We start from the raw sequence: 56,128 nt of genomic DNA, 5'->3' as shown, positions 1-56,128 counted from the left end.
CACGCCCACGCTCATCACCACCATCAGCAGCGCCATCAGTGGCAGGAACAAGGCGTCGAAGTAGGGCGGGCCGACCGACAGCTTGGCACCGGTCAGGGCATCGAGCACCAGCGGGTACAGGGTACCGAGCAGAATCATCGAAGCCGCCACCACCAGCACCAGGTTATTGGCCAGGAGCAGCGTTTCACGGGACCACAGGGCGAAACCGACCTGGCTCTTGACCACCGGTGCGCGCAGGGCGAACAGCGTGAGCGACCCGCCGACCACGAACAGCAGGAAAAACAGGATGAAAATGCCGCGTGACGGGTCGGCGGCAAACGCATGCACCGAGGTCAGCACGCCGGAACGCACCAGGAAGGTACCCAGCAGGCTCAGCGAGAATGCGGCAATTGCCAGCAGCACGGTCCAGCTCTTGAACACCCCGCGTTTCTCGGTCACCGCCAACGAATGGATCAATGCGGTGCCCACCAGCCAAGGCATGAACGAGGCGTTTTCCACCGGGTCCCAGAACCACCAGCCACCCCAGCCCAGTTCGTAGTAGGCCCACCACGAACCCAAGGTGATACCGACACCAAGGAACGCCCATGCAACGATGGTCCACGGCCGCGACCAGCGCGCCCAGGCCGCGTCCAGCCGGCCGCCAAGCAAGGCGGCGATGGCGAAGGCGAAGGCCACCGAGAAGCCCACGTAGCCCATGTACAGCATCGGCGGATGCACGATCAGGCCAAAGTCCTGCAACAGCGGGTTGAGGTCGCGACCATCGGTCGGCACCTGCGGCAGCAGGCGCTGGAACGGGTTGGAAGTAATGATCAGGAAGCTCAGGAAGCCCACGCTGATCATGCCCATTACCGCCAGTACGCGGGCCAGCATCACCTGCGGCAACTGCCGCGAGAACACCGACACGGCAAAGGTCCAGCAGCCGAGGATCAGCGCCCAAAGCAGCAACGAACCCTCATGAGCGCCCCACACCGCACTGAACTTGTAGTACCAGGGCAAGGCGCTGTTGGAGTTGCTGGCCACATAGGCGACCGAGAAATTGTCTGTCATGAAGGCATGGGTCAGGCAGGCAAAGGCAAACACCAGGAAGGCAAACTGCCCCCAGGCTGCCGGCCGCGCCAGGCTCATCCACAGGCTGTCGCCACGCCACGCGCCCAGCAGCGGCACACTGGCCTGCACGACGGCAAAGCAGATGGCCAGAATCATCGCCAACTGGCCCAGTTCGGGGATTACCAGTGCTGCGTTCATGGCTTGGCCTCTGCGCCGGTAGCGGCCTGGCCGCTTTCCTTCAACGCCTTGGTGACCTCGGGCGGCATGTATTTCTCATCATGCTTGGCCAGCACTTCATCGGCTACCACCACCCCTTCGGCATTGAGCTTGCCAAGGGCGACGATGCCCTGCCCTTCGCGGAACAGATCGGGGAGGATGCCGCGGTAGGTGATGGGTACCGACTTGTTGAAGTCGGTAACCACGAAACGCACGTCCAGCGAGTCGGCCGAGCGCTGTACCGAGCCTTTCTCGACCATGCCGCCAGCGCGAATGCGCGTGTCCAACGGCGCTTCGCCGTTGGCGATCTGGGTTGGTGTATAGAACAGGTTGATGTTCTGCTGCAATGCGCTCAAGGCAAAGCCGACGGCAACCCCGACGCCGACCAACAGGCCGACGATGAGCAACAGGCGTTTCTTGCGCTGCGGATTCACTGGTTGTTCTCCCGGCGCAAACGGCGCGCCTCTTCTTGCAAATAGCGACGACGAGCCAGCAATGGCGAGGCGACATTCAGTGCCAGCACCACCAGGCAGATGCCATAGGCCGACCACACGTACAGCCCATGGTGGCCCATGGCGAGAAAGTCACCGAAAGTGGCAAAGCTCATTGTGCGGGCCTCCGCCCCAGGCTGTTCAATACTTCGTCCCTGACCCAACTGGCACGTGCTTCGCGCTTGAGCACTTCAAGGCGCATACGCAGCAACAGCACCGCACCGAAAAAGCAGTAGAAACCCAGCGCCGTGCACAACAGCGGCAGCCACATTTCGGCCGGCATCGCCGGCTTTTCGGTAAGGGTGAAGGTGGCGCCCTGGTGCAGGGTGTTCCACCACTCCACCGAATACTTGATGATCGGGATATTCACTACACCGACAATCGCAAGCACCGCACAGGCCTTGGCCGCACTGTCACGATTACTGATTGCCTGGCCCAGCGCAATAATGCCGAAGTACAGGAACAGCAGGATGAGCATGGACGTAAGGCGGGCATCCCACACCCACCAGCTGCCCCAGGTCGGTTTGCCCCAGATGGCGCCGGTAACCAGCGCCACGGCGGTCATCCAGGCGCCAATGGGCGCAGCACATTGCAGGGCGACGTCGGCCAGTTTCATCTTCCACACCAGCCCCACCACCCCGGCCACCGCCAGCAGCACATAGCAGGACTGCGCCAGCATCGCCGCCGGCACATGGATATAGATGATGCGGAAGCTGTTGCCTTGCTGGTAGTCCTGGGGGGCAAAGGCCAGGCCCCAGGTGATGCCGACCAGCAGCAGGAGCACGGCAGCACCGGCCAGCCACGGCAGCATGCGGCCGCTGATGGCATAGAACCATTTCGGGGAGCCCAGCTTGTGGAACCACGTCCAGCTTATTTTCATCAAGGTACATCCAGGGTATTTGCCGGGCTTGAGAGCCCGGGACTCGTTATTCGCCGACGCTGATCTTCAGGCCAGCCGCTATCGCAAAGGGTGCCAGGGTAACGGCCAGGGCCGTCAAGCTGGCGAGCCAGAGCAGATGGCCGGTTGCCGGCATATTTTGCAACGCCGCTTGCAACGCACCACTGCCCAGGATCAATACAGGGATATACAACGGCAGAATCAGCAACGCCAGTAACAAACCTCCGCGTTTAAGGCCGACTGTCAGCGCCGCGCCCACCGCGCCCAGCAAGCTCAATACCGGCGTACCCAGCAGCAACGAACCGAGCAGCACCGGCAGGCAATGGCTTGGCAGCCCCAGCATCAGTGCCAGCAGTGGCGCCAACAATACCAGCGCCAGCCCGGAAAAGATCCAGTGCGCCAGCACCTTGGCCAGCACCAGCAGCGCCAGTGGGTGCGGCGACAGCACCCATTGCTCCAGCGAGCCGTCTTCGAAATCGCTGCGGAACAGGCCGTCCAGCGACAACAACACTGCCAGCAACGCTGCCACCCAGACCAGGCCCGGCGACAAGGTTTGCAACAATTGGCTTTCCGGGCCGACCGCCAGCGGGAACATGGCCACGACGATGGCGAAGAACACCAACGGGTTGGCCAGTTCGGCCGGGCGGCGGAACAACAGGCGCGCCTCGCGGCGCAACAACAGGATGAATACGCTCATGCCGCCCATTGCCCCAGGTTCAGTTCACGGTAACCGGAGGGCTTGCGTTCCAGCGTGTGGTGGGTAGTCAGCACTACCGTGCCGCCCTGCTCACAGTGGGCCGCCAGGTGCGCTTCGAGTTGCGCCACGCCCTGCTTGTCGAGCGCCGTGAACGGCTCGTCGAGAATCCACAACGGCGGGCCGGCCAGATGCAGCCGGGCCAGGGCCACGCGGCGCTGCTGGCCGGCCGAAAGGGTATGGCAGGGTACGTCTTCGAAACCGCGCAGGCCGACGGCCTCCAGCGCTGCCCAGATCGCCTCGCGGCTAGCCGGCTGGTGCAGGGCGCACAGCCAAGTGAGGTTTTCCTCGGCGGTGAGCAAGTCCTTGATGCCGGCGGCGTGGCCAATCCACAACAGGGCACTGGCCAATGCATGTCGCTGCTCGGCCAGTGGCTTGCCACCCAGCAGAATCTGCCCGGCCGTCGGCTGCATCAGCCCGGCCAGCAGGCGCAACAGGCTGGTCTTGCCACTGCCGTTTGGGCCACTGATCTGCAGCATGTCGCCGGCGCCCAGCTCGAAATCGAGCTGCTCGAACAGCAGGCGCCAGTCGCGCTCGCAGGCCAGGCCCGCGGCTTGGAGGTGAAGGGTCACGGTTTCGCCTTATCTTCAGTAGGGCTTTGGAGCAGCGTCGCCTGTTTCGCGGGTAAACCCGCTCCTACAGGTTCGGCGCAGTACTCGGATACTGCACAGAACCCTGTAGGAGCGGGTTCACCCGCGAAGCAGCCAACACCGCTCCAGAACCCTTGTGTCTCAAGTCGCCCCGCGCGCTGCCGTTATACTGGCAACCACGGGCGCTCGGCATTATTACACGCGCCGCCGCGCTGCCAAGAGGCCGGGCTCGACAGGTTGTATACAATCATGACTGAAATCAATAGTCTCGGCGCACAAAACGCGATCAGCAGCCAAACCATGAAGGCAGGCATGACCGGCGAACTGCTGCGCCTGATCCAGGCGCAGCCCGGTCTGCTGGCCCCCGGCGAAACCGCGCAAGCCGAGGTTGTATCGTTGCGCCAGACGGGCCAGGACTTTCAGCTGGTGCTACGGCTGATGCAGGCCAACGGCGTACAGACCCAGCTACAGGCCAACGCCAGCCAGCCGCTGCCCCAAGGCAGCCAGATCACCGTCAGCCAGACCGAAAGCAATCGCCTGGCGATCATGTTGCAACAGGCAAGCGCCAGCCAGGTGTCCACCCTCACCCAGCTGGACACCAGCAAGGTGCCGGTCGGCACCTTGCTGCAAGGCAAGGTCCTGACCAACCAGCCGCTGGCCCAGGCACCCGGCCAACCGGCCGTGTACCGGGCGCTGGTCAGCTTGCTCAACAGCGCCCAGGCCGGTGCCACACTGAGCATCGACAGCCCGCGCCCGCTGGCCATTGGCAGCCTGCTCAGCGCCCTGGTGCAGGGCGATCAGTCATTGCGCTTCGTGCCGCTCAGCGGCAGGCAGGACCAACTCAGCATTGCCCAACAGCTGCTGACCCAACAAAACCGCCAAGCCTCGCTGCCAGGCCTGCTCAACGCCCTGCAACAACTCACCCGCGACCCAGGCGTCGATGGCGACCTGCGCGCCAGTGCCGAACGCCTGCTGGCCGGCTTGCCGGACGCCCGACAACTGGGCGACGCCAAGGCAGTGGCCCAGGCCCTAAACAACAGCGGCGGCTTTCTCGAGGCAAAGCTGCTGAGTGGATCCACCGCCAGCGTCGCCACCGACCTCAAGGCGCATTTGTTGCGGCTGATGGACCAGGCTCCCGCCCTTGCGGCGGGCGCCACCAATCTCAACCCCACCAGCCTGGCCGTGACCATGCCGGCACTGGCGCGCAGCGCACTGGGCTTGCTCGAACGGGTCAGCCCCAAGCCGCAGCCGGGAGCTTTCCCGTTACCGTCGCGACTGCTAAAGGCCCTGGAGGACGAAGGCGACCTGCAACAGTTGCTGCGCCTGGCTGCTGCTGCCGTTTCACGCTTGCAGAGCCACGCCATGAGCAGCCTGCAACAAACCGGCACGCTGGAAAACGGCAACCTGCAGACCACCTGGCAAACCGAAGTGCCGATCCGCCACGGCCCGGACTTCATCCCACTGCAAGTCAAACTGCAGCGCGAAGAATCCCCGGAACAACAAGCCGACCGCCAATACAAAGCCCAAGACCCTCGGCAAGCCCTGTGGCGCATCGAGCTGGCCTTCGACCTGCCCCCACTCGGCCCCATGCAAGTACAGGCGCAACTGAGCGAGGGCCGCCTGAGCGGGCAGCTATGGGCGGAGCGCGAGCAGACCGCGCGGTTGATCGAAACCCAGCTTGGCGAGCTGCGCGAGCGCCTGCTGGCCCGGGGCCTGGAAGTCGGCGACCTGGAGTGCTACCCGGGCATTCCGCCGCAGGGGCCACGCACACGTATGGAACAACGCTGGGTGGATGAAACCGCATGAGCCACACGACGCCACGCCAAGCCATAGCGCTGAACTACGACGGCCATCAGGCACCGACCCTCACCGCCAAGGGCGACGAGGAACTGGCCGAGGCCATCCTTGCACTCGCCCGCGAACACGAAGTGCCGATCTACGAAAACGCCGAGCTGGTACGCCTACTGGCACGGCTGGAGCTGGGCGATCAAATACCCGAGGCGCTGTACCTGACCATTGCCGAGATCATCGCCTTCGCCTGGCAACTGCGCGGCAAGGTACCCGCCGGTTTCGACGATGCGCCTCCGGAAGAGCACGATATCACCCCGCCATTGCCCCTGCTGCCCGGCACTGGCCGGTAACTATCTACCACCCCCTCTCCCACCATGCGCCCAACCTTGTCGGCCTCCCACGTACAAGGTGACCGTCATGATCGACAGCAGAATCAACGCCCAAGGTGTGCAATTCGTAGTAGACCATCTGGCCAACATCCCACGCCCGGACCGCGAAGCGAATCGCTTGATCCGGCAGTGGCTTGCCGGGCAAGGTGTGGATATCGACCCCGATCGCGTCGAGGTGGTCACCCTGCACTACCGGCCGGATGACCAAGGGTATGTGGCAGCGGTCCAGCAGACACAGAGCATGACCCAGGCGCTGCTGGGCAACTGGCAAGGGGAGTCCGATAACAACCTCATTGGCGCGTTGTTCGCCAACCCTTGGGCAGGCACCTTCCCCCAAGGGCCATTGAGGCTGGTCGATCGCCTGCCGGCGCTGGGCTTTGGCCATCAGGGCGCAGCCTTCGAAGTGTACAACGGCCTGTTCCAGCGATCGTCCCCTGCCCGTTACGATGCCTCGACCCACATTCAGGTTCCGGCTGAAACCTTCCAGCGGTTCATCGAAGCACTGGACTTTCACCAGCCGTTCAAAGCCATGCTCGACGCTTACTGGCAGGAGCACCAGGACAGTCACCGCCTGGCCAGCAAGCTCAATTTCATCGCCGCCTGCAACGCCCAGGTCAGCCAGGGGCGCCTGAGCGATGCCGCCAGGGAGCTGGCATGGCAAGCCGCCGGCATGATGCCGCAGCGCTTCAAGATACGGGTCAGCACGCTGAGCATCTATGGCTATGCGGCCACCGACCTGCTGTACATCAATGCCCCCCACAGCGATCTGACCCTGCTGTACATGCCAGGCAACAGCTCGCCCTTGCTCGAATTCGCCAGCGAGAACCTGCTCAAGGACTGGGTAGGCGAGCAGTGCAAGGACCCCGCCCGACGCGAAGCACTCAAACAACACTTCAGGCTCGCCGACCGCCCTCAGGGCCTTGATTTCAGCGGCCTGGACACCGCGCTAGAGGGCCTTGGCGACTACCCGGACCGGCACCGCCTGCCGCCGGAACACGGTTATTTCAACGATGATGGCGTCTGGCCTCCCAGAACCTACGTGAATTACAAACCTGGCAAATACAACCCCAAACTGACCGGGGATATGTTCGCAGCCTTGACCGAGCGCCAGCGCCAGCGCAGCTACGACGATGCCGATTTTGTCATCACCACCGATAGCCAGGTTACCAAAGCCAGATGGCGAGGCTACCTCACCAACACGCTCAACCTGCTGGCGCCACTGTGCCTGGTGGTGCCGGGGCTGGCGCCACTGCTGGCGCTCGGAGGTATTGCCCAGTTGGGCCTGGGCCTGGATCAGGTGATCAATGGCCACAGCCTGAAAGCCAAACAGGATGGGGTTGGCGACATCGCCTGGGGGCTGTTCAACGCCGTACCGCTGGCAACGGAGGGCAGCGCAGGCATCAAGGCCCTGTTCGAGTTCAAAAGCGATGGTTTTGTCATGCCGCGCGAGGTCAACGGGCAACTCGGCTATCCGTTGAGCCCGACCAGTCCACCACGGCTTCCCGAGCCAGAAGGCGCAGAGTACTTCCACAACCACCAGCCGATTACACCACTTGACGAAGGTGACCCGGCTGTTGCCGGCGCGGTGATACGCTTGCCGCACTACGATGGCGAACTGGACGACCTGGAATGCAGCATCGAAACCTACAATGCACGCGTGGTCTATGACCTGGAGCACGACGCATTCATCATCAAGGAATCCGTCAACGAGGTCGAGCCGCAAGCCTACATCGCGGTACCTGGCAGCCGTGACCTTGTGGCGCTCGACAGGCAGCGCCCTGTCACCGACGCCATGCGCACCCGCACCTTGCGCGCGCTGGGTGTGGACCTGCCACTGCCAGTAACCATCCCAACACCGGCCCCGGACAGCGCCCCCATCCCCAAACTTATCTCCAGCCTCTGGGTCGGCGACAAAGTCATTAGCGAGCCATTGCTGGCCAACATTGCCTCCAACGCCGCGCGCCTGAGCGACAGTGAATACAGCATGCGTCTGTTTTTGTCGAAGGCTTCGCCTACCGCCTACGAACAGAACGCAAGCCTGTTGGCAGCCCGGGCGCCAGGGCTGCGGGTATTGCCGCTTGAAGAGCAAGGTTTCTTCCGGGCCTTCCGCCAAAGCCGCTATTACGCACAGTACGATGCAGCACTGGATGGCAACGGTGGCATCGCCACCAATTACGCGTCGGCGACGGATGTGCTGCGCTACCGAATGCTGCACCATGAGGGTGGGCTTTACATGGACGTAGACGATTTCCTGCTACCGGACGGCAAGGGCGAAACGATCGATCAGGTCGAACTGCGCACCCCACCCGATGGGCTGCTGCTGCCACCGCCAATGTCCAACGAGAAAATGAGCATGAATTGCCTGTACAACACCAGCCTCATTGGTAGCCACCCCGGCAACCCGCTGCTGGATGCGATCTCTGATGAAATGCTCGCACGTTACCAGACCCATGCAGACTTCTACGATAGCCGGCCGAGCCTGGAACAGGACCCGAGCGGTTTCTACCGCTATGCCAATACGCTCAGCTACCTCACCGGGCCGGCACTGCTCACCGAAGTGGTCGATCGCCATCTACCCGGGTTGCGGACCCTGCGCCAGATCATAAACCTGCACACCATGCCACGCGTCAACAGCTATCCATTCATCAACCCTTCGCAAGCCAATACAGCCCTGAGGCAACTGCTGCCCCTGAACCGATTCGCCAGCGTCGGCGGCAACCATTCCTGGGTTCGCAACTGAAATGAACAGCGGGTACTGAGCGGGCCCGGCGGCACCTTCAGATCGAGCGGCGCGTGGGCGACGCTCGGTTTCCCAGGCGACGAACCTGCTGCCGAGGCTACCTGCCAGCCCCAGTCAAGGAGCCCGGTAAACCTTGCTCATCAACTCCGCCTCGGCCTGGGTCAGGCCGCAGCTTTGGGTCAACTCATCGATACTCGCCCCCATCCCCACCAGCTTGGCCGCCTGGCTAAAGGTAACGTTGCTCGGGTCGCGCTGTTCCAGGCGCTCCAGCCGGTCTGGCAGGGTGGCCACCGCCTCACGCAGCTCATGGATGGCCTCACCCATACGTACGGTAACGTTCTGGTAGTCATCCAGACGCTTGGCCAAGTCCTTGATACGCTGGTCACGCAGCGCATCGCCCTCCGCCTGCTGCGCAGCCAGCTCGCGCTGGCGCTTGCTGTAGTTGAGGAAAAACCACAGGCTCAGCGCCCATGCCAGTACCAGGAAGATGACAGCAACCTGCAGGATCAACTCAGATGTTCTCCAGCTCGGACCACTCTTCCTCGGTCATCATCTTGTCCAGTTCGACCAGGATCAGCAGCTCGCCATTCTTGTTGCACACGCCCTGAATGAACTTGGCCGACTCTTCGTTACCCACGTTCGGCGCGGTCTCGATTTCGGACTGGCGCAGGTAAACCACTTCGGCCACGCTGTCGACCAGAATGCCGACCACTTGCTTGTCGGCTTCGATGATGACGATACGGGTGTTGTCGGTTACTTCGGTCGGCATCAGGCCAAAACGCTGACGCGTGTCGATCACCGTCACCACGTTACCGCGCAAGTTGATGATGCCCAGCACGTAGCTCGGCGCACCCGGCACCGGGGCGATCTCGGTGTAGCGCAGTACTTCCTGCACCTGCATCACATTGATGCCGTAGGACTCGTTGTCCAGACGGAAGGTAACCCACTGCAGGATCGGATCTTCGGAACCTTGTGCAGACGACTTTTTCATTCCCCTACCCTCAAAATCCGCCGTTGGCGGTATGTTCTGTGTCATTTCTGTTTCGCGTGCATCTGCTTGACCGCGCCGCTGGCGATCAGCTCGGCCAGTGCGGCGACGTCGAGCAGTGCACACATGTGTTCGATTACCGTGCCGGCCAGCCACGGGCGCTGGCCACGCTGGCTGCGCCACTTGATCTCCGACGGGTCCAGGCGCAGCGAGCGGCTGACCTGATGCACCGCCAGCCCCCATTCGTAGCCCTGCACCGAAATCACGTATTGCAGGCCCTGGCGAAAATCATCGCGGTAGCGGTCAGGCATTACCCAACGCGCAGTGTCCAGCACCTTCAGGTTGCCAGCCTGGCAGGTCAGGATGCCGAGGAACCAGTCGGGCTGCCCGAACAGTGGCGTCAGCTCCTGGCCAGCCAGGGTGTAGATCGAGCCCAGGCACACCAACGGCACCGCAAGGGTCAAGCCGGCAACGTCGAACAGCAGGCATTCGAATGGCTCGGCCGCCCATGCCGGACGACCGTCGACAGTGGCCGGCGGTACGGGCAGGTTGGGCGCCGGCAGATGCACATCGACCAGCGGCACAGCCGGTTCCACGGTTTGCTCTTCGACCAGTACCGGAATGCTGGCTTCGGCCACGATCTCCTGCTCGACCACCGTCACCACCGGGGCTTCCACCGGCATCAGGCTCGGCAGTACCGCCAGGCGGGGCTCGGCGAACGGCCGCGGGGCCAGGCTGGCGGCAGCCACGGCGGGCTCAGGCCGGGCCGATTGCCGGGCATCGCGTGCCTGCTCCTCACGCACCGCCTCGGCGAATTCATCCGTCACTGCCGGCGGCTCGCTCAGGTCTTCGGCCTCGGTGGCCTCCTGCAGCAAGCCGTCCAGGTACGATTGCAGGGCCATCTGGGGCCGGGTGCTGGTTTGCCGAGTTTGAGTCATCAGGCCACCTGCACTGCGTTCTTGTAGGTGAGCAGGTGCTTGAGCAGCGCCCTGTAGGCGATCAACCCGCGGCTCTTGCTGTCGAACTGCGAGGGCGTGACGCCCTTGCGACTGGCATCGCGCAAGCGCGTATCCACCGGGATGTAGCCCTGCCATACATGCTGCCCATAGGCATCACGCAGCAGCTTGAGGGTGCCCAGCGACGCCTGGGTACGACGATCGAACAGGGTCGGCACGATCTGGTACGGCAGCGCCTGCTTGCGCGAGCGGTTGACCATGGCCAAGGTGCCAACCATGCGCTCCAGGCCCTTCACCGCGAGGAATTCGGTTTGCACCGGGATCACCAGCTGCTGGCTGGCGGCCAGGGCATTGACCATCAGCACCCCCAGCAAGGGTGGGCTGTCGATCAGGGCATAGTCGAAATCCTGCCACAGCTGCGCCAGACTCTTGGCGATTACCAGGCCCAGGCCATTCTGTCCTGGTGACTGGCGCTCCAGCACCGCCAGCGCGGTACTCGACGGCAGCAGCGAAATGCGCTCATCGCTGGTGGGCAGCAGCAGTTGCCCGGGCAAGCCTTCGGGCACCGCACCCTTGTGCAGGAACAGGTCGTAGCAGCTGTGCTCCAAGGCATCCGGGTTGTGCCCGAAGTAGCTGGTCATCGAGCCGTGCGGGTCGAGGTCGACGACGACCACGCGCTTGCCGGCCTCGGCCAGCAGGCCGGCCAGGGCAATGGTAGTGGTGGTCTTGCCGACGCCACCTTTTTGATTGGCTACTGCCCAGACTCTCATCAAGCAAACTCTATCTATTGATTTGGCAGGGACACTGTAGATACAACTGTCATGCGCAAAACTTCAAAGCTTGCACGCCCCTCAGTGTGAGCGTGCAGGACCGCGAACACCGGCGCAGCCGGTGCCATTCACCGAGTCGCTGGCTTCGCGGGCATGCCCGCTCCCACAGGGTACGGCGGCACATTCAAAATCGTGTTCATATCAGCGACGGGGAATTGACGAATCACTGCCCCGCCACCGTTGCTGGCGTTGCTGGTGCACTTTGTGTGCCAGCCCGGCGCAACGCGGCATCCGGTGTGGCATTGGCACTGCCCGAGCCTGTCAGGCTGCGGCGCACTTCCAGGTTACGGGAAATCACCAGCACAACCCGACGGTTGCGTGCGCGCCCTTCGGCGGTATCGTTGCTGGCCACCGGCTGGTACTCGCCGTAACCCACCGAGGCCATGCGTGCCGGGTTGACACCCTCCATGGCCAGCAGGCGCACGATGCTGGCCGCGCGCGCCGAGGACAACTCCCAGTTGGTGGGGTACTGCGCGGTGCGGATCGGCAGGTTGTCGGTGAAGCCTTCGACGTGCACCGGGTTGGCGAACGGCTTGAGGATGTTGGCCACCTTCTCGATGATCGCAAATGCCTTGTCACTGGGCATCGCATCACCACTGCCAAACAGCAGCGACGAATTGAGCTCGATCTCGATCCACAGTTCGTTGCCGCGCACAGTCATCTGGTCGCTTTTGATCAGGTCGCCAAAGGCATCGCGCACGTCATTGCTGATGGTTTTCAACGGGTCGGCATTGGTCGCCGCCAGGCCCGCTTCGGTCTGCTCGCTGTCTTTGACCAGCGGTTCGGCCGGGCGCACGCTCAGCGGCTGCTCATCGCCAATCGGGATCGGCTTCATGCTGCGCTCGGGGTCGTTGAATACCCCGAGCAAGGCCTGGGAAATAACTTTGTACTTGCCCTCGTTGATCGAGGAAATCGAATACATCACGACGAAAAAGGCGAACAGCAACGTGATGAAGTCGGCGTACGACACCAGCCAGCGCTCGTGGTTTTCGTGTTCCTCGGTATGACGACGGCGACGCATGGGTTACTCCATGAAGCCTTGCAGCTTCAACTCGATCGAGCGCGGGTTTTCACCTTCGGCAATCGACAGCAGGCCTTCGAGCAGCATTTCGCGGTAGCGCGACTGGCGCATGACGATGGCCTTGAGCTTGCTGGCAACCGGCAATAGCACAAGGTTGGCACTGGCCACACCGTAAATGGTGGCGACAAAGGCCACGGCAATGCCATTGCCCAGTTGCGACGGGTCGGCCAGATTGCCCATCACGTGGATAAGGCCCATGACCGCACCGATGATGCCGATGGTCGGCGCATAGCCGCCCATGCTTTCGAATACCTTGGCTGCCTGGATGTCACGGCCTTCCTGGGTAAGGAAGTCGACCTCGAGGATGCTGCGGATGGCTTCCGGCTCTGCGCCGTCCACCAGCAGTTGCAGGCCCTTGCGCGCATACGGGTCGGGCTCGCTGTCAGCTACCCCTTCCAGGCCCAGCAAGCCTTCTTTGCGAGCGGTCAGGCTCCAGTTCACCACGCGGTCGATACCGCCCGCCAGGTCGACCCGCGGTGGAAACAGGATCCAACGTAAAATCTGCAAGGCGCGCTTGAACGACGACAGCGGCGACTGCAACAACGCCGCCGCCAGGGTACCACCCAGCACGATCAGAGCCGCCGGGCCATTGACCAGAGCACCGACATGACCGCCTTCAAGAAAGTTGCCACCGACGATGGCAACGAAAGCCAGGATCAAACCGATCAGGCTGAGGACGTCCATCAGACGCACGCCTCCACCAGGTGCTTGCCAATTTCGTCCAGGCTGTACACGGCATCAGCCAGGTTGGCCTTGACGATGGCCATGGGCATGCCATAAATCACGCAGCTGGCTTCATCCTGGGCCCACACCGTGCTGCCACCCTGCTTGAGCAGGCGCGCGCCTTCACGGCCATCGGCGCCCATGCCGGTAAGCACTACCGACAATACCTTGTCACCATAAGACTTGGCCGCCGAACCGAAGGTGATGTCCACGCAGGGTTTGTAGTTCAGGCGCTCGTCGCCGGGCAGGATCTTCACCGTACCACGGCCATCGATCATCATCTGCTTGCCGCCGGGGGCCAGCAGGGCCAGGCCCGGGCGCAGCATGTCGCCGTCCTCGGCCTCCTTGACGCTGATGCGGCACAGCTTGTCCAGGCGTTCGGCAAACGCTTTGGTGAAGGCCGCCGGCATGTGCTGGATCAACACGATCGGCGCCGGGAAATTGGCCGGCAGTTGGGTCAGTACCCGCTGCAGTGCCACCGGCCCCCCCGTGGAGGTACCGATGGCCACCAGTTTGTAGGGTTTGCGCTTGGGTGCCGGCGACTGCGAGGCTGCCGCTGTCGGGGCCGCTGCACGGGCAGGCGCAGCCGGGCGTGCCTGCGCCTGGCTGGTGAAGGTGCTGGCGGGCGCTGGCGCGGCGACCGGCGCCGTTCTGGCATAGCTGCCGATCCGGCGGTTGCTGCGCGAAATGGTGTGTACCTTCTCGCACAGCAGCTGCTTGACCTTGTCAGGGTTGCGCGAGATGTCCTCGAAGTTTTTCGGCAGGTAGTCCACGGCGCCGGCATCCAGCGCGTCGAGGGTGACACGGGCGCCTTCATGGGTAAGTGACGAGAACATCAACACGGGCGTCGGGCAGCGCTGCATGATGTGCCGCACTGCGGTGATGCCATCCATCATGGGCATTTCGTAGTCCATGGTGATCACATCGGGCTTGAGCGCCAGCGCCTGGTCGATTGCTTCCTTGCCGTTGGTCGCGGTCCCCACGACCTGGATCGTTGGATCCGCCGAGAGGATTTCCGAGACACGGCGGCGGAAGAAACCAGAATCATCCACCACCAGGACCTTGACTGCCATAAACACTCCATTAGGCGGCGCAACCCGCCAGGGCGCGCCACCGAAATCAAATACGCCGCGCGGCGTAACGCTTGAGCATGCTCGGGACGTCGAGAATCAACGCGATGCGACCGTCGCCAGTGATGGTGGCCCCGGACATGCCCGGGGTGCCCTGCAGCATCTTGCCCAGCGGCTTGATGACCACTTCTTCCTGGCCAACCAGTTGGTCGACGACAAAGCCGATGCGCTGGGTGCCGACCGACAGAATCACCACGTGGCCCTCGTGCTGCTCTTCGTGCACCTGGCCCTGGACCAGCCAGCGCTTGAGGTAGAACAGTGGCAGCGCCTTGTCGCGCACGATCACCACTTCCTGCCCGTCGACCACGTTGGTGCGCGACAGGTCGAGGTGGAAGATCTCGTTGACGTTGACCAGCGGGAAGGCAAACGCCTGGTTGCCCAGCATCACCATCAGGGTGGGCATGATCGCCAGGGTCAGCGGCACCTTGATGACGATCTTGGAGCCCTGGCCCTTGGCCGAGAAAATGTTGATCGAGCCGTTGAGCTGGGAGATCTTGGTTTTCACCACGTCCATGCCCACGCCACGCCCGGACACATCGGAAATCTCGGTCTTGGTCGAGAAGCCCGGGGCGAAGATCAGGTTGTAGCAGTCCGACTCGCTCAGGCGCTCGGCAGCGTCCTTGTCCATCAGGCCCTTTTCCACCGCCTTGGCGCGCAGGATGTTGGGGTCCATGCCCTTGCCGTCGTCCGAGATCGACAGCAGGATGTGGTCACCTTCCTGTTCGGCCGACAGTACTACGCGGCCGGTACGCGCCTTGCCAGAAGCTTCACGCTCGTCGGGCATCTCGATACCGTGGTCGACAGCATTGCGCACCAAGTGCACCAACGGGTCGGCCAAGGCTTCTACGAGGTTCTTGTCAAGGTCGGTCTCTTCGCCGACCAGCTCCAGGTTGATCTCTTTCTTCAGCTGGCGCGCCAGGTCACGGACCAGGCGCGGGAAGCGGCCAAAGACTTTCTTGATCGGCTGCATGCGGGTTTTCATCACCGCGGTCTGCAGGTCAGCGGTGACCACGTCGAGGTTGGACACGGCCTTGGACATGGCCTCATCGCCGCTGTTCAGGCCCAGGCGCACCAGGCGGTTACGCACCAGCACCAGTTCGCCGACCATGTTCATGATCTCGTCCAGGCGCGCGGTATCGACGCGCACCGTGGTTTCTGCTTCGCTGGCAGCATGCTTTTCGGCGGCCGGGGCCGGCGCGCGAGGCGCCGCGGCAGGTTTGCTGGCCGGCGAAGGCGCTGGTGCAGCGGCTGGCTTGGCCACCGGCTGGCTTTCGGCCTTGGCGGCAGCCGGCGCTTGCGCCTGGACAGCAGCCGGGGCTTCTACAGCGGCAACATCGCCACCGAACTTGCCCTTGCCGTGCAACTGGTCCAGCAGGGCTTCGAATTCGTGCTCGCTGATTTCATCACTGGCTGCGCTGCTGTCTGGCACGGCAGGCGCTGGTGCCTGGGTGGCTGGCAAGGCATCGACCTGGAAGGTGCCCTTGCCATGCAGTTGGTCGAGCAGCGATTCGAATTCGGCGTCGGTGATTTCATCACTGGTCGCTTCGCTGCTGACGGCAACCGGCGGCGCCGCAACCTCGACACTGAACTGGCCCTTGCCGTGCAACTGGTCGAGCAGCGACTCGAACTCGGCGTCGGTGATTTCATCACCAGCACCGCTGACGGTCTCGCCCTGCATCTGCTCGTCGGCCGCTGCTTGCGCCTTGACCGCATCGAGCGAATCGAGCAACTGCTCGAACTCGCTGTCAGTGATGTCCTGGTGCTGCTCGTCGGCATCGGCCGATGCCGCAACCGCCACGTCGGCAACCGGTGCCGGCGCTGCAACAGCTTCGGCTCCGCCAGGTTCGGCCAGGCGCGCCAACGCCGCCAGCAGCTCGGGGGTGGCCGGCGTCACTTCGGAACGCTCGCGCACCTGGCCAAACATGCTGTTCACTGTATCCAGTGCCTCGAGCACCACATCCATCAGTTCCGCATCGACCCGGCGCTCACCTTTGCGCAGGACGTCGAACACGTTCTCGGCGATATGGCAGCACTCCACCAGCTCGTTCAGCTGAAGGAAGCCGGCGCCCCCTTTTACAGTGTGGAAACCGCGAAAGATCGCATTGAGCAGGTCGGCATCGTCAGGTCGGCTTTCCAGCTCGACCAGTTGCTCGGACAATTGCTCAAGAATTTCGCCGGCTTCTACCAGGAAATCCTGGAGGATTTCTTCATCGGCGCCGAAGCTCATCAAACGTGCTCCTTAAAAACCAAGGCTGGACAGCAGATCATCGACATCGTCCTGACCGGACACGACGTCTTCACGCTTATCGGCATGAATCTGCGGACCTTCACCCCGAGTCGGATGTTTTTCTCGATCTTTTTCTGCACGCAATTGATCGTGATCATGGTTTATACCGGCAAAGCGGTCGACCTGGCTGGCCATCAGCACCAGCTTGAGCAGATTGCTCTCCACCTCGGTCACCAGTGTGGTGACGCGTTTGATCACCTGGCCGGTCAGGTCCTGATAGTCCTGGGCCAGCAAAATGTCATTGAGGTGCCCGGCAACCTTTCGGTTACCCTCGGCGCTGTGCGTCAGGAAACTGTCGACTCGCTTGACCAGATCACGAAATTCCGGCGCAGCCACTTCGCGGCGCATGAAACGCTGCCAGTCGGTACTCAGGGCCTTGGCCTCGCTGGCCAGTTCATTGAGCACCGGCGTGCTTTCCTCGACCAGATCCATGGTGCGGTTGGCCGCGCCCTCGGTGAGCTTGACCACATAGGACAGGCGCTCGGTGGCGTCGGTAATCTGCGACACCTCTTCTGCCTGCGGCATGGTGGGGTCGATCTGGAAACTGACGATGGCACTGTGCAGCTCGCGAGTCAGCTTGCCGACTTCCTGATACAGGCCGCGGTCGCGGGTCTGGTTCAGCTCGTGAATCAGCTGCACCGCCTCGCCGAAACGGCCCCGTTCCAGGCTTTCGACCAACTCCTGGGCATGCTTCTTCAGGGTCGATTCGAACTCGCCCAAAGACGTTTGTGATGAATCCATGACGCGCCCCCCGTAACGTGACTCAGCCGTTGACGCGTTCGAAGATCTTCTCGATCTTCTCTTTGAGCACCTGAGCGGTGAACGGCTTGACCACATAACCATTGACGCCGGCCTGGGCCGCTTCAATGATCTGGTCGCGCTTGGCTTCAGCAGTCACCATCAGTACCGGCATGCTTTTCAGCTTGTCACTGGCACGCACTTTACGCAGCAGGTCGATGCCGGACATGCCCGGCATGTTCCAGTCGGTTACCAGGAAGTCGTAGTGACCGTTCTCCAGCATTGGCAACGCCGTGGTGCCGTCATCGGCTTCCTCGGTGTTGGTGAAACCCAGGTCACGCAACAGGTTCTTGATGATCCGCCGCATCGTCGAAAAGTCGTCAACGATGAGGATTTTCATGTTCTTGTCCAATTAGACCTCCAAGCAGTCTCAAACGCGCTCGGCCTACCGAGCACGCACTCATTCAATTCGGTACAACGTGGAAAACGACTGCAACGACAGCGGGCTCAACGCGCCCGCCATTCCCCCAGGCGGCTACGCAGGCGCGCGGCACACTGGCTGTGCAACTGGCTGACCCGCGACTCGCTGACACCCAGCACCTCACCGATTTCCTTGAGATTCAGCTCTTCGTCGTAGTACAGCGCCAGCACCAGGCGCTCACGTTCCGGCAGGTTGGCGATAGCCTCGGTCAGGGCAGCCTGGAAGCGGTCCTCTTCCAGCCCCCGCGCAGGTTCGACCTGGCCACTGGCGCCATCCTCATGCAGCCCTTCGTGCTCACCGTCCTGCAACAGGTCGTCGAAGCTGAACAGGCGGCTGCCCAGGGTATCGTTCAAAATCCCGTAGTAATCATCGAGACTCAATTGGAGTTCGGCAGCAACTTCATGATCTTTAGCGTCACGGCCTGTTCTGGCTTCAACCGCACGCATCGCGTCACTGACCATACGGGTGTTTCGGTGTACCGAACGCGGCGCCCAGTCACCTTTGCGTACTTCGTCCAGCATGGCCCCGCGGATGCGGATGCCAGCATAGGTTTCAAAGCTGGCGCCCTTGCTGGCGTCGTATTTGTTAGCCACTTCCAGCAGCCCGATCATGCCGGCCTGGATCAGGTCTTCGACCTGCACGTTGGCCGGCAAGCGCGCCAGCAGGTGGTAGGCGATGCGCTTGACCAGCGGGGCGTAGCGTTCGATCAGCTCGTACTGGGCGTCCTTCGACGCCCGGCTGTACATCTTGAAACCGCTGGCGTTCATAGCACGGGCCCCGCGCTGGTGGGTTGCACCAAGCGCTCGACAAAGAACTCCAGATGGCCGCGCGGGTTGGCCGGTAGCGGCCAGCTATCGACCTTCTGGGCAATCGCCTTGAAAGCCAGCGCACACTTGGAGCGAGGGAAGGCTTCGTAGACGGCACGCTGCTTCTGTACCGCCTTGCGCACGCATTCGTCGTACGGCACGGCACCCACGTACTGCAGGGCAACGTCAAGGAAGCGGTCGGTGACCTTGGTCAGCTTGGCAAACAGGTTGCGCCCTTCCTGCGGGCTCTGCGCCATGTTGGCCAACACACGGAAACGGTTCATGCCGTAGTCACGATTGAGCAGCTTGATCAACGCGTAGGCATCAGTAATCGAAGTAGGTTCATCACACACCACCAACAGCACTTCCTGGGCGGCGCGAACGAAGCTGACCACCGAGTCACCGATACCCGCAGCGGTATCGATCACCAACACATCGAGGTTGTCGCCGATTTCGCTGAACGCCTGGATCAGCCCGGCGTGCTGGGCTGGGGCCAGGTGCACCATGCTCTGGGTGCCCGAGGCTGCCGGCACGATGCGCACACCGCCAGGGCCCTGCAGCATCACGTCACGCAGTTCGCAACGCCCTTCAATGACATCGGCGAGAGTACGTTTGGGGGCAAGGCCCAGCAACACGTCGACATTGGCCAGGCCCAGGTCGGCGTCCAGCAGCATGACCCTGCGGCCAAGCTCGGCCAGCGCCAGGGACAAGTTCACTGAAACGTTAGTCTTGCCGACGCCACCTTTGCCGCCGGTCACGGCGATCACCTGTACGGGATGCATGCTACCCATGTCTGTTCTTTACCTTGTCTCGCTGGGACTCAGGCCACACGTAGGGCAATTCTGCGTGCCCTTTGGCATAGCTACTTTGCACACGCTTCATGGTCAACCCGCTCGCCGTGGGTTGTGATAGAGATCAGCGAACATGTCGGCCATGGCCTCTTCGCTGGGCTCGTCCTGCTGCTGCACATTCACCGCGCGCGAAACCAACTGGTGGCCCCGCGGCAAGTGCAAGTCGTCAGGAATGCGTGGCCCATCGGTAAGATAGGCCACTGGCAGTTCATGACTGATGGCAAGACTCAACACATCGCCAAGGCTTGCCGTTTCATCGAGCTTGGTCAGGATGCAGCCGGCCAGGCCACAGCGTTTGTAGCTGTGGTAGGCGGCGGTCAGCACCTGCTTCTGGCTGGTGGTGGCCAGCACCAGATAGTTCTTCGCGGCAATGCCACGCCCGGCCAAGGTTTCCAGTTGCATGCGCAGCGCAGGGTCGCTGGCCTGCAGGCCGGCAGTATCGATCAGCACCACGCGCTTGCGCAGCAGCGGCTCCAGCGCTGCTGCCAGCGACTGGCCCGGGTCGACGTACGTCACCGGCACGTTGAGGATGCGGCCCAGGGTCTTGAGCTGCTCCTGGGCGCCGATACGGAAGCTGTCCATGCTCACCAGCGCCAGATTCTGCGCGCCGTACTTGAGCACGTAGCGCGCGGCCAGCTTGGCCAGGGTGGTGGTCTTGCCCATACCCGCCGGGCCGACCACGGCGATCACGCCGCCCTCTTCGATCGGCTCGATTTCAGGTATTTCGATCATCCGCGCCAAGTGAGCCAGCAGCATGCGCCAGGCCTGGCGCGGCTCTTCGATCTCGGCGGTCAGGTCCAGCAGCTCGCGGGCGATCGGCCCCGACAGGCCGATGCGTTGCAGGCGGCGCCAAAGGTTGGCCTGCTGCGGCTTGCTGCCCTGCAGCTGATTCCAGGCCAGCGAACCGAGTTGCACTTCCAGCAACTCGCGCAGGCCCGACAGCTCGGAACGCATGGCATCGAACAGGCGCGGATCAACCGGTGCAGCAGCCGGTGCGGCAGCAGCCTCGGGGGCCTCGACATGCGGCTCGATCAACGGTTCGGCAGCGGTCAAAGATTGCCCGGCGAACAATTGGCGGTTGTTGTCGCTGCTGTCCTGACGGTGGTCCAGCTCGGCCTGGGCACTGGCAATGCGCGTATGGGTCTTGCGCAGTTCTTCTTCCAGCTCGGCGTTGGGCACACGCGGGGCCAGGGCGGACAGCTTGTAGTCCAGCGCGGCCGTCAGTTCGACACCACCGGCAATGCGGCGGTTGCCAATGATCGCGGCATCGGCGCCCAGCTCGTCACGGACCAGCTTCATGGCCTGACGCATATCGGCGGCGAAAAATCGCTTAACTTGCATTATCCCCTACCTCAGCCGTTAGGGCCCACTGTGGCAACGATGGTGACTTGCTTGTTGTCAGGTATTTCCTGATACGCCAGAACATGCAAATTCGGTACAGCCAGGCGACCGAAACGCGACAACATGGCGCGGATCGGGCCGGCGACCAACAGGATGGCCGGCTGACCCTGCATTTCCTGGCGCTGGGCCGCCTCGATCAGCGAACGTTGCAGCTTCTCGGCCATGCTAGGTTCCAGAAGAACACCATCTTCCTGACCCTGCCCGGCCCTTTGCAGACTATTCAGCAAAATCTGTTCCAACCTTGGCTCCAGGGTAATCACTGGCAGCTCCGACTCAACGCCGACAATGCTTTGCACGATGGCACGACACAATCCGACGCGCACTGCCGCCACCAGTGCGGCGGTATCTTGACTCTTGCCGGCGTTGTTCGCGATGGCCTCGGCAATACTGCGAATATCGCGCACTGGCACCTGTTCAGACAACAGTGCTTGCAGCACCTTGAGCAGCCCCGACAAGGAAATGACACCCGGCACCAGCTCTTCTGCAAGTTTAGGCGATGCCTTGGCAAGTACTTGCAGCAGTTGCTGAACCTCTTCGTGACCGATCAGCTCGTGGCAATGTTTCTGCAGGATCTGGTTGAGGTGGGTGGCCACCACGGTGCTGGCATCGACCACGGTGTAGCCCAGCGACTGCGCCTGGGAACGCTGGCCAACATCGATCCACACCGCCTCCAGGCCAAACGCCGGATCGCGCGCGGCAATACCGTTGAGGGTGCCGAACACCTGCCCCGGGTTGATCGCCAGTTCGCGGTCCGGATAGATCTCCGCCTCGGCCAGAATCACCCCCATCAGGGTCAGGCGATAGGCGCTGGGTTGCAGGTCGAGGTTGTCACGAATGTGCACGGTGGGCATCAGGAAACCCAGGTCCTGCGACAGCTTCTTGCGCACGCCCTTGATCCGCGCCAGCAACTGGCCACCCTGGTTGCGATCGACCAGCGGGATCAGCCGATAGCCAACCTCCAGGCCGATCATGTCGATGGGGGTGACGTCATCCCAACCCAGTTCCTTGGTTTCCAGCGCGCGTTGTGGCGAGGGCAGCAGGTCCTGCTGGCGCTGCGCCTCTTCCAGGGCTTTGACCTTGGCCTGCTGCTGTTTCTTCCACACCAGGTAGGCGCCCCCACCGGCCAGCAGGCCGAGACTGAGGAACGCCACGTGCGGCATGCCCGGCACCAGTCCCATGACGATCATCAACCCGCCAGACACAGCCAGGGCCTTGGGCGAATCGAACATCTGCCGATTGATCAGCTTGCCCATGTCCTCGGAGCCCGACGCGCGGGTTACCATGATCGCGGCGGCGGTGGACAGCAGCAGTGATGGCAATTGCGCCACCAAACCGTCACCGATGGTCAGCAAGGCGTACACCTTGCCGGCCTCCGTGAAACTCATGCCGTGCTGCATCATGCCGATCAATATGCCGCCGATCAGGTTGATGAACAGGATCAGCAAGCCGGCGATGGCATCACCGCGCACGAACTTGCTGGCACCGTCCATCGAACCGTAGAACTCGGCCTCCTGCGCAACCTCGGCACGGCGGTGCTTGGCCTGGGCCTGATCGATCAGGCCGGCATTGAGGTCGGCGTCGATGGCCATCTGCTTGCCGGGCATGGCGTCGAGGGTGAAACGCGCACTCACTTCCGAGATACGCCCGGCCCCCTTGGTCACCACCACGAAGTTGATGATCATGAGGATGGCGAACACGACGGCACCGACCACGTAGTTACCGCCGATCACCACCTCACCGAAGGCCTGGATCACTTTACCGGCAGCGCCGTGGCCCTCCTGGCCATGCAGCATGACCACACGGGTGGACGCCACGTTCAGGGCCAGGCGCAACAACGTGGCCACCAGCAGGATGGTGGGGAACGCGGCAAAGTCGAGCGGACGCAGGGCGTATACACACACCAGCAGCACCACGATCGACAGGGCGATGTTGAAGGTGAAGAACACGTCGAGCAGGAACGGCGGTATCGGCAACATCATCATTGCCAACATCACCAGCAGCAACAGCGGCACACCCAGGTTGCCCCGGCCGAGCCCGGCCAGGTTGTTACGGGCGTTGCTGATTAACTGAGTGCGATCCACCGCGAGTCCTCTTGATGCAAAACTTTGACGCCCAGGGGGCGCCTGCGGCTGGCATTGCAAGAAGCTTTCCAACTTTGGCAGACACCCACACGAAAAGATGAACCGGGCGAGCACCACCGCGTTGACGGGTGGCTCATGAGCAGGCAATCACCAAGAAAAACGAGACCTCCCGCCCAATCGCCTCTACGGCAATGGCCCAAGGCTTAAGCTCTTGGAAAGCCACGGAGAGGGTGGCGCCACGACAAAAAAATCTGAGCGACTTGATCATGCAAAAGCTCACGGTTTCTATGCGGATGTAGAGAGCCAATGACTACTCAAAGGCATGAACATCATGCCAACTGCTCGATGGTAGCTCTAGTGAGTCTGTGATACCTTCGCCAGCGCTTTTGACTACATCGCTAGACCCGGAGAACATGGTGGCGAACTCTCTCGATAGCTTTATCGTTCCTGACAAACATCGCCATAAAACCGCGATGGATTATGTAGTCGAGTCGCTACGCGAAGGCATACTTTCTGGCGCAATAGCTGAAGGTACGGCTTTGCGCCAAGAAGAGCTAGCCTCAAAATTCGGTTTGAGTCGAATGCCGATAAGGGACGCCATAAGGCAGTTGGAAGCCGAAGGGCTTGTTACCTACGAAGTCCATAAAGGAGCCTCTGTAGCGATCATGACGATTGAGGACATTGTCGAGATCTATGATATGCGGATAATGGCAGAATGCACCGCCTTGGACTTTGGTTTTGACAACATCGTAGAAAATGATCTGGCGCAGATGTACGAACTCATATCTGCCATGGAGCATGCCACCGACCCGCACCACCTTAGCGAACTCAATGAAAAGTTCCATCACTTTCTTTATTCAAAAGCAAAGCGCCCCAGGTTACTTGCATTGATTAAGTCCCTTCATGACTCGGTGGATCGCCATCTTCGTTTTTTGTTGACAAATCTCGACTACCACAAGAAATCACAACAGGATCATAAAAACATTTTGAGCGCTTGCGCTCAGGGTGATCGCGAAGCCGCCAAGCACTTTTTAGCCGAGCACCTTGCCGAGGGACGAGATGCAATCGTTACGTTTCTTGAGACACGGCGTCGACAGGATATGTCATAAACGATCTTTCGATGCTGATGAGAGCGCATATTCGACTAGCGCTCCTACCAACTTCGGCGGGGGGTAACCGGAGCACTCAAACATCTTCGGGTACATACTGGCACTCGTAAATCCGGGCAAGGTGTTGACCTCATTGAGAATGATTGCACCCTCTTCTGTCAAGAAAAAATCCACCCTGGCGTACCCCTTCAGATCAAGGCATCTAAATGCCTGAACAGATAAATCCTGAATGCGCGCGACAATGTCAGGTGGCAATAAGCTTGGCACACGAAGACCTGTCACACTGTTGGAATCATATTTCGCCTGATAATCGTAATAGGTGTGCTCTTCCTTTTTGAGTATTTCACCCACCACCGAGGCCATCAAGCCCTCCTCAAGTTCGAGCACACCACACTCTATCTCTCTACCACAGATTTCAGCCTCCACCAGCACCTTTGTGTCCTCTCGTGCTGCAATAGCAAATGCCGCAGCATATTCTAAGGCGTTGGAGACCCTAGACACACCAATCGATGAGCCCGAAGTGGCGGGCTTTACGAAGAGCGTGCTGCTACCCAGGCACTCAACCAGCTCTTCCCAAGGACGCATGGAATTCATGGCCAGCCAAGGCCCCACAACTAGCCCGGAAGACTGGACCATTCTCTTCGTGACATCCTTATCCATGGACATTGCCGAACCTAGCACCCCGGAGCCCACACAAGGCAAACCGCACATCGCTGCCAATCCTTGAATCGTTCCATCCTCCCCCCACCGACCATGCAGTACCGGGAAAAGCAAGTCGATCCCAATCTCGACCGTGTCGCTCCCTTGGATTGTGTATGAGAGCGAGGGATGTCCTGGACGAATTGAAAGCAACGGAGCCGACCGGTCAACCGCACCTGGGAACTGGCACGGCTCTCCTTGATACCTCCAGTTGCCCTCACGATCTATCCCCACACAGTGCACCCTGTGACCGAGAGCCATCAGCGCCGCGTGGATTGTAGCAGCGGAGCGGAGCGCCACTGAATGCTCTGAACTCCTCCCCCCAAAAACCAGTGCGATCACATTTTGTTTCATTTCGATAGACCTCAGCCGGGCAATTTTGGCTACTGTATCCAATATCCAAAAAAAATAACAACGGCATTTGCCTACCCGCGAATACGGTAGCGGCGGCGACGGTGAACGGTGGGTGGAAATTGGCCAGCAGGGCCGGCCTCTTCGCGGGTGAACCCGCTCCTACGACGGCCTGCGCCCAACCACCGACCTGTGTCCACCACCGTGGTAGGAGCGGGTTTACCCGCGAATACGGTGGCGGCGGCAACGGTGAACGGGGGTGGAAATTGGCCAGCAGGGCCGGCCTCTTCGCGGGTGAACCCGCTCCTACGACGCCTGTGCCCAACCACCGACCTGTGTCCACCACCGTGGTAGGAGCGGGTTTACCCGCGAATACGGTAGCGGCGGCAACGGTGAACGGCGGGTGGAAATTGGCCAGCAGGACCGGCCCTTTCGCGGGTAAACCCGCTCCTACACGACGGCCTGCGCCCAACCACCGACATGTGTCCACCACCGTGTAGGAACGGGCCCGCCCGCGAAAGGGCCTGAAGCCGTGACACAAGGTCAACTGTCACGCCGCAAATCCGGCGGGATCGGCAGGTCGTCTTTCAGCGGCTCCGGCCGCTTGCCCTTGCCAGCCCGGTACTGCCGGATCTGGAACACATACGCCAGCACCTGCGCCACCGCCAGATACAGCCCCGCCGGGATCTCCTGCTCAAGTTCGGTGGAGTAATAGATCGCCCGCGCCAGCGCCGGCGACTCGAGGATTTGGATGTTGTGCTCCACGCCAATTTCACGAATCTTCAACGCCATGAAATCGCTACCCTTGGCCAGCAGCAACGGCGCCGCACCGCCCTTCTCCGGGTCGTACTGCAAAGCCACCGCATAATGCGTCGGGTTGGTGATGATCACGTCGGCATCCGGCACCGCTGCCATCATGCGCCGCTGCGACACCTCGCGCTGCAGTTGGCGAATACGTTGCTTGACTTCGGGCTTGCCCTCGCTGTCCTTGTACTCGTCGCGCACTTCCTGCTTGGTCATCTTCATTTTCTTCTGCGTCTGGTACAGCTGGAACGGTACATCTGCTGCGGCAATCAGCAACAGCCCGGCTGACATCCACAAGGCACTCCAGCCCACCACCTGCAAGCTGTGGATGATCGCCTGCTCCAGCGGCTCATTGGCAATCGACAGCAAGGCCTGGCGGTCGCTGGACAGCACCAGCACCGCCACCACCAGAATCACGAAGAATTTGGCCAGCGCCTTGAGCAATTCAGTCAGGGCCTGCATCGAGAACATGCGCTTGATCCCCGACAGCGGGTTCATGCGGCTGAATTTGGGCTGCAGCAAGCTGCCCGAGAACAAGAAGCCGCTAAGCGCGATGGGCGCCACGAAGGAAATCACGAACAGCAGGATCAGCACCGGCTGCACCGCCCAGATGGCCATCTTGCCCGAGGCCAGCAGGAAGGCCCCCATCGCCCGCTCGTCGACGATGATGTCGCGGGTCAGACTGAAGTTCATACGCATCAACGCCAACAGTGTTTCGGCCAAGTGACCACCGAATGCCAGCAAGCCACCGGCACCCGCCAGGGTCACCGCCACTGTGTTCAGCTCCTTGGAACGGGCGACCTCGCCCTTCTCGCGGGCGTCGCGCTTGCGCTTCTCAGTGGGGTCTTCTGTCTTGTCCTGACCGCTCTCGCTTTCCGCCATGCTCAGCGCACCCTCGCCAGCTCACGCAGCCATTGCAGCGTTTCGCTGGCCAATGCCTGATAGTGGGACAGTACATCGGCCAGGCCGACCCAGAAGATGAACATGCCCATGACCAGGGTCAGCGGGAAGCCGATGGAGAAAATGTTCAGCTGCGGCGCGGCGCGGGTCATTACGCCAAAGGCAATGTTCACCACCAGCAGCGCAGCGATCACCGGCAGAATCAACAGCAGGCCAGCACCGAACACCCAGCCCATGCGCCCGGCCAGCTCCCAGAAGTGGTTGACCACCAGCGCACTCCCCACAGGCAGGGTGGTAAAACTTTCGGTCAGCACCTCGAACACCACCAAGTGGCCGTTCATCAGCAGGAACAGCACACTCACCAGCATGGTCATGAACTGGCTGATTACGGTGACGTTGACACCATTGGCGGGGTCGACCATCGAGGCGAACGCCATGCCCATCTGTACCGCGACGATTTGCCCGGCCACCACGAAAGCCTGAAACAGCAACTGCAAGGCCAGGCCAAACAGCGCACCGATGATGATCTGCTCGGCGCACAGCAGCATACCGCGCAGGCTTAACGGGTCGAACTCGGGCAACGGCGGCAATGCCGGCACGATCACCACAGTAACTGCCACCGCCACGTACAGGCGAATCCGCGCCGGCAACATGCGGGTACCGAAGATCGGCATGGTCATCAGCACAGCAGTCACCCTGAACAACGGCAGGATGAAGGTGGCGACCCAGGTGCCAATCTGCGTGTCGGTCAGCTCCAGCATCGCCGCGTCAACCAATGAGCTGCGGGATGTTGGTGTAAAGGGTGGTGAAGTACTCCATGAACTTCTGCACCAGCCACGGCCCGGCGACGATCAGCGTGATCAGCATCACCAGCAGGCGCGGCAAAAAGCTCAAGGTCTGTTCGTTGATCTGCGTGGCAGCCTGGAACATTGCCACCACCAGGCCCACCAACAGGCTCGGCACCACCAGCACGGCGACCATGAGGGTGGTCAGCCACAGGGCATCACGAAACAGGTCGACAGCTACTTCAGGTGTCATCGGCGGCTCTCCTTGACGGCGTCAGACGCCGCCGAAACTGCTGGCCAGAGTGCCCATGATCAACGCCCAGCCATCGACCAGCACGAACAGCATGATCTTGAACGGCAGCGAAATGATCAGCGGCGACAGCATCATCATACCCATGGCCATCAGCACACTGGCCACGACCATGTCGATGATCAGGAACGGGATGAAGATCATGAAACCGATCTGGAACGCCGTCTTCAGCTCGGAAGTGACGAACGCCGGCACCAGGATCGTCAGCGGCACCTGGTCGGGGCCGGCGATGTCGGTACGCTTGGACAGGCGCATGAACAGGTCGAGGTCGCTTTGCCGGGTTTGCGCCAGCATGAAGTCCTTGAGCGGCCCCTGGGCCTTGTCGATAGCCTGCTGGGCAGTCATCTGCTCCTTCAGGTACGGCTGTAGCGCGTCCTGGTTCACCCGATCGAACACCGGGGCCATGATGAACATGGTCAGGAACAGCGCCATGCCGGTCAACAGCTGGTTGGACGGTGTCTGCTGCAGGCCCAGGGCCTGGCGCAGGATCGAGAACACGATGATGATGCGGGTAAAGCTGGTCATCAGGATGACGAACGCCGGGATGAAGCTCAGCGCGGTCATGATCAGCAGGATTTGCAGGCTGACCGAATATTCCTGCTGCCCGTCCGGGGTGTTGGACAGGGTGATGGCCGGGATCGACAGCGGGTCGGCGGCCAGGGCCAGCGGCGCAGCCAGCAGCAGCGCCAGAGTCAACAACGTACGCAGCGCGCCGCTCATCACTTGTTGTCCTTAGGGTCCTTGCCCATCAGCTCCATCAGCCGCTGGGCAAACTCCGGCGTCGCCTGACGGACGCTTGCCGGCACTTCCACGGGTTCGGCCAGTACGTGCAGGGCCTCGATACTGCCGGGGGTATGGCCGATCAGGATCTGCTCCTTGCCCACCTGCACCAGCAGCAGGCGGTCACGCGGGCCGATGGCACGACTGCCGACGATCTCGATCACCTGCCCACCCTTCACTGCGGTGCTCTGCAGGCGCCGCAGCAGCCAGGCCAGGAAGAAGATCAGGCCCACCACCAGTAGCAGGCCCAAGACCATCTGCGCCAGCTGCCCGCCGAGACTGCCAGGTTGAGCCGCCGGGGTGGCTGCTGGCGTGGCCGCCGCCAGGCAGGCGTGGCTGGCGAACAGCACCGCTGCCGCAGCGATGGCGCGCATCGTGCCCTTCACTCAGCGCAGCTTCTTGATACGTTCGCTGGGGCTGATCACGTCGGTCAGGCGAATGCCGAACTTTTCGTTGACCACAACCACTTCGCCATGGGCGATCAGCGTGCCGTTGACCAGCACGTCGAGCGGCTCGCCGGCCAGGCGGTCGAGCTCGATCACCGAGCCCTGGTTGAGCTGCAGCAAGTTGCGGATGTTGATCTCGGTACTGCCCACCTCCATGGAAATGTTCACCGGGATGTCCAGGATCACGTCCAGGTTCGGGCCTTCGAGGCTGACATTTTCGTTCGGCTTCGGCGAGCTGGCGAATTCTTCCATCGGCAGGCGGCCAGGGCCGCTGCTGCTGCCGGTGTCCCCGCCCAGCAGTGCATCGATGTCGGCCTGCCCGGCTGAACCGGTTTCTTCCAACGCTGCGGCCCACTCATCGGCCAGCGCCTGGTCCTCTGGGGAGGTGATCTCGTTTTCGTTAGCCATGATTTCCTCGACAGGCATTCAATTCGTTGTAAGCGACCGGCACACCGTCAGCGGCGTTCGATCGGGTCGATGATCTGCAGGGCCAAATTGCCCTTGTGCGAGCCCAGCCGCGCCTTGAACGCGGGCACCCCGTTAGCGCGCAGCACCAGGTGCTCGGGCAGCTCGACCGGGATCACGTCACCCGGCTGCATGTGCAAAATGTCGCGCAGCTTCAACTGGCGCCGGGCGACCGTGGCGCTCATCGGCACGGCCACGTCCAGCACGTCCTCGCGCAGGGCCTTGACCCAGCGCTCGTCCTGGTCGTCCAGGTCCGACTGGAAACCGGCATCGAGCATTTCCCGCACCGGCTCGATCATCGAGTACGGCATGGTCACGTGTAGATCGCCGCCACCGCCGTCCAGTTCGATGTGGAAGGTGGACACCACCACCGCTTCGCTGGGGCCGACAATGTTGGCCATGGCCGGGTTGACCTCGGAGTTCATGTACTCGAAGGTGACCGGCATGATCGCCTGCCAGGCTTCCTTGAGGTCGACGAAACACTGGTCCAGCACCATGCGCACCACGCGCAGTTCGGTCGGGGTGAATTCACGCCCTTCGATCTTGGCGTGACGGCCGTCGCCGCCAAAGAAGTTGTCCACCAGCTTGAACACCAGCTTGGCGTCAAGGATGAACAGCGAAGTGCCGCGCAGCGGCTTGATCTTGACCAGGTTGAGGCTGGTGGGCACGTACAGCGAGTGCACGTATTCGCCGAACTTCATTACCTGCACGCCACCCACGGCCACGTCTGCGGAGCGGCGTAGCAGGTTGAACATGCTGATACGGGTGTAGCGGGCGAAGCGTTCGTTGATCATTTCCAGGGTCGGCATGCGACCCCGTACGATCCGATCCTGGCTGGTCAGGTCGTAGCTCTTGATGCTGCCAGGCTCGGATGCACTCTCGGTCTGCACCAGACCGTCGTCGACGCCGTGCAACAGGGCATCAATTTCATCCTGGGACAGCAGGTCCTGTACGGCCATTGCGGACTCCTACTGCAATACGAAATTGGTGAACAGCAACTGGTCAACGACCGGCTTGCCGACTTCCTTCTGCGCCACTTCCTGGACCACTGCGGTGGCCTTCTGGCGCAACATCTCCTGCCCTACCGGGCTGCTGGCCAGGGCGTCGAAGCCTTGCCCGGAGAACATCATCACCAGGTTGTTGCGGATCACCGGCATGTGCACCTTGAGCGCATCCAGATCGGCCTGGTTACGCGCCTGCAGGGTGATGCTCAACTGCATGTAGCGCTGACGGCCGTTCTGGTTGAAGTTGACCACGAAGGCCGGGGTCAGCGCTTCGTAGATCGCCGCTGGCTTGACGTTGCTGGCCGCAGCCTCGGTGGGAGGAGCCGGCTCGCTCTTGTGCATGATGAACCAGGTAGCGCCCACCGAAAGGCCGATCGCCAGCAACAGGCCTACCACGGCCAGCAGGATCAGCTTGAGTTTGCCTTTAGTGGCGGGGTCTTTGACTGCTTCGCTCTTCGCCATGCCAATAATCCGTCGTCCATCGGGGGTTCAAGGGAGGATGGCTTGGCTTGAGCAAGTGTTATGCCAGATTTTGCAGTGGATGGATTCCAGCAGGTTTGCGGTGCTGGCCTCTTCGCGGGCTCGCCCGCGAAGAAGCCAGCCCAGGCCAATAGCTATCAGGCGTAGTAATCGACCGCACTGTCGCCGACAACCACCTGCCGCTCCAAAGGCCGGGCGCTGTCGACCGCCTCGGTCCCACCCTGCTCGGCCCGGCGCGCCGCCACTCCGGACAGGTTGCTGCCCTGCCCCTGCTGCTGTTGCTGCTCGCGCGACTGGTCAGCCACGTTGACATCCGGCTGCGCCAGCCCCTGCTGGGCAAACAGTTCGCGCAAGCGGTGCACCTGGCTGTCGAGGGCATCACGTACGCCGGCGTGGCCGCTGATGAAGGTAACCTGGGTGGCCTGATCCGCCGCAACATTGACGCGAATGTCGAGGCGACCGAGTTCTGCCGGCTCCAGCTGGATATCAGCTGACTTGAGGTTCTGGCTGGACAGGTACATGACCCGGTTGACCAGGCCCTCGGCCCAAGCGTTCTGGTTCATCGGCAATGGCTGATGCAACGGGCTCGCATTGGCCGGTACGGCGTTGGCGGTCTTGGCCGTGGCCGCCTGGGTCAGGTTGGCCAGGCGGTTGGCAAAATCATCGACGCGGGTGTCGCTGCTGGCACTCTTGGTGTCCTTAAGGCCGTCTTCAAGCAAGGCGCCAAAGGCCTTGTCACCGGACTCGGCGCTTTCGCCATCGGCATTCTCGACCAGATTCGCCAAGGTATTGACGGCTGCCCGCCCTTCCTCGCCCTGAGCCTGGGCAGCATCAAGGGCATGTGCCGAGGTGCCACCTTTGGCCTGGGCACTGTGCTCCAGCGCCAAGCGCAGGGTCGGCAAGTTGGCCAGGGGGTCAGCATCCGGGTCGAAGGCCTCCTCGGCAGACGGCTCTTCAGGCAATGCCGCAGCAACCTGGCTTTGCGCCGTGGCCGCCTGAAGCACTGGCGCCACCGCCTCGGCCTGCGCCTGGATCAGTTGCGCGCCAGGCTGGGCATCGGTGACCTGACCAGCCACCAGGCTGGCGTCGCGCACACCCGCATCGGCCTGGGCCGAATCGCCTTCTGGCAACTTGTTGCCGCCATCGGCAACTGCAGCCTTGCCAGCCGGGTCTTTCTTGCCGCCCGTTGCCGCATCAGGCTTGTCCTTGGGCTTGGCCGGAGCGACCTTGTCATCCTGCCCTACAACCTTGTCGCGGCCCTGCCTGGCCATCATCTGGCCAAAGGCATTGCCCTTGTCGCCCTGCGCCTGCAGCGGCTTGTCCGCCTGCACGGTGGCCGAACGCGTGGTTTTGCCGAGGGCATTGGCTTGCAACAATGGGTTAGGTGCGACAGGCATCGAGCGGTCTCCGCGCCAGAAACAAAAAATCGTCGAGACAGAGACAAGCAAGACTCGCGCCAACTCGCCTATCAGCCTGCGGAAATACGCTGCTGCTCACCACGGTAAAAGTGCTGCACCACGACGAATTCCATGTCGATGCGGCTGATCAAGTCTTCGATACCGTACAACGGGGGCCGCCGCGCGCGCTCTTCAAGCTGTTGACACAGGCTGGCCAAAGCCACAGCGCCCATGTTGCTGCTGCTGCCCTTGAAACTGTGAGCCGCCGCGCCAAGCTCCTCTGCGCTTTTGGCCGCGTGCAACTGCCCAAGACGCCGCTCTGAGTCATCGAGAAAAGTCTGCACCAACTGCAGGTAGCCATCTTCCATGACCTCACGCAGGTCACTGAGTACCTTGTGGTCAATATGCATGTCAGTCACTTGTTCACTCCTTGATCAAGCCAGATTATGCCCGAGCCAACCAGCGGCTCACCATACGAACTCCACATGCGCGCAACGCCCGCCCTCACTCCAGCGCGCGTCACTGGCCAACTGCCGCACCAGATTCAGACCGCGACCACTCAGCCCCTGATCCAGCGAAGGCCGCGAAAGCACTCGCTGCACGTCAAAGCCGGCACCGCTGTCGCGCACCTCGATCATCAGACGCCCACCGCCGCCATGCGGTTCAACCTTGAAATCGATGCTTACAAAGCCTTCGGTCAGCGAGCCCAGCCGCCGGGCGCGCTCCTGGTAATAGTCGGTAAAGCCTTGCACATCGCGCTTGAGCTGCGAGTCCAGGCCCAGCACACCATGCTCCAGCGCATTGGAATACAACTCGCTAAGCACACTGTGCAGGTTGCCCGCACGTGCGCGCAGGCCATGAATTTCCTGCAATAACTGCACCAGGTACGGCACAGGGTTGAAGCGCTTAAGGCTTTCGCCGCGCACCTCAAAGGCCAGCGACCAGTCCAACGGGCTGGAACGGCCGCTATCAGAGTAGATCATCGGTGCTGACACCCGCTCCTCGGCAGTGAACATGCGGATGTCGCACAAGCTGATGTCATCGCGCGGCTGCCCCCCAAAACGCTCCAGGGCCAGCATCAGCTCGTCGAACAACTGCACAGGGTCGCGGTTGTCGGCCAGTACCGCTCGCAGGCGCTGCACGCCAAACAGGCGCTCCTGGTCGTCGGCGGTATCGAGCACACCATCCGACAGCAGCAAAAGGCGCTCGTCCGGTGCCAGCGGCAACACCTCAGTGCTGTCATCGAAGCGCTCAGCGGCCAGAATGCCCAGCGGCAGGTGCCGCGAACCCAGTACCGACAGCACCTGGCCATCCACCGACAGGCGATACCCATCGGGCATACCGCCATTCCACACCTCCACCGTGCCGCGCTGCATGCTGAGGTTGAGCAGCAGCGCACAGCAGAACATGTCTACCGGCAGGATGCGCTTGAGCTTGGCATTCATCTCGCGCAGGATCTGCGCCATGCCGTGGCCCTTGGCGGTCATGCCGTAGAACACCTCAGCCATCGGCAAGGTGCCGACCGCGGCTGGCAGGCCGTGACCGGTGAAATCGCCGAGCAGCACACGCATGTCGCCGGCCGGGGTAAATGCCGCCAGCATCAGGTCACCATTGAACAGCGCGTAAGGCGATTGCAGGTAGCGAATGTTGGGCGCAGAAAGGCATCCAGAGTGGGCCACTTTGTCGAACACCGCCTTGGCCACCCGCTGCTCGTTAAGCAGGTGATGGTGATGCCGTGTGATCTGGTCGCGCTGCGCCAGCACGGTAGCCTGCAACCGGCGCAGACGGTCCATGGCGCGAATCTTGGCAGCGAGGATCACCGCGCTGTAGGGCTTGGCCATGAAATCATCGCCCCCCGCCTCAAGGCAACGCACCAGGCCTTCCTCTTCATTCAGCGAAGTCAGGAAAATGATCGGCACCAGCGCTTCGCCAGCCAATGCCTTGATCTGCCGCGCCGCCTCGAAGCCATCCATGACCGGCATCAGGGCGTCCAGCAGCACCAACTGGGGGCGCCGCTCGATGAACAGCGCTACCGCTTGCTCGCCGTTCTCCGCAGTGAATACCTGATGCCCCTGGCGGCGCACGATCTGCGAAAGCAGCAGGCGATCGACAGCACTGTCTTCGGCGACCAGCACGGTCAACGCCTGTTCGGCCGGCATGTCGGCGCTCAACTGATATCGAAGAGTTTTTCGAAATTGGAGATGGCGAGAATCTTGCGCACGTCGGAGCTGGCATGCACCACACGTACATCCGACTCATCACCGCCCGCGTGGTCGCGTAGCAACAGCAGCATGCCAAGCGCGGAGCTGTCGAGGTAGGTGGTATCCTTCAGGTCGACGACCACCGAATCCGGCCGCCTGGGCTGGCGTTCGTAGGCTTCGCGAAACTCCTGATGCTTGCCGAAATCGAAGCGCCCCTTGATCTTGATGGTCAGCTTTTTCCCGTCCTGCGAAAAATCAGTCTCGACTGCCATGCTAGCGATTCCTTCGATGATGGCGGATGCAACTGCTTTAAGGTTTAGCAGGCGAAGGTGGGGGTGGCAAGCGGATGCAGGCTCATGGCTTTGATGGCCTGTACCGGCCCCTTCGCGGGTAAACCCGCTCCTACATCAATCGGTGGTGTCGCCCAATACCGTGGCAGGAGCGGGTTCACCCGCGAATAGGCCGGACCTGCCAGCCAATATACCCGGTCATACACCGTCGCAGCCGCCACCGCATTCGCGGGCAAGACCTCTCATTTGTTTCGGGCCAATTATTCCGCTGCAAGGCCTGCGGCGAACACCTATAGATGGTTTTGCCGCGGCAGGCGCTGCGACAGCTCATCCAGCAAGCGCTGCTCACGCTTGTCTTCAGCGCGCCGGGCCTCGTCCTGGTAACGCTGCACCAGCTTGCGCAAACCCTCCACCCGGGCATAGGCCTGCTGCCAGGTACCACGCGCGTTGTTGAGGTTGTTCTGGTGCCAGACCAGGCTCTGGCGCTGCTGGGTCATGGCCGTTTCCAACTGCCCGAGAAAACGCTGGTAATTGACCAGCCAACTGCCATTGACCCCTTGCCCGCCGCGGTTGATCCACTGCAGCTGGTAATCCTCGCGAAAGCGCTCCAGCTCAGCCAGCTTGGCCTGGGCCGTGGCCACCTGCTGCTGAAAGTGGCCAAGGCGCTGAGCCGCCTTGCGCTCGGCCTCTTCGGCCATGTCCACCACCGGCGCCAGGCGAGCGGCACGCCCAGGCTGCGCCATGGCTTATCAACCTGCCGGGGGCGTGAAAATCGCCCCCAGCTGTTCGCGGCTCTGCGCCATACCCACGTTCTCGCGCAGGCCCTGGCGCAGGAACTCCACCAGCTTCGATTGCAAGGCAATGGCCAGGTCGGTCTCCGGATCACCGCCGGCCACATAGGCACCCACGCTGATCAGGTCGCGGCTTTGCGACAGACGCGACCACAGTTGCTTGAACTTCTGCGCCTGGCGCAAGTGGTCGGCATCGACCACTTGGGGCATGACCCGACTGATCGACGCTTCGATGTCGATGGCCGGGTAATGGCCTTCCTCAGCCAGCCGACGCGACAGCACAAAGTGGCCGTCTAGCACGCCCCGCGCCGAGTCGGCGATCGGGTCTTGCTGGTCGTCGCCTTCGGACAGCACGGTATAGAACGCAGTGATCGAACCACCGCCGGGTTCGCCATTGCCTGCCCGCTCGACCAGCTTGGGTAGCTTGGCAAACACCGAGGGCGGGTAACCGCGGGTGGCCGGCGGCTCGCCGATGGCCAAGGCAATTTCTCGCTGGGCCTGGGCGAAACGGGTCAACGAGTCCATCAGCAACAGCACATTCTTGCCTTTGTCGCGGAAGTATTCGGCAATGCGTGTGCAATACATGGCGGCACGCAGGCGCATCAGCGGCGCATCGTCGGCCGGCGAAGCCACCACCACCGAGCGCTTGAGGCCCTCTTCACCGAGGATATGCTCGATGAACTCCTTCACCTCGCGCCCCCGCTCACCGATCAGGCCGACCACGATGATTTCGGCTTCGGTGAAGCGGGTCATCATGCCCAGCAACACCGATTTACCCACCCCGGTACCGGCAAACAGGCCTAGACGCTGGCCACGGCCGACGGTAAGCAGGCCGTTGATACTGCGAATACCCACATCCAGCGGCTTGCTGATAGGGTCGCGGTTGAGCGGATTGATCACCGGGCCGTCCATCGGCACCCAGTCCTCGGCCTTCATCCCGCCCTTGCCATCCAGCGCGCGGCCGGCGCCGTCGAGCACCCGGCCCAGCATGCTCATGCCCATGGGCAGGCGGCCACCGTCATCCAGCGGCACTACCCGGGCCCCCGGGGCAATCCCGACGATGCTGCCCACCGGCATCAGAAACACCTTGGGCCCGGCAAAGCCCATGACTTCAGCCTCGACCTGCACCGGGTGATAACTGTCGTCGTTGATCACCAGGCAGCGGCTGCCCACTGCTGCGCGCAGGCCTTCGGCTTCCAGGGTGAGGCCGACCATGCGCAGCAAGCGGCCTTCGACGATGGGCTGGGCCGGCAGCGCGATGGCCTCAGCGTAAGTGCCCAGGCGCTTGCCGAAGCTGGTGCGCTCAAGGTGCATCTGGGCTGTCCACGGTACGCTCGACCGGCGCATCCAGGTCTGTCGACATGTCTGGCGCTGCCGGGTGCAAGGATTGGTCATGCAACTGGTCGAACAGCTGCGCCACCGCTTTTTCGATACGCGTCTCCATGGTGGCATCGATGCGGCTGTGGGCCGTCTCGATGCGGCAACCACCCGGCAGCAGCGCACTGTCTTCCAGCAGCCGCCAGTTCTCCTCATGGCGTTCGCGCAGGGCTTTGGCCAGCTCGAAATCCTGCGGGTTGAGGTGGATGCGGATATTGTCCGCCCCCATGGGCAGCAGCTTGAGCGCTTCGCGCAGCACCTGAGTGATCTGGCTGGAATCGTTGCGCAGCTCGCGGCCAATCACCTGGCGGCTCATGTGCGCGATCAGGTGTACCAGGCTTTTCTCGATCTGCGTGTCCTGCTCGGCGATCGGCTCCATCAGGTTGGCCATCAGCCGTTCGAGGCTGTCGAGCTTGGCTTTCAGGGCCTCTTCGGCCTCCTGCCGGACCTTGAGCTGGGTGCTGTGGAAGCCCTCGCGCTCACCGGTGGCGAAACCCTCGTTGTAGGCCTCCTGACGGATGGCTTCGAGCTCTTCCAGGGTCAGTGGCTGGACTTCTTCCAGCGGCACTTCCTCGATTTCTTCCTCGATGACCTCGGGTTCCGGCTCTGGCTCGGGCGCAGGCTCCGGTTCCGGGTCGAAGCTTGGCAGCGTCCACACGTCCACGCCCTCGAGGTCGCGGGCGCGTATCAGGTCGCTGGGGTGGTGTTCTTTGGTGGGCATGCTGTCATGTTCTCAAACCATGTTCGGCCGACACGGTCCCTTGTAGGAGCGGGTTCACCCGCGAATGCGTCGGCAGCGACAACCTCGATTGCCAGGACCGACGCCTTCGCGGGTAAAACCGCTCCTACTTAAGGTGGCGTCGGCTATGGGATCGCGAATACCTTAGATCATTTCCTCGGCACCCTTGCCGCCGAGCACGATCTCGCCGGCCTCGGCCATGCGCCGGGCAATGGTGAGGATTTCTTTCTGCGCGGTTTCCACGTCGCTGACCCGTACCGGCCCCTTGGCCTCCAGGTCGTCGCGCAGCAGCTCCGAAGCACGTTTGGACATGTTCTTGAAGATCTTGTCCTTGACCCGCTCGTCGGCGCCCTTGAGCGACACCACCAACACGTCGGAGGACACTTCGCGCAACAGCGCCTGGATGCCCCGGTCGTCGACGTCGGCCAGGTTGTTGAAGACAAACATCAAGTCTTCGATCTGCTCCGACAGGTCGCTGTCGATTTCGCGGATCGCGTCCATCAGTGCGCCTTCCACCGAGCTGTCGAGGAAGTTCATGATGTCGGCCGCCCGCTTGATGCCACCCAGGGTGGTGCGCGCGGCGTTGGAGTTGCCCGAGAACTGCTTCTCGAGAATCTGGTTCAGTTCCTTCAGCGCCGCCGGCTGCACGGTGTTTAGCGATGACACGCGCAAGACGATGTCCAGGCGCACCTTGTGGTCGAAGTTGCTCAGCACTTCACCGGCCTGGTCCGGGTCGAGATAGGCGACAACGATGGCCTGGATCTGTGGGTGCTCGTAGCGGATCACGTCGGCCACGGCACGCGGCTCCATCCACTTGAGGCTGTCCAGGCCGCTGGTATTGCCGCCAAGCAGGATGCGGTCGACCAGGCCGTTGGCCTTGTCCTCGCCCAGAGCCTGGTTGAGCATCTTGCGAATGTACGCATCAGACCCAACGCCCAGGCTGGTCTGGTCGCCGACGATGTCGACGAACTCGCTCATCACCTGTTCGACCTGGTCACGGTGCACATTGCCCATCTGCGCCATGGCCACACCCACCCGCTGCACTTCCTTCGGGCCCATGTGCCGCAGCACCTGGGCCGCATCGGTCTCGCCCAGCGAGAGCAGGAGGATCGCCGCCTTGTCGACGCGGCTCAGCTTGGCGGTAACGGCTCGGTTATCACTCATCGGCGTTGATCCAGTCTTTCACGACCTGAGCCACACGGCCCGGGTCTTCGGCCACCAGGCCTTTGATTGCGTTGAGCTGTGCCTCGTAACCCTCGCTCGGGCTAGGCAGCAGAATGCTTGTCGGGCCACCCAGGCTGACGCGGTCGTTGGCCAGTTCGCCATCCAGACCCATCATGCCGCCCAGCTCCATGTCGCTATCCGGGGCAGCCTGCTTGCCGCCCCCGGTAATGTTGTTCAGCACTGGCCGCAGCACGCCGAACACCAGCACCAGGATGAACACCACGCCCAGCACCTGCTTGACGATATCCCAGAACCAAGGCTGCTGGTAGAAGGCGATGTCGGCGATTTCCTCGCCACGGTCGGCGGCGAACGGCACGTTGATCACCGTCACGCTGTCGCCACGGCTGGCATCGAAGCCGACGGCGTCCTGTACCAGGCGGGTAAAGCGCGCCAGGTCCTCGGCGCCCCATGGCGCCCGTGTGGTATCGCCTGTGGCCGGGTCGACCTTGACCTGGTCGTCCACCACCACCGCTACCGACAGGCGGGTCATGCGCCCCTGCTGCTGACGGGTGTGGCTGATGGAACGGTCCAGCTCGAAGTTCTTGGTGCTTTGCTGACGTTTGTCTGACGGGTACGGCGCGAGCATCGGCTGACCGGTGGCCGGGTCCATGATCTGCTGGCCGTTGGCATCCACCAGCGGTTGGCCAGGCTGAATGGCAGCAGCCGGGGTAGCCGCGCCACCAGTGGTCTGCGGTGCCGAAGCGGCGCCTGGCGGCTGGTTGCTCAGCGCGCCAGGCACGCCTTGCGGGCCTTGGCTGCTGGCACGTTGTTCGTCGACCGACTGCTCGCTGCGCAACGCCGGCTGGTCGGGGTTGAACTGTTCGGAGGTGGACTCGACCGCGCTGAAGTCAAGGTCGGCGGACACTTCGGCCTTGTAGCGGTCGTTGCCCAGCACCGGCTGCAGGATATTGTGCACGCGCTGGGTGAGCATGCTTTCCACCCGGCGGCTGTAGTCGAACTGCTTGCCAGCCTGGGTCAGCGCGGAATCCTGAATCTGATCGGACAGCAGGTTGCCCTTCTGGTCGACGACGGTGACCTGGGACTTGTCCAGTTCCGGCACACTGGTGGCGACCAGGTTGACGATGGCCATCACCTGCCCGGCTTCCAGTGCGCGGCCTGGGTAAAGCTCGACCAGTACCGAGGCGCTGGGCTTGCGCTCATCACGCACGAACACCGAACTTTTCGGAATGGCCAGGTGCACGCGCGCGGCCTTGACGTTGTTGAGGCTGGAAACGGTACGGGCCAGTTCGCCTTCCAGGCTGCGGCGGTAACGGGTGGCTTCCATGAACTGGCTGGTACCCAGGCCCTGCTCCTTGTCGAGCAGCTCGAAGCCGACATTGCCGTCGCTCGGCGCCACACCGGCGGCTGCCAGTTTCAGGCGCGCACGGGAGAGGTCGTCGGCCTTGACCAGCAGGGCCCCCGAGTTGGGCTCCACGTTATAGGAGATGTCAGCAGCGGCCAGGGTGTCCATGACCTGCTTGGTGTCCATGCCCGACAGGCTGCCGTACAACGGACGGTAATCGGGTTGTTGCGACCACAGCACCACGGCAAAGCCGATGGCCACGCTGGCCGCCAGGCCGACCATGAGGCCGATCTGGCGCAGCATGGGCATCTGCGAGATGTTTTCCAGAAACGCCATGCCAAACAGCGGCGGCTTGGCCGCTGGCGAGCCAGCTTTGGCGGGGGCGTTTTCGACGACTGCTTCAGCCATGGGTTACATCCGTCCTCAAACCGGCATCTGCATGATGTCCTGATACGCCTGGACCAGCTTGTTGCGTACCTGGGTCATGGCTTGCATCGACACGCTGGCCTTTTGTGAAGCGATCATCACGTCAGTCAGGTCGACGCCGCTCTTGCCGATTTCGAACGCGTTGGCCAGTTGGGTCGAGGCCTGCTGCGTCTCATGCACCTTGCCGATGGCCTGGCCGAGCATGTCGGCGAAGGTACTTTGCCCTGGCGCCAGCTCGGGGGCGGCGGTTACCTTGGGCAGCGACATGGCATCGGCCTGCATGGCCCGCATGTCCAGCATCAGACGATTGAATTCAACACCTTGGCTCATGACCCTTCTCTCTCCTGCGGCCGCATTTTTTTGACAGTCATGCGGCGAATGACCTACCTAAAGCAACAAAGGTGCCAGCCTACAGAGTTCAGGCAACACAACCCCTGTGGGGGCGGGTTCACAACGGAGCCGAGGGTCAGCCGAACAGACTGGCCTCGACGTCAAACCCGGCATCGCGCATCTGCGCCAGCTTGTAGCGCAACGTACGCGGACTGATCCCCAGGCGTTCGGCCGCCTCTTTGCGGCGGCCGCGCTCGGCGCGCAGGGTGTCGATGATCATCTGGTACTCGTGACGACGCATGTCATCCCCCAGGCCGCCGGCATCAGCAACCACCTCGAGAGATGGCTCGGTGCCGGCCGACAATGGAATGGCGCCTGCCAGACAAAAATCCGCCGCCTCGATCACGCCCCCCTGCTGCAGAATCAACGCCCGCTGCAGGGCGTTGTCCAGTTCGCGCACGTTGCCCGGCCAGGCATATGCCTGCAGGCAGGCCCGAGCCGCTGGCGAGAGGCGCACCGGGGCGTGCTTCATCTTGGCCACATGGCGCGCCAGCAATCGCTCGGCCAGCTGCAGGATATCGCCCGGCCGCTCACGCAGCGGGCGCCAGGCCAGCGGGAACACCGACAGGCGGTAGTACAGGTCTTCGCGGAAGCGCCCGGCCGCCACTTCGCCGGCCAGGTCGCGGTTGGTGGTGGCCAGCACCCGAATATCCAGGCTGATCGGCTTGCGCCCGCCTACCCGCTCCACCTCGCGCTCCTGCAGCACACGCAGCAGCTTGGCCTGCAAGGCCATGGGCATCTCCGAGATTTCGTCCAGCAGCAGGGTGCCGCCTTCAGCCTGCTCGAACTTGCCAGCCTGAGCCGCGATAGCGCCGGTGAAGGCACCCTTCTCGTGGCCGAACAGGGTGGCCTCGAGCATGTTGTCGGGGATCGCCGCGCAGTTGATCGCCACAAAGGGCTGCGCCGCACGCGGCGATTGCTGGTGAATGTAGCGCGCCAGCACTTCCTTGCCAGTACCGGACTCGCCGGAAATCAGCACGGTCGAGTCACTGCGCGCCACACGGGCCGCCAGCTCCAGCAACTGGCGACTGGCCGGCTCGCAAGCCACCGGCCCTTCTTCGCCGGTGACCCGCCCGGCGGCATGCCGCTCCACGAGGCTGAGCAGCGCCTTGGGCTCGAACGGTTTGACCAGGTAGTCGGCGGCACCTTGACGCATGGCCTCGACCGCACGCTCGACAGCGGCATGCGCCGTCATCAACAGCACCGGCAACTGTGGCTGCTGGCGGCGCAGCTGGCTCAGCAACTGGTGCCCGTCCATACCGGGCATGTTGACGTCACTGACCACCAGGCTGAACGCGTCATCCAGTACCGCCTCCAGCGCTTCTTCGGCACTGCCCACCGCCTGATAGGCGAACCCGCCGATTTCCAGGGTATCGCCCAGCGCCTGGCGCAATACGCGGTCATCCTCGACCAGCAGCACCTTGATTGCCATTACACCCCCTCCGCCAATTGCCCGTCGATCAACGGCAGCTCTACCCGCACGCAGGTACCACGGCCGACTTTCGAGCGCAGGTTGATCGTGCCCTGATGCGCACGCACCACCGCCTTGACCACGGCCAGGCCCAGGCCAGTACCGGTGGCCTTGGTGGTAAGGAACGGCTCGCCCAAACGGCCGAGCAAGCCTGCATCGATGCCGCTGCCGGCATCGCTGACACACAGGTGCAAGCTACGTTCGCGGCGGTACAGGTGCACCTTCAGCCGTGCCGGGCCATCGCTGGCCTGCAGGGCATTTTCAATCAGGTTGAGCAAGGCGCCGACCAGCGTGTCGCGGTTGCACAGCAACTCGCCCAGATGACTGTCGCACTGCCAGCGCACGGCATGCCCCTGCACATGTGCCTGGGCCGCCTGTTGCAGGGCCTGGAACAGCGCTTTCGGGGTCACCCGATCCCCCAGCGGCAACTCGCCACGGGCAAACACCAGCATGTCGCGCACCTGGTGTTCCAGCTCGTGCAGGCGCTCCTTCAAGGTCGCGGCGAACCGCAGGCGGGTTTCCGCGCTCAGCGCTTGCTCGCTATCGGCCAGGTGGCTGGCATACAGCATGGCTGCCGACAGCGGCGTGCGAATCTGATGGGCCAGCGAGGCAACCATGCGCCCCAAGGACGACAGCCGCTCGTGGCGAGCCAGTTGATCCTGGAGGCGACGGGTTTCAGTCAGGTCGTTTAGCAGCACCAACTGGCCAGGCTCGGCATCCAGCGAGCGGGTGGCAATCGACAGGCGGCGGCCGTCGCGCAGCGAGACTTCGTGGCCGTCGTCCTTGCGCGGGGCAAAGCTACGGGCGATCACCTGGCGCCACAACTGGCCGATCAGAGGATCGCCGAGCAACTCGCAGGCGGCCGGGTTGGCTTCGCGCACCAGGCCTTGGCCGTCGATCACGATCACCCCACCGGGCAGCAAGTCCAGCAGGTTCTGCAGGCGGTTGGCCAGGCGCTCCTTTTCGCTCAGTTCGTCGATGCGCTGGGCGCTGACCACGGCCAGCTCACCTTTGAGCTCACTGACCCGGGCTTCGAGCAGGCTGTAGGACTGGCTCAGCTGGCTGGACACCTGGTTGAACAGGGCAAAGGCTTGCGCGATACCCTGGCCGCTGTCCTGCGCGACCGGGGTTTGCCCCTGCTGATCAGGGGCTCGTGATACGTGGGCGGCCTGGGGCATCGTGCTCTCTCGCGTGGCTGACCGTCATAAAAACGGTGTGTTGCCAGCGGTGTAGCAATAGCCGTGCCGGAGATAGGGATTTGTGCCGGCCTCTTCGCGGGCAAGCCCGCTCCCACAGGATCGATACACATCTTCAATTCGGTGATATCCCTGTGGGAGCGGGCTTGCCCGCGAAGAGGCCGGCATAGGCAACCGCCAGGCTTCAATCTTCCGCCTGTTCCTCGCCGCCCTGGCGGCTCATGCCGTACTTGCGCATCTTCTCGACCAGGGTGGTACGGCGAATACGCAAACGTTCAGCCGCGCGCGCAACGATACCGCTGGCATCGTCCAGCGCCTGCTGGATCAGGCCCTGCTCCAGGCTACCCAGGTAGTCCTTGAGGTCCAGGCCTTCGGGCGGCAGCATGGCGTGGTTGCTGAAGTTTGGTGTGTGGCCATTGATCGCCACGCGCTCTTCAAGGTCGCTGCGCAGGCTGTCGACCATCTGCTCGTCTTCGTCATCGACATAGCGGAATTTCTTCGGCAGTTCCGACACGCCAATGACCCCGTACGGGTGCATGATCGCCATGCGCTCGACCAGGTTGGCCAGCTCGCGCACGTTGCCCGGCCAGCCGTGACGACACAGCGACATGATCGAGGCGGAATTGAAGCGAATGGAACCGCGCTTCTCGTGCTCCATGCGCGAAATCAGCTCGTTCATCAGCAACGGGATGTCTTCCACGCGCTCACGCAGCGGTGCCATCTCGATAGGGAACACGTTCAGGCGGTAGTACAGGTCTTCGCGAAAGGTACCGTCCTCGATCATGTTTTCGAGGTTTTTGTGCGTTGCAGCGATGATGCGCACGTCGATGCTCTGGGTCTTGTTGCTACCCACGCGCTCGAAGGTGCGCTCCTGCAGCACACGCAGCAGCTTGACCTGCATCGGCAACGGCATGTCGCCGATTTCATCGAGGAACAGAGTACCACCGTTGGCCAGCTCGAAACGCCCGGCACGGCTGGTGATGGCCCCGGTAAAGGCGCCCTTCTCGTGGCCGAACAGTTCGCTTTCCAGCAGCTCGGCCGGGATCGCGCCACAGTTGACCGGCACGAACGGCGCTTCGCGGCGCTTGGAATGGTAGTGCAGGTTGCGCGCTACCACTTCCTTGCCGGTGCCGGACTCACCCAGGATCAGCACGCTGGCGTCGGTATCCGCCACTTGCTGCATCATCTGCCGCACGTGCTGAATGGCACGACTGGTGCCAACCAGGCTGCGGAACAGATTGGGCTCGCGCTGGCGACCGCGCTCACGCGCCTGGTCATACATTTCGCGGTAGACCTGGGCACGGTGCAGCGAGTCCAGCAGCTGGCTGTAGCTTGGCGGCATTTCCAGGTTGGAAAGCACCCGGCGGCGAAGGTCTTCCGGCAGCTCGGCAGAAGAAATTTCACCTAAAAGCAGAACCGGAAGGAACTCATCCCAGGTAGCCACTGTCTTAAGCAGCCCAAGCAGATTGCCCGGAGCATTTACGGTGCCGATGAGCACGCACAGCACTTCGCGGCTCGAAGACAATGGCTCGACCGCCTGCTGCCAGTCATGGCTGGCACACGCGAGGTTTTCTTCGCCGAGGAAGTTCAGCACCACCGCAAGGTCGCGGCGGCGCGCGCTGTCGTCATCGATCAGCAGAATCTTGGTTTCACGCCACATGCAATAGCAACTTCCCTAGTCATATCGGCGCCCTGCGGGGGCGTGCTCGACATCATTCCGACTGAATGGTCAGTGTTCGGACGTCTGAAATTCGAAAACAGCCACTAGTAAAGTCAAAAACTTAAAGGCAGTCAAATTTATGGCGCCGAAGCGTTGCTCTCTGCCCAGCTTCAGCTGAACAGATGGTATACCTTTGTGGCGTGTTTCGCTTGGTTGATATTCGACATTTGCGCGACCAAGGATTGACGCTCGTCACTTGCAACCTCGATCAGTTGACGATAAACCGCCATCAACGCTTCCAGATTGGCCCGGATTACGGCCTCATCATCCTGATTCTCTTGCAGTAATTCATCCATCAGCGCACGACAGGCCAAGTCCAACTCACCAATGGCCGCCCAGTCGCGCACTTGCAGGGCCTCGCTCAGGGCAAGGCGGGTGTCTTCGATTTGCTGCAGCGCGCTCATGGGGGGCTCCTCAGGGTGTTATTGCTCGGCGGAGGCGATGGCATCCCAGCCGCTTTTGACAGTGATCATCAACTGCGCGACTTCGTCGATCATGGCCGGGTCGCTATGCAGGTTGGCCTGAGTCAGGCGGCGAGCCATGTAGTCGTACAGGCTGTCGAGGCGGTCCAGTTCGTCTGGGTTATCGGTCTTTTCCTTATCCAGCCCCTCACGCAGACCACCGATGATGTCAATGGCCTTGCCCAGCATCACACCCTTCAGCGCCACATCGCCACGCGCGATCGCACCCTTGGCCTGAGCCATGCGGTCGAGCGAGCCTTCCATCAGCAACTGCACCAAGCGGTGCGGAGTGGCTTCAGAAATCTGGGCGTGGGAATTGACCTTCTGGTACTGGCGAAGGGCTCTCATCGGGTGCATGGGGGATCCTCAGTGAACGGGGCTGGCCGTGGGCCGCATACCTATTGAATCGGCCGCAGCCCGGTTTTCTTTAACGTAATCAGTCGTCGCTGTTGGACTTGTTCAGGGCATTGAGCGTGGTCATCACGCTGTCGCTGGTGGCCTTTAGCTGAGCAACCATGGTGTCCATGGCGTTATATTTTTTGGTCAGCGTATCGGTAAGCGAAGTGATGCGGCGATCAAGCGCTGCCTGCGCCTCATCGAGCTCTTTAAGCTGGTTGGTCAAGTTTGTCTGGCGAGTCTCCAGTATCCCGCCAGTTTTTACATAATCCTCGGTAGTGCTTGTCAGCCGGGTCAGCAAGCCATCTTTTCCGGTAAACAGCCCACTGATGTCAGCCCCGTAGGTCTTGACCGCTGCATCCCACTTTGTATCGTTTAACTCCAGCAGGCCGGTCTTCTGGACAGTATTGATACCCAGCTGCGACAGACTACTCAGACCAGTAGTCCCCACGCTACGAGTGATCTCGCTACGAATCGAGTTAACAAGCGAGCGCATGGTTGCATCGCCAGTCAACGCTGCCGCTCCGGTAGCAGCGCCGTCAGCGCCCGTGGTGACCTTGGTCTGGGCGTTGACTGCTGTCATAAGCGCGTTATAGGCCGTGACAAAAGACTGTACGGAGGTCTTCAAGGTATCGTTGTTGCTGGCGATCCCAAGGTTGGCCTTACCCTCTTTGACCAGCGTGATATCGACACCACTGACGGCTCCAGTGACAGTATTGGACGCTGATTCTAGCTCCAGACCGTCCAGTGTATATTTGGCATTTTGGGGTTTAGCGACCGTTGTGACACCGGTCGCCATGCTGGCGGTGCCACCAAGCGTCAACTCGGTACCCTCGCCCATCTTTGTAGACGAGAATATCAGCCGCGAACCTTTGGCATCTGTAACGATGTTGGCTGTAATGCCTTTGGACTGAAGTTGGCCGTTGATCGCATCGCGAGCCTGCTGCAGCGTTGCACCGTCGGCGATGGTGACACTGTGGGTAGAACTGCCCTGACTGATAGTGAGGGTCTGTGGCTCACCCGAATCGTTGACTAAGGTAGAGGTCTTGTCATAAACCTGCGTCGATATCTTCGAAGCAGTTGCCAATTGGGTTACTTCAAGCGCGTAATTGCCCGACGAAGCCCCGTCGCCCAGCTTGATCTTTGCAATCGCCTCGTCGGACGACGATGACGCCAAACCGGAAAAACTTGATGCCGTATTCAGCTTGGCGATTGCCGCACGGAACGTGTCCAGCGCACTTTTGATGGTACCGATAGCCGACAGCGAAGTAGTGGCCGTAGTGGCTTGGGTATTGATCTGTTTCTGCTTGGGCGCCTTTTCGGCATTTGCTAGCGCCGCAACGATTTCGTCGATCTTAAGACCAGAACCCAGGCCGGTAATAGTTGAACTCGCCATCTTCACTCTCCATTTCGGTGACCGTCGAAAAACCGACGAAAACGCGTCCGTGCGGCTTTACAACAAAAGCCGTGCCAATCAGACCTGAGTGTCGAACAACAGGCTGTTGGCATCCTTCAGGTTTTCCGCCAGCTTCAGCGCCACTTCGGAGGGCAGCTGGCGGATGACTTCGCCGCTTTGGCGGGCAATGACCTTGACTACCACCTGGCCGGTGGAGTCATCGATCGAGAAGTCGAGTTGTCGCTCTGAAGCCTTGACGAAATCCTGGATGGCACTGATGGCGCTTTCCAAGTCTTGCCGAGCTTCAGGCTTGGGTTGTTTGTCGACCGGGTCGCTTGCTTGCCGCTTGCTCGCCGATGTGTCAGGCGCAGCGGAGGCGGGATAGGACAGGCCTAGCTTCACGCTCATATCCATGTCTTACACCTCTTATTCTCGGAAAGACGAAAGGGTACGTCGCCGTACCCTTCGTCAAACTACTCAGCTTTTGAAATTAGCCCAGCAGTTTCAGTACCGACGACGGCAGCTGGTTGGCCTGGGACAGGATCGCGGTGGAAGCCTGTTGCAGGGTTTGCTGCTTGGTCAGTTCGGCAGTTTCAGCCGCGAAGTCAGCATCTTGCACACGGCTGCGGGCAGCAGTGGAGTTTTCGCCGATGCTCTGCAGGTTATCGACGGTGCTGTCGAAACGGTTTTGAACAGCACCCAGCTGAGAACGCTGGCTGTCCACCTGCTGGATTGCGCCATCAAGAGCCTGGATGGCTTGCTGGGCGCTCGCGGCATCCAGGATGCTCAGGTCGTTGACCGAAGTATTCATAGTCACTGCGTTGGTGGTACCAGCGCTCAGACCCAGAGCAGCAAGACCGGTGCCATTGCTACCATCTGCAATTACGATGTTTTGGTCAGCGAACAGACCCAAGGTACCGTCGTCGTTTACAGAGGCAGTAACGCCGCTGCTCGAGCTGTTAATTGCTGCAGCGATGGCCGCCATGTCGTCGTCTTTCTTGAATTTAACTTCGACATTATTGACGGTGATCGAAGTAGCCTCGGTCAGCTTGGCCTTGGTGTTACCAGAGGTCAGACCCAAGGTGTCCAGTGCGCCAGCGCTGTTATTTTCCAGCTTGATGTCTTTGCCATCGGCCGAGGTCAGAATCAGACGACCATCAGCGCTGGCGCTAGCGGTCACACCAGTGGCCTTGGTCCCATCACCAGAACCCACACCACCAGCACCGTCATTGATCGAAGCAACGATCGAGCTCAGGGTATCGCCAGCCTTAAAGCTGAACCCCTGACCATTAACTTTGATGGAAGCATCGGAAGTCAGGCCAGTAGTGGTCGTAACAGCAACATCACCGCCAGCAGTGCCGTAACCAAACGCGGTTGCAACAGCTGCACTAGTGGAAGCGCCCAGGGTGAAGTCAGTTTTCGAACTCAGGCTGAGAGAGCCAGTGCCATCGCCGTTATCAGCAATTTTGGCAGTTACGCCAGTCGAAGAAGAGTACTGGTTAACTTTATTTACGACATCTTCAAGGGTATCAGTTGCTGCGAGACGGATTGCAGAACTGCCAATGACCAAGTCACCGGCTGCGCCAATTGCCTGGACCCCCATCTGCACCGTACCATCGGTGTCAGTAGTACCAACAATTGCGGTAGCGCCAGCTGTCAGACCAACTGCGGCCAGAGTACTGGCATCACCAGCGAGCGCCATGTCGGCACCGGTGTTGTTGAGGCGCAGCACACCGCCCTGGTTCGATGCAGTGATGCCGGTGACACCTGCAGCATTGATCTTGGTAACGATGCTATCCAGATTGTCGGTTGCAGCCAGATCAACATCAGTAGTGCCAATGGTGATTTTGCCAGCACCAGTAGCGCCCAACGTTTTTTCTTGAGCAACAAATTTCGCGGAGCTTACGTCGTTGGCGTTGGAAGTAATTACCCCAGCCTTGCCTGTGACAACAGCGCTCAGCTTGTTGGTACCAGCATCTACCGACGCTTCGTTATAGGAACCTTTCAGCTCACTAGCGCTAACGCTCTTCATACCGAACGAGATAGTTTCGTTCGCATTCGCGCCAACTTGGAAGCTGGTGCTGGTGAAAGTACCATCCAACAGGTTACGACCACCGAAAGTAGTGGTGCTGGAAATACGGGTCAGTTCGCCCGACAGCGCGGTGAACTCTTGCTGCAGCGAGGTACGGTCTTCATCGCTGTTCGAGCCGTTCGCCGATTGCAGAGCCAGTTCGCGCATACGCTGCAGGATGTTCGTGGAAGCTTGCATCGCACCTTCAGCGGTCTGGGCGATGGAGATACCGTCGTTGGCGTTTTTTACGGCAACGTTGAGACCGCTGATCTGACTGGTCAGACGGTTGGAAATTTGCAGGCCAGCGGCGTCGTCTTTGGCGCTGTTAATTTTCAGGCCAGAGGACAGGCGGGACATGGAGGTGCCCAGCGCGTCGGAAGCACGGTTCAGGTTCTTCTGAACGCCCAAGGAGGTGATGTTAGTGTTAACGGTCAAAGCCATGACGAATTCCTCGTTGTATGGATACTGCGGCTTCCGGCCCTGGCGACAGCCGGGTGTGGCCTAGAGAACCTTCGTAATGGTTATCGTCGGGTGCGCGGGTTGCTTGAGGGGTTTTTCAAAAAAAAAATACTGGCATGGGGCCAGCCCTGAGAAATCAAGGGGTTAAGGGCGGTTTATTGGCGTCAAAAACTGTTCGAACTGGGGCTGAATGCCTCATCCCGTCTGTAGGAGCGGGTTCACCCGCGAACACCGGCAAAGCCGGTGCCATAGACCGAGCTGCCTTCTTCGCGGGTGAACCCGCTCCTACGACGGGCTGCGTTAGGCAGAAGTTTATTTTCGGCAGAAAAAAAGCGCCGGGCGGTGGCCGCCGGGCGCTTTTGTGGGCTGACCGGGGGATCAGTCGCGGTACAGGATGGCCGAGCCCCACGACAGGCCCACGCCAAAACCACTGATCGCCACGCGCTTCCAGTTGCCATCGAGCATGTGCTTCTGCAGCAGCAGCGGAACACTGGAGGACACCGTATTGCCGGTTTCCAGCATGTCTTTGACGAACTTCTCCGGGTGTTGCTCTTCAAAGCGTCGCGCCACGGCGTCGACAATCGCCGCACTGCCCTGGTGGATGCAGAAGGCGTCGATATCCGACGACTTCAGGCCGCTGGCATCCAGCAGCTCGTGCAGGTGCGCTGGCACCTTGATCAGGGCGAAGTTGAATACCTGGCGGCCGTTCATGAAGAACTTGCCGTCGCTGACTTTCAGGTGCTCAGCCCCGGAACCGTCAGTGCCGAAACGCGCCTGGCCCAGGTTCCATACCGCGTTTTCACCCATCCAGGTTGCCGTGGCGGCGTCGCCGAACAGCATGGTGGTGTTGCGATCTTCCGGGTCGACGATCTTCGAATACGGGTCGGCGGTGATCAGCAGGCCGTTCTTCAGGCCTGCCGCCTCCATGAAGCCTTTGATCGCATACAGGCCATACACATAGCCGGAGCAGCCCAGCGACACGTCGAACGCTGCCACGCGGGTAGACAGGCCAAGTTTGCTCTGGACGATGGCTGCGGTGTGCGGCAAGCCTTCTTCGTCGCCGTTCTGGGTGACCACGATCAACGCATCGATCGATTGCGGATCAAGGTCGGGGTTGCTGGCGAACAGCGCCTGGGCGGCTTCTACGCACAGGTCGGAGGTTTCTTGCTCTTCGGCCTTGCGCGGCAGGAACGACGCACCGATCTTGCCGAACATGAACTCTTCGTCCTTGCCGAACTTCGCACCCTGAACGTAGTTGTCCAGGCCAGCGGTGGGCACGTAACTCGCAATGCTTTTGATGCCAATCATTCTGGCTTCCCAATGAAAACAGCCAAAGACCACCACTCGATGAATTGAGGGCGCCAAATACCGGAGCGGTCACCGCCAGGGGTTGTAGGCAGGGCTCGCCTGCGCACCGGTAACAAAATGCTGCAACAGCTGCTGCATAGAATACAGGGAAGATGAGCGTTTTGACTCATTGGTCACATTGAAATGCTACGAAAGCCGTGGTGAGGATGTGGGGACTGGGGAATTTGCGGAATGACCGGGCGAGCACTGGACCCCGAATGATCAGCTTCGCAGCAAATATCGATGGGGCCGCTTCGCGGCCCTTTCGCGACGCAAGGCCGCTCCCAAAAATACGCCACCTCCAGGAGAGAGGACGACCTGTGGGGGGCCTTGTGTCGCGATAGGGCTGCGCAGCAGCCCCAGAATCAGGCAGGCAGATTAGATCTTGTCGAACAGGCTTAGCTGAGAAATGCGCGCAAACGCCAGCTGCGAAGCTTCAAGCATGGCCTGCTGCAGGGTCAGCTGAATGGTTGCCGAGGCCATGTCAGTATCGCCAATGGCACTTTGTGTGCTTTGGTTGGCCAGCCCCAGGCTTTCGTTTTCCTGCGCCTGAATATCCAGCGAGTTGCCTCGTGCACCGATCGAGCCACGGGTAATGTCGATACGATCCCGGGCACTGGCCAGGTTGGAAATCGCCGAGTCGGTGGCGGTTTTCAGTGCAGCCTGCGCCTCGGGCGTGTCCAGCGGCTTTTCCAGAGCGCTGCGTAGCTGACCAAGGGTATCCAGTACGTTCTGCGTGCGATGGGTATTGGCATTGACCGAGAACTGGTCGCCTTGCTTCGGCGCGCTGTCGAACTGGTAGGTAACGCCTGCCACCGTCACTGCGTTGCCCGCCCCTACTGTGCCCGAGCCAATCGGCTTGCTTTCGGCACTGTACGGCTGCGCATACAGAGAATACTCGGTGTCGCTGGTGAAGCGGATCACCGCGCCGTTGCTTGGGAAGGTGCTACGGTAAACTTCCGGGTCGGTAACGCTGGTGCCGGTCACCTGCGCCGTCGACGGGTTGCCCGCGCTACGCGTCGCCGTGAGGGTATCGGGCTTGGCTTCGAGGGTGAACACATGGCCGGCAACGACGGCGTCAGCATCGTCACCTTCCACTAGGTTCAGATTGATCTCGAAGTCGACACCGCGCAGCGAGATCATCTTGCCGCCTTCGGTATTGACGTCGAACTTGCCCTTGCCGGCGGTTTCATTGGTGATGTCATTGCCGGCGGCATCCCTCACGCTGTACTCGGTGGCACTGGTGAAGGTGACAGAATACGGCTGACCAGCGGCAAACTGATTGCCGTAGGTGGCGGCCGAGGTCAACAGGCCGCCAGACAGCAATACCTTGCCGTCATCCGGCGACGGTGCTACCAGGCTCGACTGGGTGCGGCTGTTATTGGTGGCCTGGTCGAAAATGCTGTAGCCGGTGTCGTTGGTCGCCAGGCGCAAGGTGTCGGACACCTGCAGGCTCAGCTGGGTCTGGTCGCCCTGGTAGCTGTAGGTGCCGTCGGCGTTGCGCACATAGGGCGGGGTCGACGACTTGGAGCCGCCAAACATGTAGTCGCCGTTGGCATCGCGCGAGTTCAGCAGACCGAACACGTTGGCTTCGATTTCCTTGATCTCGCTGGCGATCGAGGTACGGTCGGCATCGCTCAGGCCCCCGTTACCCGCCTGGATCGCCAGCTCGCTGGCACGCTGCAGGGCATCGTTGATGGTCGATAGCACGCTCTCTTCCTGCAGCAGGGCGTTCTTGACCGTGGTCATGTTGCCGCTGTACTGCTCCAACAAGGCGCTCTGTTGCTGCAGCACCAGCAAGCGCGCAGCGCCGACCGGGTCGTCACCGGCCGACTGGATGCGCGATTTGGAGGTGACCTGTTCGGTAATCTTGGCCAAGTTGGAGTAGTTCTGGGAGTAGCTAGTGGCGCTGGTCTCATAGAACTGAGCAGTTGAAATACGCACGGTCCGCTACTCCTTACAGGGCGTTGATCAGGGTGGAGAAGGTTTCTTGCGCCGCCTTGATGATCTGCGACGACGCTGTGTAGTAGTGCTGGAACTTCACCAGGCTGGCCGCTTCATCATCGAGGTTGACGCCCGACACTGCGCTGCGGCTTTCGGTCGCAGACTTGAGCACTGCCTGGGTCGCCGTGGTGTCAATGGTGGCCTGGCTGGCCTTGGCCCCTACCCGCTCGACCAGCGAGGCGTAGGCCGAGGTGAAGCTGGTCCCGGTGCCAGAATTGGTGCCCACGGTCGACTTGGTCTGCAGGTCCAGCAGCGCGTTAGCATTGCGGTTGTCCGCCTTGCCGTCGGCATTAAACGACAGGGTAAAGCTGTCATTGGCCGCAGGGCTGCCGCCAATGGTGGTTTCGACGGCAAAGGTACGCGGGTTACCGCTGCCATCCAGAATCGGGTCGCCAGCCCCATCCAGCATCGGCACGGCGATGGACAGCTTGTTGTCCTGCCCCGGTACCACGCTGCCAGTGCCAATCTGGGTGCCCTTGGCATCGAACAGCTTGTAGCCCTGGGAGCCACCGCTGGCAGCGTCGAACACCACACGCACCGGCATCGAATCGCGAATCGACTGCTGGATCAGCGCGGTATCGGCACCGCCGTAGATGTCCAGCGACTCGCTCAGGGTCGGCTGGGTGATGGTGCCAGTACCGCTGTTGCCACTGCCCGAAGTAGCGCTGACGGGCCCGGCGAAGGCCAGCTTGTTGGCATCGGTCAGGGTCGTGGTAATGCTACCGGCAGCTGCACGGGTGGGGATGACCTTGAAGCTGTCACCAGCCGCCAGACCGCCGCCTTTCAACGCCAGACTGAAACCGTCGATCACGGGTGCCGGGTCGGCATTCAGGTCGAAGCTGCCCATGTCGGTGCCGTCGGAGCGGCGCACACTGTACTGGTTGGCGCTGGTGAACTTCACCTCGTAGTCGTAGGTGGTCAACGCACCGCTGTTGGCGATGGTGACATCCAGGTTGCCGGAGCCGGCACTGTTGTTCGACGAGGCCAGGCTGCGCTGGGCAATGGCGGTGGCGCTGTTGATGCTGGAGAACAGCGAGCTGCCGAACTGGCCGTTGGCATCCAGGCCCTGCCCCAGCTGGCCGTTGATGCTGTCGGCAACCACCAGGGCAACGCGACCGAGTTCGTTCATCGACGGCGTCAGCACGTCCTGGCGATAACGCAACAGGCCACCAATGGCGCCACCGGACACCACCGAGGTCACGTCCGAGCTGAACGAGTCATAGTTGATTCGCAGGGCAACCTGGCTCTTGTCAGCCACACCCGGCTCCACCGACAAGGTGTTGGCCTTGGTGCCAGTGACCAGCGACTGACCACTGCCCAGGTACACATCGTAGTTGCCATCACGCTCCTGCACCGTCACCCCTACCAGCTCATTGAGCTGGCGCACGGCTTCGCTGCGCGCATCCAGCAGGCTGTTGGGGGTGTTACCGGAGGCGCTGGCCGCGGTGATCTGCTTGTTGTACTCGGCAATGTTGGCGGTGAGTTTGTTCACCTGGCCGGCCATGGTGTCGAGCTGGGAGTTGATCGTAGCGTTCTGTTGAGTCAGCTGGGTGCTCACCGCGTTGAAGCGGTTGCTCAGGGTTTGCGCCTGGGTCAGCAGCAACTGGCGCGAGGCAACGTCACCCGGCTTGGCCGCCGCAGTCTGCAGGGCCGAGAAGAATGCGGTAAGGACCGAGCTGATACCGGTATCACGGTCTGCCAGCAGCTTGTCGACACTGGTGATCTGGTCCTGGAACGTCAGCGAGTCTGCCTGCAACGAGGTGGCCGTCTGCAGTTGGTTGTCCAGGTAGGAACTGTAGATGCGACGCACATCCGCCAGCGTGGTCCCGGTACCCAGGAAACCGGCGCCAATGTTGTGCGAAGGCCCCGCCGCCTGAACTGTCTGCTGGCGCGAGTAGCCACTGGTCGCGGCGTTGGCGATGTTGTTACTGGTTACCGACAAGGCAGCCTGGCTGGCACTCAGGCCACTCAGGCCGATGGAAATCAGGCTCGACATGATTTAGTCCTTTTATAAGTTCGTGGTTCTGCCAGCCATGGCGTATTGCGGGGTTGACTGCATTTGCTGGG

General features: G+C 61.7%; 55 protein-coding genes (2 of these 55 cut by a window edge). 4 read left to right on the top strand and 51 right to left on the bottom strand.

What is annotated here, in order from left to right:
- The 6 genes in view from ACE4QZ_RS09805 to ccmA are tightly spaced (at most 46 nt apart) and all read right to left on the bottom strand, a layout consistent with a single transcriptional unit that may run on beyond the window.
- A protein-coding gene (locus ACE4QZ_RS09805) for a heme lyase CcmF/NrfE family subunit (protein WP_103462223.1) crosses the window boundary here: on the bottom strand, positions 1 to 1,245 show its 5' portion. It extends 744 nt beyond the left edge of the window; only the first 1,245 of its 1,989 coding nucleotides appear in the window; its start codon is at positions 1,243 to 1,245; its stop codon lies off the left edge, out of view.
- Entirely contained in the window at positions 1,242 to 1,697 is a 456-nt protein-coding gene (gene ccmE / locus ACE4QZ_RS09800) for a cytochrome c maturation protein CcmE (protein WP_103444736.1), read from the bottom strand. Before ccmE ends, ACE4QZ_RS09805 begins: the two co-directional genes overlap by 4 nt.
- Entirely contained in the window at positions 1,694 to 1,870 is a 177-nt protein-coding gene (gene ccmD, locus ACE4QZ_RS09795) for a heme exporter protein CcmD (protein ID WP_021785208.1), read from the bottom strand. Before ccmD ends, ccmE begins: the two co-directional genes overlap by 4 nt.
- On the bottom strand, positions 1,867 to 2,634 hold the full coding sequence (locus ACE4QZ_RS09790; protein WP_021785207.1) for a heme ABC transporter permease: 768 nt from the start codon (positions 2,632 to 2,634) through the stop codon (positions 1,867 to 1,869). Before ACE4QZ_RS09790 ends, ccmD begins: the two co-directional genes overlap by 4 nt.
- A gap of 46 nt (positions 2,635 to 2,680) precedes the next feature.
- Positions 2,681 to 3,349 (bottom strand): heme exporter protein CcmB, encoded by a 669-nt coding sequence (ccmB, locus tag ACE4QZ_RS09785; protein ID WP_012051653.1) that lies wholly within the window; start codon positions 3,347 to 3,349, stop codon positions 2,681 to 2,683.
- On the bottom strand, positions 3,346 to 3,978 hold the full coding sequence (gene ccmA, locus ACE4QZ_RS09780; RefSeq protein ID WP_103462222.1) for a cytochrome c biogenesis heme-transporting ATPase CcmA: 633 nt from the start codon (positions 3,976 to 3,978) through the stop codon (positions 3,346 to 3,348). Before ccmA ends, ccmB begins: the two co-directional genes overlap by 4 nt.
- Before the next feature lie 267 nt (positions 3,979 to 4,245).
- Between ccmA and ACE4QZ_RS09775 the strand changes: the two genes are divergently transcribed.
- The 3 genes from ACE4QZ_RS09775 (at position 4,246) to ACE4QZ_RS09765 (ending at position 8,916) form a co-directional block, all read left to right on the top strand.
- The gene (locus ACE4QZ_RS09775; protein WP_410480432.1) at positions 4,246 to 5,802 is read left to right on the top strand and encodes a flagellar hook-length control protein FliK; all 1,557 of its coding nucleotides are present in this window, start codon (positions 4,246 to 4,248) and stop codon (positions 5,800 to 5,802) included.
- Positions 5,799 to 6,137 carry an EscU/YscU/HrcU family type III secretion system export apparatus switch protein gene (locus ACE4QZ_RS09770; protein ID WP_021785204.1) on the top strand — a complete coding sequence of 113 codons (339 nt, stop codon included), beginning with the start codon at positions 5,799 to 5,801 and terminating at the stop codon, positions 6,135 to 6,137. The genes ACE4QZ_RS09775 and ACE4QZ_RS09770 overlap by 4 nt, the downstream gene beginning before the upstream one ends.
- 67 nt (positions 6,138 to 6,204) lie before the next feature.
- Entirely contained in the window at positions 6,205 to 8,916 is a 2,712-nt protein-coding gene (locus ACE4QZ_RS09765; protein ID WP_103462220.1) for a dermonecrotic toxin domain-containing protein, read from the top strand.
- Positions 8,917 to 9,030: 114 nt separating this feature from the next.
- Here ACE4QZ_RS09765 and ACE4QZ_RS09760 read toward each other — a convergent pair whose 3' ends face one another.
- From ACE4QZ_RS09760 to flhA, 14 genes are all read right to left on the bottom strand, one after another.
- The gene (locus ACE4QZ_RS09760; RefSeq protein ID WP_103462219.1) at positions 9,031 to 9,426 is read right to left on the bottom strand and encodes a DUF2802 domain-containing protein; all 396 of its coding nucleotides are present in this window, start codon (positions 9,424 to 9,426) and stop codon (positions 9,031 to 9,033) included.
- Position 9,427: 1 nt separating this feature from the next.
- Positions 9,428 to 9,907, bottom strand: coding sequence for a chemotaxis protein CheW (locus tag ACE4QZ_RS09755; RefSeq protein WP_003254393.1), 480 nt, complete (start codon positions 9,905 to 9,907; stop codon positions 9,428 to 9,430).
- A 41-nt stretch (positions 9,908 to 9,948) separates the two neighbouring features.
- Complete coding sequence (locus ACE4QZ_RS09750) at positions 9,949 to 10,842, bottom strand: CheW domain-containing protein (RefSeq protein ID WP_021785201.1); 894 nt, start codon at positions 10,840 to 10,842, stop codon at positions 9,949 to 9,951.
- Complete coding sequence (locus ACE4QZ_RS09745) at positions 10,842 to 11,630, bottom strand: ParA family protein (protein WP_021785200.1); 789 nt, start codon at positions 11,628 to 11,630, stop codon at positions 10,842 to 10,844. The genes ACE4QZ_RS09750 and ACE4QZ_RS09745 overlap by 1 nt, the downstream gene beginning before the upstream one ends.
- Before the next feature lie 223 nt (positions 11,631 to 11,853).
- Positions 11,854 to 12,711, bottom strand: a complete 858-nt coding sequence (gene motD / locus ACE4QZ_RS09740; RefSeq protein ID WP_103462218.1) for a flagellar motor protein MotD — start codon at positions 12,709 to 12,711, stop codon at positions 11,854 to 11,856.
- A gap of 3 nt (positions 12,712 to 12,714) precedes the next feature.
- On the bottom strand, positions 12,715 to 13,455 hold the full coding sequence (locus ACE4QZ_RS09735; RefSeq protein WP_003254399.1) for a flagellar motor protein: 741 nt from the start codon (positions 13,453 to 13,455) through the stop codon (positions 12,715 to 12,717).
- Positions 13,455 to 14,567, bottom strand: coding sequence for a chemotaxis response regulator protein-glutamate methylesterase (locus ACE4QZ_RS09730; RefSeq protein ID WP_021785198.1), 1,113 nt, complete (start codon positions 14,565 to 14,567; stop codon positions 13,455 to 13,457). Before ACE4QZ_RS09730 ends, ACE4QZ_RS09735 begins: the two co-directional genes overlap by 1 nt.
- A gap of 46 nt (positions 14,568 to 14,613) precedes the next feature.
- Positions 14,614 to 16,851: a chemotaxis protein CheA gene (locus ACE4QZ_RS09725; protein WP_103462217.1), complete on the bottom strand. Its 2,238-nt coding sequence runs from the start codon at positions 16,849 to 16,851 to the stop codon at positions 14,614 to 14,616.
- A 12-nt stretch (positions 16,852 to 16,863) separates the two neighbouring features.
- Complete coding sequence (locus ACE4QZ_RS09720; RefSeq protein ID WP_021785196.1) at positions 16,864 to 17,652, bottom strand: protein phosphatase CheZ; 789 nt, start codon at positions 17,650 to 17,652, stop codon at positions 16,864 to 16,866.
- A 22-nt stretch (positions 17,653 to 17,674) separates the two neighbouring features.
- Positions 17,675 to 18,049, bottom strand: a complete 375-nt coding sequence (locus tag ACE4QZ_RS09715; protein WP_023663319.1) for a chemotaxis response regulator CheY — start codon at positions 18,047 to 18,049, stop codon at positions 17,675 to 17,677.
- A 107-nt stretch (positions 18,050 to 18,156) separates the two neighbouring features.
- Entirely contained in the window at positions 18,157 to 18,897 is a 741-nt protein-coding gene (fliA, locus tag ACE4QZ_RS09710; protein WP_021785194.1) for an RNA polymerase sigma factor FliA, read from the bottom strand.
- On the bottom strand, positions 18,894 to 19,727 hold the full coding sequence (gene fleN / locus ACE4QZ_RS09705) for a flagellar synthesis regulator FleN (protein WP_021785193.1): 834 nt from the start codon (positions 19,725 to 19,727) through the stop codon (positions 18,894 to 18,896). Before fleN ends, fliA begins: the two co-directional genes overlap by 4 nt.
- A 93-nt stretch (positions 19,728 to 19,820) precedes the next feature.
- Positions 19,821 to 21,128, bottom strand: a complete 1,308-nt coding sequence (gene flhF / locus ACE4QZ_RS09700; protein WP_103462216.1) for a flagellar biosynthesis protein FlhF — start codon at positions 21,126 to 21,128, stop codon at positions 19,821 to 19,823.
- Positions 21,129 to 21,139: 11 nt separating this feature from the next.
- Positions 21,140 to 23,269: a flagellar biosynthesis protein FlhA gene (gene flhA / locus ACE4QZ_RS09695; protein WP_021785191.1), complete on the bottom strand. Its 2,130-nt coding sequence runs from the start codon at positions 23,267 to 23,269 to the stop codon at positions 21,140 to 21,142.
- 413 nt (positions 23,270 to 23,682) lie between these two features.
- On the opposite strand from flhA, the gene ACE4QZ_RS09690 reads away from it, so the two are divergent.
- Positions 23,683 to 24,378, top strand: a complete 696-nt coding sequence (locus tag ACE4QZ_RS09690; protein ID WP_103462215.1) for a GntR family transcriptional regulator — start codon at positions 23,683 to 23,685, stop codon at positions 24,376 to 24,378.
- Here ACE4QZ_RS09690 and ACE4QZ_RS09685 read toward each other — a convergent pair.
- The 31 genes from ACE4QZ_RS09685 to flgJ form a co-directional block, all read right to left on the bottom strand.
- Positions 24,373 to 25,431 (bottom strand): D-alanine--D-alanine ligase family protein, encoded by a 1,059-nt coding sequence (locus ACE4QZ_RS09685; RefSeq protein ID WP_103462214.1) that lies wholly within the window; start codon positions 25,429 to 25,431, stop codon positions 24,373 to 24,375. The genes ACE4QZ_RS09690 and ACE4QZ_RS09685 overlap by 6 nt on opposite strands.
- 540 nt (positions 25,432 to 25,971) lie before the next feature.
- Entirely contained in the window at positions 25,972 to 27,114 is a 1,143-nt protein-coding gene (gene flhB, locus ACE4QZ_RS09680) for a flagellar biosynthesis protein FlhB (protein ID WP_103462213.1), read from the bottom strand.
- A gap of 2 nt (positions 27,115 to 27,116) precedes the next feature.
- The gene (gene fliR / locus ACE4QZ_RS09675; RefSeq protein ID WP_103462212.1) at positions 27,117 to 27,893 is read right to left on the bottom strand and encodes a flagellar biosynthetic protein FliR; all 777 of its coding nucleotides are present in this window, start codon (positions 27,891 to 27,893) and stop codon (positions 27,117 to 27,119) included.
- A 7-nt stretch (positions 27,894 to 27,900) separates the two neighbouring features.
- Entirely contained in the window at positions 27,901 to 28,170 is a 270-nt protein-coding gene (gene fliQ / locus ACE4QZ_RS09670) for a flagellar biosynthesis protein FliQ (RefSeq protein ID WP_103462211.1), read from the bottom strand.
- A gap of 21 nt (positions 28,171 to 28,191) precedes the next feature.
- Entirely contained in the window at positions 28,192 to 28,947 is a 756-nt protein-coding gene (gene fliP / locus ACE4QZ_RS09665; protein ID WP_003254415.1) for a flagellar type III secretion system pore protein FliP, read from the bottom strand.
- A complete protein-coding gene (gene fliO / locus ACE4QZ_RS09660; protein WP_050545952.1) occupies positions 28,947 to 29,381 on the bottom strand; it encodes a flagellar biosynthetic protein FliO in 435 nt (144 codons plus the stop codon). Before fliO ends, fliP begins: the two co-directional genes overlap by 1 nt.
- A 12-nt stretch (positions 29,382 to 29,393) precedes the next feature.
- Entirely contained in the window at positions 29,394 to 29,861 is a 468-nt protein-coding gene (gene fliN, locus ACE4QZ_RS09655) for a flagellar motor switch protein FliN (RefSeq protein WP_029615633.1), read from the bottom strand.
- Between the two features lie 47 nt (positions 29,862 to 29,908).
- Positions 29,909 to 30,877, bottom strand: a complete 969-nt coding sequence (gene fliM, locus ACE4QZ_RS09650) for a flagellar motor switch protein FliM (RefSeq protein ID WP_021785186.1) — start codon at positions 30,875 to 30,877, stop codon at positions 29,909 to 29,911.
- A 9-nt stretch (positions 30,878 to 30,886) separates the two neighbouring features.
- A complete protein-coding gene (gene fliL / locus ACE4QZ_RS09645; protein ID WP_103462210.1) occupies positions 30,887 to 31,384 on the bottom strand; it encodes a flagellar basal body-associated protein FliL in 498 nt (165 codons plus the stop codon).
- A gap of 155 nt (positions 31,385 to 31,539) precedes the next feature.
- Positions 31,540 to 32,799: a flagellar hook-length control protein FliK gene (locus ACE4QZ_RS09640; protein ID WP_103462209.1), complete on the bottom strand. Its 1,260-nt coding sequence runs from the start codon at positions 32,797 to 32,799 to the stop codon at positions 31,540 to 31,542.
- 71 nt (positions 32,800 to 32,870) lie between these two features.
- A complete protein-coding gene (locus ACE4QZ_RS09635) occupies positions 32,871 to 33,218 on the bottom strand; it encodes an Hpt domain-containing protein (RefSeq protein ID WP_004577674.1) in 348 nt (115 codons plus the stop codon).
- Positions 33,219 to 33,266: 48 nt separating this feature from the next.
- A complete protein-coding gene (locus tag ACE4QZ_RS09630) occupies positions 33,267 to 34,958 on the bottom strand; it encodes a fused response regulator/phosphatase (RefSeq protein ID WP_103462208.1) in 1,692 nt (563 codons plus the stop codon).
- A gap of 8 nt (positions 34,959 to 34,966) precedes the next feature.
- On the bottom strand, positions 34,967 to 35,272 hold the full coding sequence (locus ACE4QZ_RS09625) for an STAS domain-containing protein (RefSeq protein WP_103462207.1): 306 nt from the start codon (positions 35,270 to 35,272) through the stop codon (positions 34,967 to 34,969).
- Between the two features lie 308 nt (positions 35,273 to 35,580).
- Positions 35,581 to 36,033: a flagellar export protein FliJ gene (gene fliJ / locus ACE4QZ_RS09620; protein ID WP_103462206.1), complete on the bottom strand. Its 453-nt coding sequence runs from the start codon at positions 36,031 to 36,033 to the stop codon at positions 35,581 to 35,583.
- A gap of 6 nt (positions 36,034 to 36,039) precedes the next feature.
- Positions 36,040 to 37,395, bottom strand: a complete 1,356-nt coding sequence (gene fliI / locus ACE4QZ_RS09615; RefSeq protein ID WP_103462205.1) for a flagellar protein export ATPase FliI — start codon at positions 37,393 to 37,395, stop codon at positions 36,040 to 36,042.
- The gene (gene fliH, locus ACE4QZ_RS09610) at positions 37,385 to 38,179 is read right to left on the bottom strand and encodes a flagellar assembly protein FliH (RefSeq protein ID WP_103462204.1); all 795 of its coding nucleotides are present in this window, start codon (positions 38,177 to 38,179) and stop codon (positions 37,385 to 37,387) included. The genes fliI and fliH overlap by 11 nt, the downstream gene beginning before the upstream one ends.
- A 162-nt stretch (positions 38,180 to 38,341) precedes the next feature.
- A complete protein-coding gene (gene fliG, locus ACE4QZ_RS09605) occupies positions 38,342 to 39,361 on the bottom strand; it encodes a flagellar motor switch protein FliG (protein ID WP_003254434.1) in 1,020 nt (339 codons plus the stop codon).
- Positions 39,354 to 41,132, bottom strand: a complete 1,779-nt coding sequence (gene fliF / locus ACE4QZ_RS09600; RefSeq protein ID WP_103462203.1) for a flagellar basal-body MS-ring/collar protein FliF — start codon at positions 41,130 to 41,132, stop codon at positions 39,354 to 39,356. The genes fliG and fliF overlap by 8 nt, the downstream gene beginning before the upstream one ends.
- 15 nt (positions 41,133 to 41,147) lie before the next feature.
- Positions 41,148 to 41,480: a flagellar hook-basal body complex protein FliE gene (gene fliE / locus ACE4QZ_RS09595; protein ID WP_003254438.1), complete on the bottom strand. Its 333-nt coding sequence runs from the start codon at positions 41,478 to 41,480 to the stop codon at positions 41,148 to 41,150.
- A 136-nt stretch (positions 41,481 to 41,616) separates the two neighbouring features.
- A complete protein-coding gene (locus ACE4QZ_RS09590) occupies positions 41,617 to 42,972 on the bottom strand; it encodes a sigma-54-dependent transcriptional regulator (RefSeq protein WP_103462202.1) in 1,356 nt (451 codons plus the stop codon).
- Complete coding sequence (locus ACE4QZ_RS09585) at positions 42,972 to 44,189, bottom strand: sensor histidine kinase (protein WP_103462201.1); 1,218 nt, start codon at positions 44,187 to 44,189, stop codon at positions 42,972 to 42,974. Before ACE4QZ_RS09585 ends, ACE4QZ_RS09590 begins: the two co-directional genes overlap by 1 nt.
- A 202-nt stretch (positions 44,190 to 44,391) precedes the next feature.
- Entirely contained in the window at positions 44,392 to 45,867 is a 1,476-nt protein-coding gene (gene fleQ, locus ACE4QZ_RS09580) for a transcriptional regulator FleQ (protein ID WP_103462200.1), read from the bottom strand.
- Between the two features lie 170 nt (positions 45,868 to 46,037).
- Complete coding sequence (locus tag ACE4QZ_RS09575) at positions 46,038 to 46,331, bottom strand: hypothetical protein (RefSeq protein ID WP_019750731.1); 294 nt, start codon at positions 46,329 to 46,331, stop codon at positions 46,038 to 46,040.
- 18 nt (positions 46,332 to 46,349) lie between these two features.
- Positions 46,350 to 46,745, bottom strand: a complete 396-nt coding sequence (gene fliS / locus ACE4QZ_RS09570; RefSeq protein WP_003254447.1) for a flagellar export chaperone FliS — start codon at positions 46,743 to 46,745, stop codon at positions 46,350 to 46,352.
- Positions 46,746 to 46,824: 79 nt separating this feature from the next.
- Complete coding sequence (gene fliD / locus ACE4QZ_RS09565; RefSeq protein WP_103462199.1) at positions 46,825 to 48,180, bottom strand: flagellar filament capping protein FliD; 1,356 nt, start codon at positions 48,178 to 48,180, stop codon at positions 46,825 to 46,827.
- Between the two features lie 78 nt (positions 48,181 to 48,258).
- On the bottom strand, positions 48,259 to 48,594 hold the full coding sequence (locus ACE4QZ_RS09560) for a flagellar protein FlaG (protein WP_103462198.1): 336 nt from the start codon (positions 48,592 to 48,594) through the stop codon (positions 48,259 to 48,261).
- A gap of 76 nt (positions 48,595 to 48,670) precedes the next feature.
- The gene (locus ACE4QZ_RS09555) at positions 48,671 to 50,692 is read right to left on the bottom strand and encodes a flagellin (RefSeq protein WP_410480431.1); all 2,022 of its coding nucleotides are present in this window, start codon (positions 50,690 to 50,692) and stop codon (positions 48,671 to 48,673) included.
- Positions 50,693 to 51,088: 396 nt separating this feature from the next.
- Positions 51,089 to 52,018 (bottom strand): ketoacyl-ACP synthase III, encoded by a 930-nt coding sequence (locus ACE4QZ_RS09550; RefSeq protein ID WP_103462195.1) that lies wholly within the window; start codon positions 52,016 to 52,018, stop codon positions 51,089 to 51,091.
- A 417-nt stretch (positions 52,019 to 52,435) separates the two neighbouring features.
- Positions 52,436 to 54,001 carry a flagellar hook-associated protein 3 gene (locus ACE4QZ_RS09545; protein WP_103462194.1) on the bottom strand — a complete coding sequence of 522 codons (1,566 nt, stop codon included), beginning with the start codon at positions 53,999 to 54,001 and terminating at the stop codon, positions 52,436 to 52,438.
- 13 nt (positions 54,002 to 54,014) lie between these two features.
- Complete coding sequence (gene flgK, locus ACE4QZ_RS09540) at positions 54,015 to 56,057, bottom strand: flagellar hook-associated protein FlgK (RefSeq protein ID WP_103462193.1); 2,043 nt, start codon at positions 56,055 to 56,057, stop codon at positions 54,015 to 54,017.
- A 12-nt stretch (positions 56,058 to 56,069) separates the two neighbouring features.
- Positions 56,070 to 56,128: the 3' portion of a flagellar assembly peptidoglycan hydrolase FlgJ gene (gene flgJ / locus ACE4QZ_RS09535; protein WP_103462192.1), read on the bottom strand. Its footprint extends 1,096 nt past the window's final position; 59 of the gene's 1,155 nt are visible here — the last part of the coding sequence; its start codon lies off the right edge, out of view; the stop codon is at positions 56,070 to 56,072.

It is taken from the genome of Pseudomonas sp. DCA-1 (assembly GCF_046523955.1).
GTDB lineage: Bacteria > Pseudomonadota > Gammaproteobacteria > Pseudomonadales > Pseudomonadaceae > Aquipseudomonas > Aquipseudomonas putida_Y.
The sequence above is the reverse complement of the archived record's forward strand: the minus strand, read 5'-3'. Positions and strand labels throughout refer to the sequence as shown.

Bases quoted from the DNA above. Each gene is read 5' to 3' on its own strand.
- fliR (WP_103462212.1), bottom strand. From the start codon at position 27,893: ATGCTGGAGCTGACCGACACGCAGATTGGCACCTGGGTCGCCACCTTC.
- flhF (WP_103462216.1), bottom strand. From the start codon at position 21,128: ATGCAAGTTAAGCGATTTTTCGCCGCCGATATGCGTCAGGCCATGAAG.
- ACE4QZ_RS09790 (WP_021785207.1), bottom strand. From the start codon at position 2,634: ATGAAAATAAGCTGGACGTGGTTCCACAAGCTGGGCTCCCCGAAATGG.
- flgK (WP_103462193.1), bottom strand. From the start codon at position 56,057: ATGTCGAGCCTGATTTCCATCGGCCTGAGTGGCCTGAGTGCCAGCCAG.
- ACE4QZ_RS09750 (WP_021785201.1), bottom strand. From the start codon at position 10,842: ATGACTCAAACTCGGCAAACCAGCACCCGGCCCCAGATGGCCCTGCAA.
- ACE4QZ_RS09745 (WP_021785200.1), bottom strand. From the start codon at position 11,630: ATGAGAGTCTGGGCAGTAGCCAATCAAAAAGGTGGCGTCGGCAAGACC.
- fliE (WP_003254438.1), bottom strand. From the start codon at position 41,480: ATGAGCCAAGGTGTTGAATTCAATCGTCTGATGCTGGACATGCGGGCC.
- ACE4QZ_RS09775 (WP_410480432.1), top strand. From the start codon at position 4,246: ATGACTGAAATCAATAGTCTCGGCGCACAAAACGCGATCAGCAGCCAA.
- ACE4QZ_RS09640 (WP_103462209.1), bottom strand. From the start codon at position 32,799: ATGCCTGTCGCACCTAACCCATTGTTGCAAGCCAATGCCCTCGGCAAA.
- ACE4QZ_RS09560 (WP_103462198.1), bottom strand. From the start codon at position 48,594: ATGGATATGAGCGTGAAGCTAGGCCTGTCCTATCCCGCCTCCGCTGCG.
- ACE4QZ_RS09755 (WP_003254393.1), bottom strand. From the start codon at position 9,907: ATGAAAAAGTCGTCTGCACAAGGTTCCGAAGATCCGATCCTGCAGTGG.
- fliP (WP_003254415.1), bottom strand. From the start codon at position 28,947: ATGAGCGGCGCGCTGCGTACGTTGTTGACTCTGGCGCTGCTGCTGGCT.
- ACE4QZ_RS09585 (WP_103462201.1), bottom strand. From the start codon at position 44,189: ATGCCCCAGGCCGCCCACGTATCACGAGCCCCTGATCAGCAGGGGCAA.
- ACE4QZ_RS09690 (WP_103462215.1), top strand. From the start codon at position 23,683: ATGGTGGCGAACTCTCTCGATAGCTTTATCGTTCCTGACAAACATCGC.
- fliJ (WP_103462206.1), bottom strand. From the start codon at position 36,033: ATGGCGCAGCCTGGGCGTGCCGCTCGCCTGGCGCCGGTGGTGGACATG.
- fliN (WP_029615633.1), bottom strand. From the start codon at position 29,861: ATGGCTAACGAAAACGAGATCACCTCCCCAGAGGACCAGGCGCTGGCC.
- fliI (WP_103462205.1), bottom strand. From the start codon at position 37,395: ATGCACCTTGAGCGCACCAGCTTCGGCAAGCGCCTGGGCACTTACGCT.
- ACE4QZ_RS09555 (WP_410480431.1), bottom strand. From the start codon at position 50,692: ATGGCTTTGACCGTTAACACTAACATCACCTCCTTGGGCGTTCAGAAG.
- fliA (WP_021785194.1), bottom strand. From the start codon at position 18,897: ATGAACGCCAGCGGTTTCAAGATGTACAGCCGGGCGTCGAAGGACGCC.
- ACE4QZ_RS09765 (WP_103462220.1), top strand. From the start codon at position 6,205: ATGATCGACAGCAGAATCAACGCCCAAGGTGTGCAATTCGTAGTAGAC.
- ACE4QZ_RS09590 (WP_103462202.1), bottom strand. From the start codon at position 42,972: ATGGCAATCAAGGTGCTGCTGGTCGAGGATGACCGCGTATTGCGCCAG.
- motD (WP_103462218.1), bottom strand. From the start codon at position 12,711: ATGCGTCGCCGTCGTCATACCGAGGAACACGAAAACCACGAGCGCTGG.
- fliO (WP_050545952.1), bottom strand. From the start codon at position 29,381: ATGCGCGCCATCGCTGCGGCAGCGGTGCTGTTCGCCAGCCACGCCTGC.
- fliQ (WP_103462211.1), bottom strand. From the start codon at position 28,170: ATGACACCTGAAGTAGCTGTCGACCTGTTTCGTGATGCCCTGTGGCTG.
- ACE4QZ_RS09730 (WP_021785198.1), bottom strand. From the start codon at position 14,567: ATGGCAGTCAAGGTCCTGGTGGTGGATGATTCTGGTTTCTTCCGCCGC.
- ACE4QZ_RS09550 (WP_103462195.1), bottom strand. From the start codon at position 52,018: ATGATTGGCATCAAAAGCATTGCGAGTTACGTGCCCACCGCTGGCCTG.
- ACE4QZ_RS09630 (WP_103462208.1), bottom strand. From the start codon at position 34,958: ATGCCGGCCGAACAGGCGTTGACCGTGCTGGTCGCCGAAGACAGTGCT.
- fliM (WP_021785186.1), bottom strand. From the start codon at position 30,877: ATGGCCGTACAGGACCTGCTGTCCCAGGATGAAATTGATGCCCTGTTG.
- ACE4QZ_RS09720 (WP_021785196.1), bottom strand. From the start codon at position 17,652: ATGGATTCATCACAAACGTCTTTGGGCGAGTTCGAATCGACCCTGAAG.
- fliL (WP_103462210.1), bottom strand. From the start codon at position 31,384: ATGGCGAAGAGCGAAGCAGTCAAAGACCCCGCCACTAAAGGCAAACTC.
- ACE4QZ_RS09685 (WP_103462214.1), bottom strand. From the start codon at position 25,431: ATGAAACAAAATGTGATCGCACTGGTTTTTGGGGGGAGGAGTTCAGAG.
- flhB (WP_103462213.1), bottom strand. From the start codon at position 27,114: ATGGCGGAAAGCGAGAGCGGTCAGGACAAGACAGAAGACCCCACTGAG.
- fliH (WP_103462204.1), bottom strand. From the start codon at position 38,179: ATGCCCACCAAAGAACACCACCCCAGCGACCTGATACGCGCCCGCGAC.
- ACE4QZ_RS09725 (WP_103462217.1), bottom strand. From the start codon at position 16,851: ATGAGCTTCGGCGCCGATGAAGAAATCCTCCAGGATTTCCTGGTAGAA.
- ACE4QZ_RS09735 (WP_003254399.1), bottom strand. From the start codon at position 13,455: ATGGACGTCCTCAGCCTGATCGGTTTGATCCTGGCTTTCGTTGCCATC.
- ccmD (WP_021785208.1), bottom strand. From the start codon at position 1,870: ATGAGCTTTGCCACTTTCGGTGACTTTCTCGCCATGGGCCACCATGGG.
- fleQ (WP_103462200.1), bottom strand. From the start codon at position 45,867: ATGTGGCGTGAAACCAAGATTCTGCTGATCGATGACGACAGCGCGCGC.
- ACE4QZ_RS09770 (WP_021785204.1), top strand. From the start codon at position 5,799: ATGAGCCACACGACGCCACGCCAAGCCATAGCGCTGAACTACGACGGC.
- ACE4QZ_RS09575 (WP_019750731.1), bottom strand. From the start codon at position 46,331: ATGAGCGCGCTGCAGCAAATCGAAGACACCCGCCTTGCCCTGAGCGAG.
- fleN (WP_021785193.1), bottom strand. From the start codon at position 19,727: ATGGGTAGCATGCATCCCGTACAGGTGATCGCCGTGACCGGCGGCAAA.
- ccmB (WP_012051653.1), bottom strand. From the start codon at position 3,349: ATGAGCGTATTCATCCTGTTGTTGCGCCGCGAGGCGCGCCTGTTGTTC.
- fliF (WP_103462203.1), bottom strand. From the start codon at position 41,132: ATGGCTGAAGCAGTCGTCGAAAACGCCCCCGCCAAAGCTGGCTCGCCA.
- ACE4QZ_RS09625 (WP_103462207.1), bottom strand. From the start codon at position 35,272: ATGGCAGTCGAGACTGATTTTTCGCAGGACGGGAAAAAGCTGACCATC.
- ACE4QZ_RS09715 (WP_023663319.1), bottom strand. From the start codon at position 18,049: ATGAAAATCCTCATCGTTGACGACTTTTCGACGATGCGGCGGATCATC.
- fliG (WP_003254434.1), bottom strand. From the start codon at position 39,361: ATGAGTGATAACCGAGCCGTTACCGCCAAGCTGAGCCGCGTCGACAAG.
- fliS (WP_003254447.1), bottom strand. From the start codon at position 46,745: ATGCACCCGATGAGAGCCCTTCGCCAGTACCAGAAGGTCAATTCCCAC.
- fliD (WP_103462199.1), bottom strand. From the start codon at position 48,180: ATGGCGAGTTCAACTATTACCGGCCTGGGTTCTGGTCTTAAGATCGAC.